The 57,671-nt window shown below is 45.1% G+C and carries 41 protein-coding genes, 1 other RNA gene and 1 pseudogene (2 of these 43 cut by a window edge); 29 read left to right on the forward strand and 14 right to left on the reverse strand.

The features are described from left to right. The 7 genes from BZA03_RS06155 to BZA03_RS06185 form a co-directional block, all read left to right on the forward strand. Window positions 1-1,102: the 3' portion of an efflux RND transporter periplasmic adaptor subunit gene (locus BZA03_RS06155; protein ID WP_014950392.1), read on the forward strand. It extends 176 nt beyond the left edge of the window; only the last 1,102 of its 1,278 coding nucleotides appear in the window; the start codon falls outside the window, past its left edge; its stop codon occupies window positions 1,100-1,102. Further along, a complete protein-coding gene (locus BZA03_RS06160; protein WP_110288251.1) occupies window positions 1,102-4,224 on the forward strand; it encodes an efflux RND transporter permease subunit in 3,123 nt (1,040 codons plus the stop codon). The genes BZA03_RS06155 and BZA03_RS06160 overlap by 1 nt, the downstream gene beginning before the upstream one ends. A gap of 162 nt (window positions 4,225-4,386) precedes the next feature. Then, a complete protein-coding gene (locus BZA03_RS06165) occupies window positions 4,387-5,097 on the forward strand; it encodes an SIMPL domain-containing protein (protein WP_110288252.1) in 711 nt (236 codons plus the stop codon). A gap of 272 nt (window positions 5,098-5,369) precedes the next feature. Continuing rightward, window positions 5,370-5,660, forward strand: coding sequence for a DUF1289 domain-containing protein (locus tag BZA03_RS06170; RefSeq protein WP_039228189.1), 291 nt, complete (start codon window positions 5,370-5,372; stop codon window positions 5,658-5,660). 40 nt (window positions 5,661-5,700) lie between these two features. Beyond that, complete coding sequence (locus BZA03_RS06175; protein WP_110288253.1) at window positions 5,701-6,525, forward strand: HDOD domain-containing protein; 825 nt, start codon at window positions 5,701-5,703, stop codon at window positions 6,523-6,525. Between the two features lie 133 nt (window positions 6,526-6,658). Next, on the forward strand, window positions 6,659-7,462 hold the full coding sequence (locus BZA03_RS06180; RefSeq protein ID WP_110288254.1) for a YdiY family protein: 804 nt from the start codon (window positions 6,659-6,661) through the stop codon (window positions 7,460-7,462). Between the two features lie 213 nt (window positions 7,463-7,675). Then, window positions 7,676-8,422, forward strand: a complete 747-nt coding sequence (locus BZA03_RS06185) for a YdiY family protein (protein WP_039232199.1) — start codon at window positions 7,676-7,678, stop codon at window positions 8,420-8,422. Between the two features lie 126 nt (window positions 8,423-8,548). Here the strand turns inward: BZA03_RS06185 and serA are convergent, their stop codons facing one another. The 7 genes from serA to ssrS all read right to left on the reverse strand — a co-directional run bounded on the left by serA (window position 8,549) and on the right by ssrS (window position 15,569). Continuing rightward, on the reverse strand, window positions 8,549-9,778 hold the full coding sequence (serA, locus tag BZA03_RS06190; protein WP_014980012.1) for a phosphoglycerate dehydrogenase: 1,230 nt from the start codon (window positions 9,776-9,778) through the stop codon (window positions 8,549-8,551). A gap of 348 nt (window positions 9,779-10,126) precedes the next feature. Continuing rightward, window positions 10,127-10,783, reverse strand: coding sequence for a ribose-5-phosphate isomerase RpiA (rpiA, locus tag BZA03_RS06195; protein ID WP_110288255.1), 657 nt, complete (start codon window positions 10,781-10,783; stop codon window positions 10,127-10,129). A gap of 90 nt (window positions 10,784-10,873) precedes the next feature. Beyond that, window positions 10,874-11,554 (reverse strand): 5-formyltetrahydrofolate cyclo-ligase, encoded by a 681-nt coding sequence (locus BZA03_RS06200; RefSeq protein ID WP_375342582.1) that lies wholly within the window; start codon window positions 11,552-11,554, stop codon window positions 10,874-10,876. A 255-nt stretch (window positions 11,555-11,809) separates the two neighbouring features. Further along, window positions 11,810-13,438, reverse strand: a complete 1,629-nt coding sequence (locus BZA03_RS20655) for an ATP-binding protein (RefSeq protein WP_110288256.1) — start codon at window positions 13,436-13,438, stop codon at window positions 11,810-11,812. Window positions 13,439-13,504: 66 nt separating this feature from the next. Further along, window positions 13,505-14,446 (reverse strand): nucleoside hydrolase, encoded by a 942-nt coding sequence (locus BZA03_RS06215; RefSeq protein WP_014980008.1) that lies wholly within the window; start codon window positions 14,444-14,446, stop codon window positions 13,505-13,507. A 22-nt stretch (window positions 14,447-14,468) separates the two neighbouring features. Continuing rightward, window positions 14,469-15,365: a ribokinase gene (locus tag BZA03_RS06220; protein ID WP_014950380.1), complete on the reverse strand. Its 897-nt coding sequence runs from the start codon at window positions 15,363-15,365 to the stop codon at window positions 14,469-14,471. Window positions 15,366-15,386: 21 nt separating this feature from the next. Further along, window positions 15,387-15,569, reverse strand: a non-coding RNA gene (gene ssrS / locus BZA03_RS06225) — 6S RNA. A gap of 595 nt (window positions 15,570-16,164) precedes the next feature. Here ssrS and BZA03_RS06230 point away from each other — a divergent pair. From BZA03_RS06230 to BZA03_RS06265, 8 genes are all read left to right on the forward strand, one after another. Beyond that, window positions 16,165-16,731: a UPF0149 family protein gene (locus BZA03_RS06230; protein ID WP_039228193.1), complete on the forward strand. Its 567-nt coding sequence runs from the start codon at window positions 16,165-16,167 to the stop codon at window positions 16,729-16,731. A 75-nt stretch (window positions 16,732-16,806) separates the two neighbouring features. Then, the gene (gene pepP, locus BZA03_RS06235) at window positions 16,807-18,120 is read left to right on the forward strand and encodes a Xaa-Pro aminopeptidase (protein ID WP_110288257.1); all 1,314 of its coding nucleotides are present in this window, start codon (window positions 16,807-16,809) and stop codon (window positions 18,118-18,120) included. Between the two features lie 212 nt (window positions 18,121-18,332). Further along, a complete protein-coding gene (locus BZA03_RS06240) occupies window positions 18,333-19,679 on the forward strand; it encodes an FAD-dependent monooxygenase (RefSeq protein ID WP_110288258.1) in 1,347 nt (448 codons plus the stop codon). Further along, window positions 19,666-20,838: an FAD-dependent monooxygenase gene (locus BZA03_RS06245; RefSeq protein WP_110288259.1), complete on the forward strand. Its 1,173-nt coding sequence runs from the start codon at window positions 19,666-19,668 to the stop codon at window positions 20,836-20,838. Before BZA03_RS06240 ends, BZA03_RS06245 begins: the two co-directional genes overlap by 14 nt. Before the next feature lie 482 nt (window positions 20,839-21,320). Next, a complete protein-coding gene (locus tag BZA03_RS06250) occupies window positions 21,321-22,865 on the forward strand; it encodes a M28 family metallopeptidase (protein WP_110288260.1) in 1,545 nt (514 codons plus the stop codon). Between the two features lie 47 nt (window positions 22,866-22,912). Further along, a complete protein-coding gene (locus tag BZA03_RS06255; RefSeq protein WP_110288261.1) occupies window positions 22,913-23,788 on the forward strand; it encodes an EamA family transporter in 876 nt (291 codons plus the stop codon). A gap of 110 nt (window positions 23,789-23,898) precedes the next feature. After that, on the forward strand, window positions 23,899-25,188 hold the full coding sequence (locus tag BZA03_RS06260) for a Xaa-Pro peptidase family protein (protein WP_110288262.1): 1,290 nt from the start codon (window positions 23,899-23,901) through the stop codon (window positions 25,186-25,188). 84 nt (window positions 25,189-25,272) lie between these two features. Next, a complete protein-coding gene (locus BZA03_RS06265) occupies window positions 25,273-26,205 on the forward strand; it encodes an exopolyphosphatase (protein WP_110288263.1) in 933 nt (310 codons plus the stop codon). Between the two features lie 52 nt (window positions 26,206-26,257). Here BZA03_RS06265 and BZA03_RS06270 read toward each other — a convergent pair whose 3' ends face one another. From BZA03_RS06270 to BZA03_RS06280, 3 genes are all read right to left on the reverse strand, one after another. Continuing rightward, complete coding sequence (locus BZA03_RS06270) at window positions 26,258-27,106, reverse strand: LysR family transcriptional regulator (RefSeq protein WP_014950370.1); 849 nt, start codon at window positions 27,104-27,106, stop codon at window positions 26,258-26,260. 100 nt (window positions 27,107-27,206) lie between these two features. Continuing rightward, entirely contained in the window at window positions 27,207-28,727 is a 1,521-nt protein-coding gene (locus BZA03_RS06275; protein WP_110288264.1) for a tryptophan halogenase family protein, read from the reverse strand. Next, a complete protein-coding gene (locus BZA03_RS06280) occupies window positions 28,727-29,752 on the reverse strand; it encodes a LacI family DNA-binding transcriptional regulator (RefSeq protein ID WP_014979997.1) in 1,026 nt (341 codons plus the stop codon). Before BZA03_RS06280 ends, BZA03_RS06275 begins: the two co-directional genes overlap by 1 nt. Window positions 29,753-29,971: 219 nt before the next feature. Here BZA03_RS06280 and BZA03_RS06285 point away from each other — a divergent pair, with 219 nt between their 5' ends. The 10 genes from BZA03_RS06285 to BZA03_RS06330 all read left to right on the forward strand — a co-directional run bounded on the left by BZA03_RS06285 (window position 29,972) and on the right by BZA03_RS06330 (window position 47,139). After that, on the forward strand, window positions 29,972-32,698 hold the full coding sequence (locus BZA03_RS06285) for a TonB-dependent receptor (RefSeq protein WP_039232232.1): 2,727 nt from the start codon (window positions 29,972-29,974) through the stop codon (window positions 32,696-32,698). Between the two features lie 101 nt (window positions 32,699-32,799). Next, window positions 32,800-35,361: a family 20 glycosylhydrolase gene (locus BZA03_RS06290; RefSeq protein WP_258364591.1), complete on the forward strand. Its 2,562-nt coding sequence runs from the start codon at window positions 32,800-32,802 to the stop codon at window positions 35,359-35,361. Window positions 35,362-35,446: 85 nt separating this feature from the next. Further along, window positions 35,447-36,352: a BadF/BadG/BcrA/BcrD ATPase family protein gene (locus BZA03_RS06295; RefSeq protein WP_110288266.1), complete on the forward strand. Its 906-nt coding sequence runs from the start codon at window positions 35,447-35,449 to the stop codon at window positions 36,350-36,352. Continuing rightward, window positions 36,349-37,347 carry a glucosamine-6-phosphate deaminase NagB-II gene (gene nagB-II, locus BZA03_RS06300; protein ID WP_075176926.1) on the forward strand — a complete coding sequence of 333 codons (999 nt, stop codon included), beginning with the start codon at window positions 36,349-36,351 and terminating at the stop codon, window positions 37,345-37,347. Before BZA03_RS06295 ends, nagB-II begins: the two co-directional genes overlap by 4 nt. Continuing rightward, window positions 37,344-38,495, forward strand: coding sequence for an N-acetylglucosamine-6-phosphate deacetylase (gene nagA / locus BZA03_RS06305; RefSeq protein WP_075176927.1), 1,152 nt, complete (start codon window positions 37,344-37,346; stop codon window positions 38,493-38,495). Before nagB-II ends, nagA begins: the two co-directional genes overlap by 4 nt. A 30-nt stretch (window positions 38,496-38,525) precedes the next feature. Continuing rightward, window positions 38,526-39,878 (forward strand): sugar MFS transporter, encoded by a 1,353-nt coding sequence (locus BZA03_RS06310; protein ID WP_075176928.1) that lies wholly within the window; start codon window positions 38,526-38,528, stop codon window positions 39,876-39,878. Window positions 39,879-40,206: 328 nt separating this feature from the next. Next, window positions 40,207-41,286, forward strand: coding sequence for a glycine cleavage system aminomethyltransferase GcvT (gene gcvT / locus BZA03_RS06315; RefSeq protein WP_014999215.1), 1,080 nt, complete (start codon window positions 40,207-40,209; stop codon window positions 41,284-41,286). 26 nt (window positions 41,287-41,312) lie between these two features. Further along, window positions 41,313-41,702: a glycine cleavage system protein GcvH gene (gcvH, locus tag BZA03_RS06320; protein ID WP_014950360.1), complete on the forward strand. Its 390-nt coding sequence runs from the start codon at window positions 41,313-41,315 to the stop codon at window positions 41,700-41,702. Window positions 41,703-41,823: 121 nt separating this feature from the next. Next, on the forward strand, window positions 41,824-44,721 hold the full coding sequence (gene gcvP, locus BZA03_RS06325; protein WP_110288358.1) for an aminomethyl-transferring glycine dehydrogenase: 2,898 nt from the start codon (window positions 41,824-41,826) through the stop codon (window positions 44,719-44,721). 489 nt (window positions 44,722-45,210) lie between these two features. Beyond that, window positions 45,211-47,139, forward strand: coding sequence for a hypothetical protein (locus tag BZA03_RS06330; RefSeq protein WP_110288267.1), 1,929 nt, complete (start codon window positions 45,211-45,213; stop codon window positions 47,137-47,139). A 428-nt stretch (window positions 47,140-47,567) separates the two neighbouring features. Here BZA03_RS06330 and BZA03_RS06335 read toward each other — a convergent pair whose 3' ends face one another. The 3 genes from BZA03_RS06335 to BZA03_RS06345 form a co-directional block, all read right to left on the reverse strand. Further along, window positions 47,568-49,079: a serine hydrolase gene (locus tag BZA03_RS06335; protein WP_110288268.1), complete on the reverse strand. Its 1,512-nt coding sequence runs from the start codon at window positions 49,077-49,079 to the stop codon at window positions 47,568-47,570. Window positions 49,080-49,171: 92 nt separating this feature from the next. After that, a complete protein-coding gene (locus BZA03_RS06340; protein WP_110288269.1) occupies window positions 49,172-50,350 on the reverse strand; it encodes an alpha/beta hydrolase-fold protein in 1,179 nt (392 codons plus the stop codon). Between the two features lie 101 nt (window positions 50,351-50,451). Continuing rightward, window positions 50,452-51,300, reverse strand: a complete 849-nt coding sequence (locus BZA03_RS06345) for a hypothetical protein (protein WP_258364592.1) — start codon at window positions 51,298-51,300, stop codon at window positions 50,452-50,454. 683 nt (window positions 51,301-51,983) lie between these two features. On the opposite strand from BZA03_RS06345, the gene BZA03_RS06350 reads away from it, so the two are divergent. Further along, window positions 51,984-52,214 carry a hypothetical protein gene (locus BZA03_RS06350; RefSeq protein WP_258364593.1) on the forward strand — a complete coding sequence of 77 codons (231 nt, stop codon included), beginning with the start codon at window positions 51,984-51,986 and terminating at the stop codon, window positions 52,212-52,214. Window positions 52,215-52,453: 239 nt separating this feature from the next. On the opposite strand, the gene BZA03_RS06355 is transcribed toward BZA03_RS06350, so the two are convergent. After that, on the reverse strand, window positions 52,454-53,491 hold the full coding sequence (locus tag BZA03_RS06355) for an IS110 family transposase (RefSeq protein ID WP_110288271.1): 1,038 nt from the start codon (window positions 53,489-53,491) through the stop codon (window positions 52,454-52,456). 87 nt (window positions 53,492-53,578) lie between these two features. Between BZA03_RS06355 and BZA03_RS06360 the strand changes: the two are divergent. The 3 genes and pseudogenes from BZA03_RS06360 to BZA03_RS06370 form a co-directional block, all read left to right on the forward strand. Continuing rightward, a pseudogene (locus BZA03_RS06360) lies at window positions 53,579-54,580 on the forward strand (PQQ-dependent sugar dehydrogenase); the annotation flags it as partial. 188 nt (window positions 54,581-54,768) lie between these two features. Next, the gene (locus BZA03_RS06365; RefSeq protein WP_110288272.1) at window positions 54,769-57,423 is read left to right on the forward strand and encodes an ATP-binding protein; all 2,655 of its coding nucleotides are present in this window, start codon (window positions 54,769-54,771) and stop codon (window positions 57,421-57,423) included. A gap of 92 nt (window positions 57,424-57,515) precedes the next feature. Next, window positions 57,516-57,671, forward strand: partial view of a DUF3010 family protein gene (locus BZA03_RS06370; protein WP_014950351.1) — the beginning only. It continues 294 nt past the right edge of the window; the window shows 156 of its 450 coding nt (coding positions 1-156); the start codon lies at window positions 57,516-57,518; its stop codon lies beyond the right edge, outside the window.

Here is a 57,671-nt window from a genome sequence, read left to right on the forward strand (position 1 = left end):
TCGTTTAGAGTCTCCGCAAATTGTTGCGCTTCGCCCTCGCGTGTCGGGCTATATTGACTTTGTTGCATTTGACGAAGGCGAATATGTCGAACAAGGACAAACCCTATTCTTAATTGATAACCGCACGTTTAAAGCAGAAGTTGATCGATTGACTGCACAGCTTGAAGAAGCCAAAAGTCGCGTTCAGTTGGCTGAGCAAAACTATAGCCGTGCTTTTAAACTTCGTAAAACCCAGGCGGTTTCTGAAGAAGTTCTTGATGCCCGTTTAGCTGAGAAAAACCAAGCGCTTGCGAGCTTAAACCAAACGCAAGCCGCACTTGAAGTAGCGCGCCTAAATCGAGGCTTTGCTCGTGTTGAAGCACCTATTTCTGGACGTATTTCTCGCGCAAACATCACTGAAGGTAACTTTGTTACCGCAGGACAAACAGAGTTGACTCGCATCGTATCAACCGACCGTTTATATGCGTATTTCGATATTGATGAGCAGACCTACCTAAACTATCTAACCGATAAATCAGCGGCTTCAACAGCAGTGAGCGAGCAGCCAGTAGCGATGCGCCTTGCTAACGAGTCTGATTATAACCACTGGGGTCAAATTGATTTCATCGACAACCAGGTTAACGGTAGCACCGGCACACTTCGCGTTCGCGCCGTATTTAATAACGAAGAAGGTCGTTTAATTCCGGGATTATTTGCACACTTAAAATTGGCAGGTGACACCGATGAACAGGGCATTCTTATTAAAGAAAAAGCTATCGGCACAGATCTTAATAATAAGTTTGTACTGGTTGTAAACGACGAAAGTAAAGTGGAATACCGTGCGGTTAAGCTAGGCGACAAAGTGGGCAGCATGCGCATCATCACAAGCGGCTTGAATGTAAACGACACCATTGTGGTTGATGGCTTACAGCGCGTTCGCCCTGGTGCCCAAGTTGCCGCTAACGAAGTGCCTATGGGTGATGAAGATGCTTTGGCAAACTTATCTAGCTGGCAGTCACGTGTTGATAATGCAACACAAGTAACCCAAAACATGGCGCAGTATGAGGATGTTTTATCTGGTGGTTCATTTGCCACAGGTACAGCAACAGCAGGTCTTAAGTAATGAACATTTCGCAGTTTTTCATTAGCCGCCCGATTTTTGCGGGCGTGCTTTCCCTACTTATTTTTATAGGTGGTGCAATTGCTGTCTGGCAACTACCTATCACTGAATACCCAGAAGTAGTGCCGCCTACCGTGGTGGTAACTGCGAATTATCCCGGTGCAAACCCAGAAGTTATCGCCGAAACAGTTGCAACGCCGCTAGAGCAAGAAATTAACGGTGTTGAAAACATGCTGTATATGTCATCACAGGCAACCAGTGATGGCCGTATGACACTAACAATTACGTTTGCCATTGGTACGGATCCAGATGAAGCCACAACGCTGGTACAAAACCGTGTAAATCGCGCGACACCGCGTTTACCTCAAGAAGTACAGCGTTTAGGTGTGGTAACTGAAAAATCGTCACCAGATTTAACCATGGTAGTGCACCTGACGTCGCCTGATAATCGTTATGACATGCTTTATCTTTCAAACTATGCTGATCAGTTTGTTAAAGACGAGCTAGCGCGAATCAATGGCGTTGGGCAAGTGCGTCTGTTCGGTGCTGGTGAATTCAGCATGCGAGTATGGTTAGACCCTAACAAACTGGCTGCGCTCCAGTTAAACCCTGGCGATGTGGCAGCCGCTATTGCCGACCAAAACCAGCAAGCGGCGGCAGGTAGCCTAGGCGCACAGCCTACGGGTACCAGCGAATTTCAGCTGCTTATCAATGTGCGCGGCCGTTTAAAAGATGAAGCCGAATTTGAAAATATTATTGTTAAGTCGGGTGAGAATGGTGAAATAACCCGTCTTAAAGACGTTGCGCGTATCGAACTAGGTTCAGAGTTTTATGCACTGCGTTCACTTATTAACAATAACCCTGCGGCAGCGGTGCCGGTTTTCCAAGCACCAGGCTCTAATGCAATCCAAATTTCAGATGACGTTCGCGCTCGTATGGCGGAACTGTCTAAGGCGTTCCCTGAAGGCCTTGAATACGAAATTGCCTACGACCCTACCGTATTTGTTCGCGGTTCGATTGAAGCGGTAATTAGTACACTTCTTGAAGCTGTATTGTTAGTTGTACTTGTTGTTGTACTGTTCTTACAAACATGGCGTGCGTCTATTATCCCACTCGTTGCAGTACCTATTTCACTTGTGGGAACGTTCGCCTTTATGCAGCTAATGGGCTTCTCGCTGAATGCACTGTCGCTGTTTGGTCTTGTGTTGGCAATCGGTATTGTAGTAGACGACGCTATCGTTGTTGTCGAAAACGTAGAGCGTAATATTTCTGAAGGCAAAGCGCCGTTTGAAGCCACCGTACAGGCAATGAAAGAAGTAACCGGTCCTATTATTGCCACAACCTTGGTACTTGCTGCGGTATTCGTACCTACTGCTTTCATGAGCGGTCTTACTGGGCAGTTCTATAAGCAGTTTGCGCTAACAATTACTATCTCTACGGTAATTTCTGCAATTAACTCGTTAACGCTTAGCCCTGCATTATCTTCATTGCTGTTAAAACCTCACGGTAAAGCGAATGACTGGTTAACCCGTTTAATGGATAAAGTGTTTGGCCGCTTTGTATTTTCACCGTTTAACCGTTTCTTTGACCGTAACTCAAAGCGCTACACTGGTGCTGTGGGTGGGCTTATCCGCAAGAGCAGTATCATCATGGTGCTTTACGCGGGTCTGTTAGGGCTCACTTACTTCCAGTTTGCCAATACACCAACAGGCTATGTTCCGCCGCAAGATAAGCAGTATTTGGTCGCCTTTGCTCAACTGCCTAATGCAGCAAGCTTAGACAGAACTGAAGAAGTGATCCGTGAAATGTCTCGTATTGCTATGGAACACCCTGGTGTTGAAGATGCAATTGCATTCCCTGGCTTGAATATTAACGGGTTTACCAATAGTCCAAGCTCAGGCGTGTTGTTTGCAACGCTGACTGACTTTGATAAAAGAACGACGCCTGATCTATCTGGTGGCGCTATTGCTGCACAGCTTAACCAGAACTTTGGGTCTATAAAAGGTGCCTTTGTGGCAATATTCCCGCCGCCACCAGTAATGGGGTTAGGCACGATTGGTGGTTTCCGTTTACAGGTCGAAGACAGAGGGAACCTAGGCTTTGAAGAACTTGAGCGCGTCACGCAAGAAGTGATTGGCAAAGCGTGGGCACACCCAGCGCTTACCGATGCATTTACCAGCTTCACTGTTGCTGTACCTCAGCTCGATGTGGATGTAGACCGTGAAAAAGCGGTAAGCCAAGGTGTAAACATCGATACCTTGTTTACCACCATGCAGGGCTACTTAGGTTCGTTATACGTGAACGACTTCAACTTGTTCGGTAGAACTTACCAAGTAAATGTACAAGCTGATGCCCAATACCGTCAGGATATTGAGAACATTACGCAGTTTAAAGTGCGTAATGCACAAGGTGAGATGATCCCGCTTGGCTCATTCTTGAACATTGAGCACAGTGCAGGCCCTGACCGTGTTATGCACTATAACGGATACGTCACCGCTGAAATAAACGGTGCAGCAGCGCCAGGCTATTCGTCCGACCAGGCGAAGGCAGCTATTGAAAAAATACTGGCTGAAACGTTACCACTTGGCATGACTTACGAGTGGACTGAGATCACCTATCAGCAAATATTAGCGGGTAATGCATCAGCGTTTGTATTTCCATTGGTAGTGCTTTTAGTGTTCTTGGTACTGGCCGCGCAATACGAAAGCCTGCGTTTGCCACTGGCAATCATATTGATTGTTCCCATGACCTTGCTGAGCGCGCTTATTGGTGTGCAAGTTTATGGCGGCGACAACAATATTTTTACCCAAATAGGTTTGATTGTACTGGTTGGCCTTGCAACGAAGAACGCCATTCTTATTGTCGAGTTTGCAAAAGAGCTACAAGACAAGGGGATGGACGCGCTTTCAGCCATTAAAGAAGCAAGTCGCTTACGTCTTCGTCCAATACTAATGACGTCCATTGCTTTCATCATGGGTGTACTGCCAATGGCGGTATCAACCGGTGCCGGCTCTGAAATGCGTCAGGCCATGGGTGTGGCAGTATTCTCAGGAATGATTGGTGTTACCGTATTTGGACTTATCTTAACTCCGGTATTTTATTACCTGATACAGCGTAAAGGTTAACTCTCCCGTCTACCCAAGCGTTGCCCTCTTAAGGGGCTCTTTAGGCCACTCATTTGAGTGGCCTTTTTTTGCCACCATTGGTCAGCTTTTATCTCGTTTTGTGAAACCGAAAAGCTTATATTCGCTTGTATCCTGTTGAAAACAGAAAGAATGGAGATTCGAATGAAAATAGGTGCGGCGATAGTAATGGCGATGGGCATGGTGGTTGCCGTGTCTTTGCTTGGTGTTCAGGTATCTTCTGCCATGAACGATATGCAAACATGGGATAGAGTAGTAACCGTAAAAGGATTGTCAGAGCGAGAATACATTGCTGATCAGGTTATTTGGCCTATTCAATTTGTCGACGCGGGCAATGACTTACCTCAACTGTATGAACATATTGAAAAGAATAGCCTTCAGGTGGCTAGCTTTTTAGAAGAGAAGGGCATTTCAGCAGAAAGCATTACTATTGGAAAGCCTGAAATAAATGACAAATTGGCGCAACAATACGGAAGTAGTGAAAAAGCGCCATTTCGCTACAGTGCCATTCAAACCGTTACTGTCTTTTCCAATGATGTTGAAAAGGTGCGAGCGCTTATGCAGCAAATTGGGGAGTTAATTAAAACTGGTATTGTATTATCAGACCAAAGCTACCGCGCTCAGCCCGACTATGTATTTACCCGCTTAAACGAAGTAAAGCCGGAAATGATTGAAGAAGCTACGCTCAATGCGAGAGAGGTTGCGGAAAAATTTGCCAAAGATTCAAAAAGTACGTTGGGCAAAATTAAGCGCGCTAACCAAGGGCAGTTCAGTATTTCTAGTCGCGATAGTCATCATCCACATATAAAGAAAGTGCGCGTGGTTTCTACTGTCGAATACACACTTATCGACTAGCGCATCAGGCTTTCGAACATGGTATAGCAGTCAACAGGCCGTATTTCGTGCTATGCTTTGTCATATCGAAAAGGCCTGCGAGTCGAATTGCTTAATATTAAAAGCAGCGTGGCTTAGAAGATTGGAATGCCTTACTGCTAATGTCTAGTGGCTAGATGTTGGAGTATGCGTTTTAATTTATATTGATAAAGCTAAAGCGTGGCCACTGTTGCTTGCTTGAAAATGCAGCCCAAGTGGTATTCGTTTCACCTTTTGAAGGTTATGCCACTGACATGACGGAACAAAAATCACAATCCCAACAGCTGGAGTTTTTTGAAATTCCAAGCCCATGCATTGGTGTGTGTGAGTCAGGTCCAAGGGGTTTCTGTAAAGGGTGCTATCGAAGTCGCGACGAGCGCCTGTACTGGCTTAAGGTTGATGATGCAACTAAACGTAAAATAATCAGCGCCTGTGCTCGGCGCAAAAAAGCGGTGCTGACGCGCGCTCGCAAGCAACAGCAAAAAGAGCTGGGGGAATCAATTGGGCAGTTCACGCTGTTTGATGATCCGCCAAGTTCAGAATAAGCGGCCTTGAGTTTGTAAAGAGTAGACTGAGAGTTTCTAGATGTCGTTAGATAAGTATGTTTCGTATGCCGCGAAATCATTTACGTTACCGGATATATGCGTGCGCCTGCGTTCAACATTAGACGATCCCCGTTCCAGCGCCGAGGATATTGGCGAGCTTATAAGTGCTGATCCTTCTCTTACAGCGAAGGTACTAAGGCTGGCGAATAGCTCGCTGTTTCGGTTTCCTTCTCAAGTAGAATCTGTTGCCAAAGCAATTAGTGTGATTGGAGGCGAAGCCCTGTATAACTTGGTAATTGCAGAAACAGCCAGCACAGCATTTAAACGCTTTGATACTAAGTTAATAAATTTAGGCAAACATTGGTATGCATCAGTGTATTGCGGCATGGTGGCCAAAAGTCTTGCGATGAGACTTAACGTGCGCGGAGCAGAACGCTTCTTTGTAATGGGTATATTGCAAAACTTAAGTGAGCTGGTCGTGGCCAAGAAAGAAACTAAACGCTACCAGTCATACCTGAATGCTGAGACGAACGCGTTGCCTCACGTTAACCAGTTGGAGCATTTCGGTTTTACGTTTGCTCAATGCAGCGGTATCATACTAGAAAATTGGTGCTTACCTATTGGGTTGTACTATCCGGTAACGTTCATGAATGATGAAGCTAAACATAAATCTGATGTAGATATCTGCGTCCTGTGTTTAGCAAATCGAATTACGGTAAGTCAGTTAAATAAAGAAAGTTACGCTGACATTGAACTTTTTACCCCTGAGATAGCCAATACAGTAAGTCTCAACATGGAAGTGATAAGCAATTCAATTGAATACGCCGAACAAGAAACGGCAAAAATTGTGTCGCTTATTCACTGAGCTTTCGGTGCAACAACTCCGTTACTTTACTGATAATTAGCAAAATGTAGTAAAGCTCATCCAGAGGATTGGTATAACAAGCGTCGTACTAAGACGTAATCTAAAAACTATAAAGCTCAACGTAAATCAGATTATGTTCAAAAAAATCTTCCGGCCAAGCATTGTTGTTGGCATTGTTTGTTGCTGCGTGTGTGTGCACGCAAGCGCGAGGGATCTTATACAAACCCTCTATCACGCAGACTTCACGCCCGACACCGATGACGAAATTCCTCGTTTTACGCTAGACGGTGAACTAGGTGTACTTGTTAACACTGGGAATACCTCTGCTGCCAGTGTGAAAGCTGCGGTCAATGCGGACCATGAAACCGAAAATTGGAGCAGTATCTACTTCGCCGAGTTGCTCTATAAAGAAAGTGGCACGCCAACAACAGAGCGAGACATCAGCGCCCAACGCTTTTTCACCAGCGCGCAGTTCGACTATAAACTCATGAATCCTGGTCGCCGTCTTTTTATGTACGGTGATTACGAAGACGATCAATTTACCGGATACGATCACCGTGCTTCGCTTGCAGCGGGCTGGTCTCAGCGCCTTTGGCGCAGTGAAGACAGTGAGTTTCGCTATAGCATTGGTCCTGGCTATAGCTTTATTGAAGCTGAGGAAGATAATGAAAGCGTGGTTAACGATGGCATCATTGTAAGAGCGTCCGCCGAATACAAGTACCACTGGAGTTCAGGTGCTAAGCTAAGGCAGTTTGTTAGCACTGAGGCGGGTGAAGAAAATATGAAATCGCGGTCAGAAACTTCGCTTTCAGCCAACGTATTCGGTTCACTGGCGATGAAGTTATCCTTCATACTAAACCATGAAACAGACACCGCCGAAGATGTTGCAGCCTTAAGTACAGAGACCTCTGTGGCGCTGGTCTATCAGTTTTTTTAGTCAATTAGTGTAAATTAACGGGTTATCTTTGGCTTTTTACCGTGTTCGCATTGACTGAGAGCTTTGAAAATGTACACTGCGCACCATTGTTTGTAGTGCTTGCCGCCTCGCGGCACTGTCTAGCAGATCTCTTTAAAAACTCGTGTTGTACCGCCTTGCAGTTCAAAAGGTATCGAGTACAACGAATGGACCGATAATCAATAGGATTGTTCAATGAAAAAGCAAGTGCTTGCATCTTTAATTGCAATTTCTCTTTCTCCAGCCGCTTTTGCTCAAGACGATGAAGTTAAGCCTTTTACAATGGAAGGTGAGCTAGGTTTTATCTCAACAACTGGTAACACTGAAACCACGTCAATTACTGCAGGTATAGTAGCGCACCAAGAGCTAGAAAATTGGAGTAACGACTACGCCCTTGAAGGCCTTTATAAAAGAGAAACTACTCAAGACGCCTCTGGCGAAGAAGTAGAGCGTACTTCTGCGCAAAGTTTCTTCGGTTCTGCACAAGGTAACTATAAACTAGAAAATCCAGATAACCGCTTGTTCGGCTTTGCTTCGTACGAAGACAACCGTTTTAGCAACTTTAACTACCAGTCTACTGTTGCTGCGGGTTGGAACCAAAAAGTTCTTGAGAACAAGCGTCACACCCTTGAATACTCAATCGGTCCTGGTTACTCATTCATCGAAACTCAGGATGGTGAAAACCTAGATAGCATGATTGTTCGTGCGTCATCAGCTTATTCTTGGAAAATTTCTGATACCGCCAAATTTACGCAAACAGTAAGTACCGAAGTGGGTTCTGACAACACGAAATCACGTGCTGAGTCTGCACTTACAGCTACAATCAGCGGTAACCTTTCAATGCGTCTTTCTTTCAAGCTTGACCACAACACCAATGTTGAAGACGACGTTGAAAAACTAGACACAGAAACAGCAGTTAGCTTAGTTTACAACTTCTTCTAAGCCTACCTTAGTTGCTCAGCGCACCGAAGTAGGACTGGGCACTTCAACGCATTGAAGTAAAATCACAGGCATAAAAAAACGCTGCACATTGTGCAGCGTTTTTATTTAGTCTTAAAACAACTCTTCTTAGTGAAGAATACGTGTCTTAATTGTGCCATCAATTTGCTGAAGCTCTGCAAGTGCTTCATAACCACGGTCTTCTTTAACATCAACTACTACATAACCAATTTCTGCGTTAGTTTGTAGGTACTGGGCTTCGATGTTGATGCCTTTTTCTGCAAACGCTTGGTTAATCTGAGTAAGAATACCTGGCTGGTTTTTGTGTACGTGAAGTAGGCGTGAACGACCAGTATGCTCTGGCAGTGACACTTCAGGGAAGTTAACGGCTGACAGCGTTGAACCGTTGTCGCTGTACTTCGCGAGTTTACCCGCTACTTCAATACCAATATTTTCTTGCGCTTCTTGCGTGCTGCCGCCCACATGCGGGGTCAGAATGACATTATCGAACGCGCGAAGCGGCGACTCGAATTCTTCAGTATTAGATTTAGGCTCAACCGGGAATACATCAATAGCAGCGCCGTTTAGTTGGCCGCTTTCCAATGCCTTCGCAAGCGCATCGATATCTACCACAGTACCGCGAGACGCGTTAATCAAAATGCTGCCTTTCTTCATTTGAGACAGCTCTTTTTCACCAATCATATCTTGAGTTTGTGGTGTTTCAGGAACGTGAAGTGAAACAACGTCAGAGGTATTAAGCAGCTTTTCAAGCGATTTGACTTGGGCAGAATTACCTAGCACAAGCTTGTCTTCGATATCGAAAAACTGAACGCGCATACCTAGGTGTTCAGCAAGAATACTCAGCTGTGTGCCTATATGACCATAACCAATGATACCAAGTGTCTTACCACGGGCTTCATATGAGCCGACTGCCGTTTTTTCCCACTCACCGCGGTGAGCCTTGGCATTTTTACTCGGCACCTGGCGAAGTAAAAGGATAATTTGGCCAAGTACAAGTTCTGCAACCGAACGAGTGTTAGAAAATGGCGCGTTAAACACGGGAATGCCGCGGCGTTGGGTGGCTTCAAGATCAACTTGGTTGGTGCCAATACAGAAACAACCGATAGCCACAAGCTTTTGTGCTGCTTCAACTACCTTCTCTGTAATTTGAGTGCGCGAGCGAATACCAACAAAGTGGGCGTCTTTAATTTTCTCAATTAACTCGTCTTCAGGAAGAGAGGTCTTGAGAAATTCAATGTTGCTATACCCATTGCTTTTTAGTGTCTCCAAAGCACTTTGGTGAACACCTTCCAACAACAAAATTCGGATCTTATCCTTCTCTAATGAAACTTTGCTCATGAACTCGCTATCTCTCACTGATGTAATTTTGGTTTGCTTGCACCGCCAATCCAAGACTCTCAGAAACCTGCCAGTATGAAACACAAAGCTGTGTTTAACCTGCGCTGCAACGACATCGCTTTGCAACTCTGAAAGCCTTGCTTGGGCGTTATTGCTACCAAGCTTTTATAATCACGTTGATTGCTTTCGTTATTAAGGAATTGGCCTTAACTAACGTAAAAGTTGAGACGCTTAGTGAACTTCTTTTAAGGACATCTAGACGTCTAAACGGAAATTAACAGAAAACGCGTTAAGTTGAAAGTAGTATTTTGTATAGCTTTTCACCGCACTATACGTCTTACTCAGTTATCACTTAAAGGTTTCAACACCACTATCTGTAGCACTTAGCACTATGTCCGCGCCTCGTAGTGCGAAAATGCCGTTCGTTACCACGCCAGGAATATTATTTATTTTTTGTTCTAGCTCACGAGGATTCAGAATCTCAAGGTTGTGAACATCTAAAATAACGTTGCCGTTATCGGTGACAACACCTTGTCTATATTCAGGATCGCCACCAAGCTTTACTAGCTCTCGTGCTACGAAAGAACGAGCCATGGGAATAACTTCAACGGGAAGGGGGAACGAGCCCAACACAGGAACGCGCTTGCTTTCATCAACAATACACACAAACGTGGTCGCCGCACCGGCTACAATTTTCTCGCGAGTGAGTGCTGCGCCTCCGCCTTTAATCATATGCTTGTGTTCGGTCACTTCATCGGCACCGTCGATATAAACCGATAGGTTGCTGACTTCGTTTAACTCGAATACCTCAATGCCTAAGGCTTTTAAACGCTCGGTAGAGGCTTCTGAACTTGATACTGCACCTTCAATTTTGTGCCTAATTTTACCGAGTTCTTCAATAAAAAAATTTACGGTAGAACCTGTACCCACACCGACAATGCTGTCTGCTTCAACATATTCGATGGCTGCTTTGGCTACGGCTTGTTTTTTTGCGTTCTGATCCATGGTCATTCTCCGACTTATTGTGTTCGCAAGTGTAACTTATAAGCGCACGTGAACCCACAAGTTCGTATGTTCAATTTATTATAATGACTATCACGGTTTAGTGAATTGCAGTGTGCGCGAGGGCGTCACGATGGCATCAAGGGGGACATCCCATGGTGCAACGGGCAGAGCATCTACTTCTTGAATGTCGTGGGCAATACCTACTAACTTGGGCGCTTTACTACCCGAAAATGAATGTGAATCTGGCGCGCGTTGGGTAAAACTCAAAGTTCGGTCGTAGTAGCCGCCCCCCATACCCAGGCGATTGCCGTTTACATCAAACCCTACAAGCGGCATAAGAATAACGTCGCATTGCCTAACAGGAACGACGTTTTCACACGACAATACTGGCTCTTCAATGTTGTACTTATTCTTCACCAATTGAGAGTGCTGGGTATAAGACAAAAATAACAAATGTCCTTTACATACGGGGTGTAATACAGGTAGAGCGAATTTTTTATCATGTGAAGACTGCCAAATAGACTCGATAAAATAGGTTAAATTGACCTCGCCATCGTTAACCAAATATCCGGCTATGGTCGTGCTGTTATCAAGAAAGGGCAGTGTACGTAGTCGTGAAGCAATACGCTTAGCGGCGTCCGTATGTTGCTGGTTAGTTAACCCTCGGCGTGCCTCGCGAAGCTTTTTTCTAAGCTGAGCGCGGGCCTGTATGTCTTCATTAGAAACGCTTGTTTGTATGGTTTGCGACGGCGCAATCTGCGTTGGTTTCATTGCTAAAGCTGGTGCTGAAGCCGTTTCCGTTGAATTAACCTTGTTAGACGCCAACGATCTAGAAGTACCGCTTCCTGAAGATGAGGGGGACATGGTAGAGGAGTTCTCCTGTCTTACAATTGAGTTAGCTTATACTACCACGGCTGTTAAAAAAGGTTTGTTGGGCTAGGTAAAGATGACTCAGGTAAAATCACTTTGGTAAAACTACTTAGACAAAACCATTTAGATAAAGCTACTTAGATAAAACGAATAGAATCATTGGTCTGGATGCCCTAAATAGTGATTGAGCACACGCACCAATTCACTACTATCTATGGGTTTAGTGAGTACGTCATCAAGACCTTGTTCTCGCAAATATTCAGGCTGGGTAATGACGTCGGCCGTCAATGCAACAATGGGCAAGTTTGGCTTAAATCCCTTTATTTTCGCTGTTGCTTCATCGCCTTGAATACCTGGCAAATTAAGATCCATAAGAACTAAGTCGACGGGATTAGACTTGGCGTATTCAACGCCTTCCTCGCCAGTGCTTACCACAGAAAGCGACACGCCTAGTTTTTCAAACAAGGTTTGAATAACCACTTGGTTTATATAGTGGTCTTCAACTACCAATACATTTACTGAGTTATCTATGTTTACTTGGGCAATAAAGCTACGCGGTTGTGCCTCAACGAACTGGTTTGCGCTTAGGGCGTCGGCAGGTAAGGTCACACTTATTCGGGTACCGTGATTCAACTTACTGCTAACTCTAATAGACCCGTCCATGAGCTCGACAAGGCGCTTCGATATATTCAAGCCTAAGCCGGTTCCACTTATCTGACGGGCGTTTTCCATTCGCTCGAAAGGTGTAAAAAGCCGCTTTTGATCGTCATCGCTCATACCAATGCCTTGATCAATGACATTAAATATTACCTTGCCGCTTTTGTATTTTACCTGCGCTTTTACTGACTTGCCGTGATTAGTGAACTTAATCGCATTCGACAGCAAGTTAAGCGCAACTTGACCAAATTTGGTGTCATCGAAAAACAACGAGTCGGGCACAGCGTCATCAATACTGGTGCTAAATACAATACCACTGTCTTCAGCGCGGATCTTAGTAAGCGAAAATAAGTGGGTGAAAAAGTCTTTGGTATTCACCGCGCGTGGCATCACACGCATTTTCCCCGCTTCTATCTGCTTTATATCTAAAACAGAATTTACTATTTCTAAAAGCCTTTCACCGCTTTGGCTTACATGAGAAAGCGGGGTGGTAAATGACGAGGGTAAATTTAACTTTTGGGCTTCGCCTTCAAGCAACTGACTAAACGTATTTATAGCATTAAGCGGTGTTCTAATTTCGTGGCTTACGTAAGAAAGAAAGTCAGACTTGAATTGACTGGTGCGCTCAAGCTCTCGGTTTTTCCGCTTTAACTCTAAATGTGCTACTACCGATTTACTTAAAGTTTGGAGCGAGGCTTTTTGTGTTTCGGTTAGCTTGCGTGGTTTGCTATCAATGGCGCACAGCGTGCCAATTGCATGACCAGACGGGGTAATTAATGGTGCGCCGGCGTAAAACCGAATATCAGGCGCGCCAGTCACCAGCGGGTTATCGTGAAACCGGGGGTCTAACGTAGCGTTAGGTATTTCAAACACATCGCTTTGCAAAATAGCATGTGAGCAAAACGCGATGTCTCGTGATGTTTCTTCTGCGTCTAAACCTACTCTTGATTTAAACCATTGGCGATTTGGATCAATGAGGCTGATAAGCGCAATAGGGGTTTCACAAATTTGAGAGGCCAGGGCTGTAAGGTCATCAAAGAGTTGTTCAGCTTCAGTATCAAGTACGTCGTAGCTGAGCAGTTCGGCAAGACGTTCATCTTCATTCTTAGGGAGGGGCGCCGCTTTCATAACCGTTGAGTTTAAACCTAGCTGTAAATAAAAAAGGGATTGTGTATTAACAATCCCTTAAACATATCATAGAGCGTAGGTGTCTATGAATAGTTGTTCCAGCTTTTTGTGGTCAACTTTAGTCGCTACCTTTATGGTATTTGCTTCATTCCATAGTGGGCTAGGTGTTGTACCTTTAGGCGCAACCACGGTTTGCCCTCTATCTAGTGTCCCTGTTCCAACGCGCACATGACCTTCAGTCAGCTCAAATAGCTCTGGGTGGCGAAGGTGGGCAATCGGGAATGCATCGTGGAAGAAACACACGCGATCTTCACGGTTTTGCGAGTAGAAATCCATGTAGAACTGAGCGCTTTCTTTCACAAAACCACCAAGGGTATTGTTTTTCTCTTCAAGCTTTTCAACAAAGGCTGGTGAGAACGGAGTGAAGTTTGTCACGTCCAAACCAAACATGGTCAGCTCCCAGTCTGCTGCGAAAACGATTTCTGCTGCATGTGCATCGTTCCAAATGTTCGCTTCAGCTACCGGCGTAACGTTACCTGGTACAAATGCTGCACCACCCATTATGCTAACGCCTTTTACCAACTTAGGAAGCTCTGGCTCAAGACGAAGTGCAAGGGCCAAGTTACCTAGTGGGCCAATAGCAACAATGGTGATTTCACCAGGGTATTTACGTGCCATATCAACGATAAACTGCGCAGAGCTGCGTGGGTCAAGCTCGGTTTTAGGCGCTTCAGGTTTGATATGACCGAAGCCGTGCTCACCGTGTACGAAGTGTGCGTACGTTGACTCTGGGCCAACCCATGGCATGCCAACACCTTTGGTTACAGGAATATCTTTACCTGCAATTTCGCAAAGTGTCAGTGCGTTTTGCGCTGCCATTGTTACTGGAACGTTACCGTAAACGGTCGTTAAGCCAAGTACTTCAATGTCTGGAGACTGAAAGGCGAAAAAGATCGCCATTGCATCATCAATCCCCGGATCCGTATCTAATATGATCTTATGTGCCATCAATTTATCTCAGTGCGTCTTGCTAGTTGGCGTGTTTCGCTAAGAAACGATCCACTTCTTTTTGTGTTGGAATACTCTGCGCTGCGCCCTCGCGTGTTACGGCAATGGCTGAAGCTGCACACCCGCGACGCAATGCTTGTTTAGCATCGGTGTGGTTGCTGTATGCAGACAGGAAATAACCGATAAAGGTGTCACCGGCTGCGGTGGTATCTACCGCGTCTACAGAGAATGCTTTTACTTCTACAACATCGTTTTTGCGCAGCATCATTACACCCGCTTTACCCAGTGTAATAATAACTTCGCTGTGTGACCACTGCTCTTTGAACACTGTCACAATATCTTCAAGTTCTTCTTTACCGGTAATCGCAGCAGCTTCGGTTTCATTTACAATAAGTAAATCTACACAGTCTAACGGAAGCTGTTTAACCGACTCGCTCATAGGCGCTGGGTTAAAGGCTACTTTAAGCTGCTTTTCTTTCGCTTGGCGAAGTACTTCTTCAATGCTGCTTGTTTCATTTTGGGTTAGTACCCAATCTGAAGGACGCGTATCGTCTAACGCTTGCATTACGGTTTTTGCGGTAATGGTTTGGTTAGCACCACCAAATAATACAATGGCGTTTTCACCGCTAGGCGTGACTTGGATAATCGCGTGACCTGAAGGAACTTCTGAGCACTTTACGCCACGACAATCAACACCCTTCTTAATAAGAGCTTGTTTAAATGAGGCGTCGTTTTCGTGAATGCTGCCGACGTGTCTTACGTCTGCACCTGCTTGCGCTAAAGCAATAGACTGGTTTGCACCCTTACCACCTAATAAGGTTTGATAATGGGTAGAGGCCAACGTCTCACCAGGTTGTACAAAGTGATCTACCTGATAAACGTGGTCAATATTTATAGAGCCAAAATTTATTATTGCCATTTCTTCTTCCGTCGAAAGAGGGCGCTTCCCAGAATGCCGCTGTCCATGTTTCGCCCGTGAACCGAAAAGTTCAGGGCGGAAGTATCACAATTGCCGTAGGCTTCTCGATACGCGTCGAGCTTGCACAATAGCAGCTGTTTCAACTTCCTTGGTTTAAAGCATCGGCCAGGGACATGAATGAACTAGCAAACATCCCAGGAAACATTGTTGTTGTATTAACGCAACAGGGTATAACAAACGCGAGATCCAGTGAAGAGGATCACCTAAAGCGCTTTATAACTATTTTGCGTGGTGATTATAAAAGCGGTAAAAAAAATATTACTTTTCTTGACCAATTGGTCAGCAATTATACACGCATATAAGAGAAGCTCAATAATAACCAATCAGCTATTCAGGCATTAAAGGCTAATGAACGTTGTCACGCTGTTGCTAAAGGAATTCCGTATCCAACACGAGCGATCTTAGATGAAATCTGACGATGTTGCTAGCCGTCCGGCAACGAATTTAGCGAAATAGCCGCAAATTAGACATCGTTTGAACAGTGAGTAAACAACGTTTAAGTACCGCTGTGTAAAGTGTGTACGACATAGTGTTATTAGACCTTGAATGTACTTTTGCTGTTTGTTCAAAGTTAGAGCAGTGGCAGGGCAAAAGGAGGCGTTGCACATTGATTTTTGCTAGTATTAACTCCATCAAGAGATGACAGTGACGTAAGTCGCCGCCAAAATAGACGGTAATTAAACGCTTTATAAAAGTGGCGCCTGTATCTCAAACTATTCAAAACAAAAGAGAACAATTCGTGGAAAAACAGCTCGATTACGATAGCGTAAGTAATAAATTGTCTCAGCAAGGCGTAATTGTTGATGCTGCAGAAGTGCATGGCATCCTGTGCGGTATGCTTTGCGGAGGCATGTCGCTTACCGACCAAAAATGGCTAGAAGCGTTAAGTGAAACCATTAATCAGGGTGATGCGTTTAGCGACCCTACCCAGCACCTTTTAAATAGCCTTTTCAATCAAACCTGTCAGCAGCTTCTTGAGCCTGAATTCGCGCTCAATTTGTTACTTCCTGATGATCAAGCGCCTATCAACGATCGCGGGGCTGCACTAATAAACTGGGTGCAAGGTTTCATGCTTGGGTTTGGTCTACACCAGCAAGACCTTATGCAATGTTCTGACGACGTAAAAGAAGCACTTGAAGACTTTTCAGATATTTCACGTATGGAAGAGCCAATGGACGCGGACGAAGAGTCTGAAAAGGCGCTGTTAGAGGTTGAAGAATACGTGAAAATTTCAGCAATTTTATGCTTCAGCGAGCTGGGCCAATCACTTCTAGATGATCAACAAGACACGCCATCCGTACACTAGTAATTAACTGAAGATATTAAAAGTGGCCGTAAGTCGCCATTCGTTTTAACGAGATTTTTTAGGGTTTTCTCTTTTATGATTAGTGCGCAAGAGTTTATCGCTAGGCAAGACCGACTGCTTGCACAGTGCGAGCCGAATAGTGTGTGTATTGTGCCTGCAGCAGGTATGGTAACCCGAAGTCGCGATACCGAATATACGTTCAGGCAAGATAGCGACTTTTGGTATCTGACTGGATTTGAAGAGCCTAATGCTTGGTTGATATTGTCTAACCACCCTCGTTACGGTGAAAGTTATCGTGCAATGGTGGTACAAGAGAAAGATAAGAGTGCAGAGATTTGGCACGGCAAACGGTTAGGAGCCGAAGCTGCACTTGCCCGATTTAGTCTAGATGAAGCGTTTGAGTTGCAAGAACTTGAAGAAGCGCTGTTAGCGTCAATTCAAGGTCAAGACAACGTGTACTTTTCGTTGGGTCACAAGAAAGACAATGACCTGTTATTTTCTGAAGCGCTAAACATCTTGCGTGATGCGCCTAAAGAATCACTGGCACCAAGGGCGATTCACGACTTACAGCCTATTTTACACGAAATGCGTTTATTCAAATCAGCGTGTGAAGTGGCCATGATGAAAGCGGCGGGTGAGATAAGCGCACGTGCGCACAAGCGAGCTATGCAGTTCGCCGCGCCTGGTTGTTACGAGTACCAGCTAGAAGCTGAAATTCACCATGAATTTGCGATGGCGGGAGCCCGTTCACCTGCTTATAGCACTATTGTTGGAAGCGGCGACAATGCGTGTATTTTGCATTACACGCAAAATAACGCGCAGGTAAATGACGGTGACTTGATCTTGATCGATGCAGGTGCTGAATATCAAGGTTATGCTGCGGATATCACGCGAACGTTTCCTGCAAATGGAAAGTTCACGCATGCTCAGCGCGAAATTTACACCGTTGTATTAAAAGCGCAAAAAAGCGTGCTAGATATGTTAGCGCCCGGCGTTACCCTGTCACAAGCCATGTTACATAGCGTAGAAATTATTACTCAAGGTTTAGTTGACCTTGGCGTTCTTGAAGGTAGTGTGGCAGAAAACCTTGAAAATGAAACGTGGCGTCAGTTTTACATGCATGGTTTAGGGCACTATTTAGGTCTAGATGTGCATGATGTAGGCAACTACAAAATTGACGGTGAAGACCGTCCGTTAAAGCCTGGCATGGTGATCACTGTTGAGCCCGGCATTTACATTAGCCAAGACAGCAACGTGCCGGAAAAATACAAAGGCATTGGTGTAAGAATTGAAGATGATGTGGTGATTACTGCGACGGGTGTCGATATTCTTACTGCAGATGTGCCAAAAGACATTGATGAGATTGAAGCACTTATGGCTGAAAGCTGAGCCTAGTTGTCAAAATTTGCTAGGTTTACCAAGGTTTGAAAAACTGCGATAAGTGTGAAATACGGAATTTTGGTTTAAGTTACCGGTTTAAGTTACCGGTTTAAACTACCAGTTTAAATTACGCTAAAAACTAGCCTTTAATATAAAGAAAAAAATCTCAGAATTAACGCTTTTAATAATTAGAGCCTCTGGACGACAGGAATATAAAAACAGTGGAATCGGCAGCAGCGGTTGATGTAGTAATTATTGGTGGTGGTATTGTCGGTACTGTATTAGCCAAAGCACTCGCAGAGAAAGTATTTCCTGCAAACAGCTCTGGCTTATCTGTCACCCTAATTGATGCGGCTGACCCAGAGCAAACCAGTAAAAGCTTAGTCGACTTTAACCCTTTTACCGACACCCGAGTGATTGCCTTGGCAAGACGTACTGTTGAAGAACTGTCTCACATGGGGCTAAACCTTGATGATATAGCTAAGCAGCACAACGGTGAGTTACCTCCTCAAATTAAGCATATAGAGGTTAGCGACAAAGGGCACTTGGGGCTTTTAAACCTTCAAAGCAGTGACTACCACATTGACGCGTTCGGCCAGGTGGTGAGCTTAAGCGCACTAACGCGATTGGCGGCAGGTGCAGCCTCAAGCTACCAATATATCGCACCTGCCAAGGTAACGAACGTAAAGCAGCAGTGCAATTTTGTAGAGGTGCAGCTAGATAATGGGCAATCGCTTACCACAAAGTTGCTGGTACTGGCCGATGGCGGTCGCTCAGGATTAGCTGACCAGGTTGGCATTTCAAAAACAGTCAATGATTATCATCAAACGGCCATTGTCTTTAACGTTCACACTCAGCTCCCTCATGAAAACAGAGCTTACGAGCGTTTCACCCAAAATGGCCCGTTAGCGTTCCTGCCTTTCGACAGTGAAATCGATGATATCAAGGCTAGTGGAAACGGCTTTTCAGTTGTATGGACTGTAGATACTGACGCCGCAAAGTCGTTAATGGCATTAAATCAACGCGCATTTATCAAGGCCCTACAGGAAGCATTTGGCTATCGACAGGGCAAAGTACTGAGAGTCAGTGAGTTGGCAAGTTACCCGTTAGCGCTTACTAAGGCGCAGCAAGTTGCTAGTCATCGCACCGTGGTGGTAGGCAATGCGGCACAGGCGCTACATCCTATTGCAGGGCAAGGCTTCAATCTAGGCTTACGCGACTTAAGTACTTTAGTGTCTGTGCTGCAAGCGTCAGCGGAAAAGCACGGCGAGCAGGATTCATACGAAGAGAAAAACGATACAATCGCATCCGCTAATTTCGATGCAGGTGCTTTTAGTATTACTCAGCATTACGCCAATTCGCGTAAGAATGACAGGGATAACACGATAGCCCTGACAGATACGCTAGTTCGCACCTTTTCAAACCAGTATTTTCCAACGGTAATTGGGCGCAATGTGTCGTTATTGGCATTAAGCATGATGCCCCAGGCGAAAAAAGCGTTTGTTAAACACACGACGGGCTATGGCGAAACACCACTAAGAAAAAGAGATAACAATGCAGCATGTTGATATAGCGATAGTGGGCGGCGGAATTGTAGGGCTAACCCTTGCAGCGGCGCTTAAACACAGTGAATTGAGCATAGCAATAGTCGATAAAGCGGTGTGTTATCAGACTCTGGATGAGAAGCCTACGGCGAGAGTGAGTGCCATAAACCAGGCCAATATTAAAGCGCTTCAACAGTTTGATGTGTGGTCGCATTTGCAGCGAGACCGCGCCAACCCTTACACCGACATGCATGTGTGGGACAAAGACAGTTTTGGCGACATTCACTTTTCATGCGATGAAATGGGCAGTGATGCGCTTGGCGTGATTGTAGAGAATCAAGCTTTAGTCAATGCACTGTCTAAATCTGTGGAAGCGCAGCCTAACGTGGAGATGATTACCGCGGGTATTGATAGAGTATTAGCTGGCCCAAACCAATCCATGCTGATGCTTGATAATGATGACGTGCTAAGCTGCAGGTTGTTAGTAGGCGCCGATGGCGCAAATTCGTTTGTGAGAAAGCAGGCTGGCTTGCCTATTACTTTTAAAGACTACGAGCATACGGCGATTGTCGCTAATATCAAAACGGTAGAGCCGCATAGTAATGTGGCGAGACAAGCGTTCACACCCACGGGACCGCTCGCGCTACTGCCTATGTCTGAGCCAAATGTATGTTCTATTGTATGGTCGCAAACGCCAGAGCAAGCGAACTTATTAATGGCATTGGATGACGCTGCGTTCTGTAATGCGTTAACTGCGGCTAGTAATAGCGTTCTTGGCACTATTTCGCTTGAAACCAAGCGCGCCGCTTTCCCGTTGACCATGCGTTATGCACGCCAGTGGGCGAAAGACGGTGTGGTGCTGGTAGGCGATGCAGCGCATACCATTCACCCGCTTGCAGGGCAGGGCGCTAACTTGGGAATGCAAGATGCGCTCGCATTGGCTGAAACCCTAAACAGCTTAAAGGCGTCGGGCAAAGACATAGGTTTGTACAAGCACTTACGCAGCTACGAACGAAGCCGTAAAACAGAAGCCACGAAAATGATTGCCGCAATGGACGGCTTTAAATTCTTATTCGACGGCGACGACCCCCTCAAAAAGTTGGTCAGAGGAATTGGTCTTTCAGCCACAGACAAATTCAGTACCATTAAAAACGCCTTCGTCAGCCACGCCATGGGCCTATAAATCCAAAAAAATGGGGTCAGAGTACATTTAAATAATGGGGTCAGAGTACTTTTTCGCCACCCCCGAATAGTGGGGGCAGAGTACATTATTGGCTTTCCCTATTACAAAACCGAATAAATGTACTCTGACCCCATTATTGAAGCTTGGAAGTGTAATTTTTCACACATCATAGAAAACAGGCGGCAAAGCTTTCTAATTATCTATCTCGCTCCAAAAACAAAGAAATGTACTCTGACCCCATTCTTGTGGTTTAGTCGTTTCGGCGTTGAGATAGTCAGCGGTACAGGATACTCTTCGGTATCCTTTTTTATTTGTACCAATGGCTTATGTTTACTTATCTTTGCAAACCTAATCGCGCCTTTTCCTTTGTCTGCGCCGCTTCCGTACTTACTTCTACTTTAATGACTAGTTCGGCGAATGCCGACGCAGTGGTTTCCACTTTAGCCTCGGTTGAATCGTCGGCGACAACAAAAAGCAAAAAGATGACGCTGAGTAATGCCTCTATCGATTTGGACGTATATCGTCAGCACGTTAAAACACTGGCAAGCGATGAGTTTGAAGGGCGAGGGCCATTGTCGAAAGGGGAAGAGAAAACAGTCGATTACTTGGTAACCCAGTACAAGAAGCTAGGGCTAAAGCCAGCCTTTGGCGATAGCTATACTCAAGCTGTGCCTTTAGCCAAAATAACGCCTAAGAACATTTCATCGCTAAAAATAGGCGGGCTTGATTTTAGCGCAGGCAGCGAGTTTACAGCCCGTACTCAGCGCATTGTTAATGACTACTCACTTGCTAATAGTGATGTGGTTTTTGTGGGTTATGGCATTAATGCCCCAGAGTACAATTGGAATGATTACGCCGGCCTTGATGTAAAAGGAAAAACCGTTGTAATGCTGGTAAACGACCCGGGTTTCGCTTCTAAAGATCCAGAGCTTTTTCAGGGCAACGCAATGACCTATTACGGTCGCTGGACATATAAGTACGAAGAAGCAGCCAGGCAGGGGGCAGAAGCGATTTTCATTATTCATGAAACCATGCCAGCGGGTTACGGGTGGGGCGTAGTCGAAAACTCTAATTCCAATACCAAATTCAGTTTAGTCGACGACAACAACAATGCTTCACAAGTCGGTGTAATGGGTTGGCTTCATTTAAATGCCGCAAGACAGCTATTTGAAAAAGTGGGTATGGATTATGGCGAGCTTAAAGACAAAGCTTCAAAGCCAGGATTTATGCCCATCGCGCTAAACACAAAAGCATCATTGGGTTTCACCAATACTATTGAGCGTGCCGAGTCGCAAAATGTTGCAGGCATTTTAGAAGGTACAGATAAGCCAGAAGAATGGGTAATGCTTCACGCTCACTGGGACCACCTAGGCAAAGTTGAGAAAAATGGCCAAACCACTATTTACAATGGTGCGGTAGACAACGCGTCAGGCGTAGCAGGTGTGCTTACGTTAGCAGATGCGCTTTCAAAACGCGAAGAGGGCTTTGCGCGTACACTAATGTTTAGTGCTTTTACCGCAGAGGAAACAGGGCTACTCGGTGCCGATTATTTTGCAAATAACCCGCCGGTACCAACATCGAACATGGTGGCTTTTTTAAACATCGACGGCATGAATGTAAACGATGATGTTGATTACATTTTGCAGTACGGCGAAGGTTATTTATCTATTGAAGACGATTTAGCAACAGCTGCCGCGCTACAAGGGCGAAACGTCAAAATGGATCCGAGACCTCAAAATGGACTGTTCTTCCGCTCAGATCACTTCGCGCTTGCTAAGCAGGGCGTGCCTTCAATTTTGTTCATGAGCTTAGGCGATACCGACCCTAGCTTCATCGCCAAACGCTATCATAAAGCAGATGATGACTACCTTCCAAGCTGGACATTAGGTGGTGTGCAACAAGACCTCTCACTTATCGGCTCTATGCTGAACTATTACGCCCAAGGCGATGTGTGGCCATACTGGAAACGTGACTCTGATTTTAAAGACAAGCGCACACAGGCAATGGAAGTGAAAAAGGCAAAGTAATTCACGCTTAACTGTAGGTAGCGATATAACAAGGTAAAGCGACGCTAATGAGTTGGATTTTATTTACGTTGGGCGCGGTTGTTATGCAAACCGTGCGCAATGCGCTGCAGAGCAAATTGAGCGGCGCAGTTAGCACCTCTGGGGTGACGCTCTCTCGCTTTATTTTGGCTCCGCCAATAGCCCTCGTCTATTTACTCATTCTCTACAGCAGTAGCGCCAGTCAGGTGCCTGAGTTCTCAGGCTCTTTTATTATAGTGATACTGTGTGCTTCGCTACTTCAAATAGCGGCCACTTCTTTAATGGTGATTTTGTTCAAGCAGAAGAATTTTGCCATTGGCGCAGGTCTAGCGAAGAGTGAGGCCTTGGTGGCCGGCGTTGTAGGCATGCTCTTTTTCGGAAGTTATTTAACGCCCCTTGGGTGGGCGGGCATAGTAATAGGCGCAATAGCAGTATTTGCGTTAAGCAGCGGCAATCGGCTCCATGGCATTAGTGTGAAAACCATGGTCATAGGTCTTGCTTGCGGTACCTGTTTTGCGCTGACATCACTGTTGGTGCGCGAGGCAAGTCATATGCTAAATGTTCAGCATACGGTGGCTGCTGCTTGGGTGTTGTTATGGGTACTGTGTGTACAAACGATAAGTTTAAGTGGTTATATTGCGCTAACTAAACCCTTCGTGTTCAGACAGCTAACCAACGCTAAAAAGCAGGTGCTAGCGATTAGCACGGTAAGCTGTTTGGGCTCAATTTGTTGGTTCACCGCTATGGCATTGCAACATGTGGCGCTAGTAAAAACGCTTGGGCAGTTAGAGGTGTTACTTACCTTGATAATTTCACATTACTGGCTAAAAAATGCAGTCACAAAACGCGAAATTGCTGGCTTACTTCTTATTGGGCTTGCCGCCATCTTCGTTATGTGGGCATAAAGTGCTAGTAATAGTAAACACTGAAGTTTTTAGTACAAAATCAATTGAATGTTATTTTCATAAAACAAAAAAGTGCTAAACAACCTTAATTAAAACGACAGGAAGGGAACATGGATAAGCGACATTTCTTGAAATTAGCGGGCGCTAGCTTTGCGCTTGCTCCTGTGGCTTCTATGGCTGCAATTAATCAAACCAATGCAACAGACATTAACGGTTTAAGCGGGCTAAGTGATATCACCGCAAATGCGAAGCCGATTACCGTAGAAGAACGCAAAGCGCGTATTGAAAAAGCGCAGTCGCTTATGAAAGCCCAAGACATTGCGGCAATTCTGGTCGAGCCTGGCGCTGCAATGGATTATTTTTCAGGGATTAATTGGTGGCGTAGTGAGCGCTTGACCGCGCTGGTTATCCCTCAAAAAGGTGACATGGCGGTGGTAACGCCATTTTTCGAAAAGCCAAGTGTGCTTGAGTCGTTAGCTATAGGCGATGATGTAAGAGTGTGGCAAGAGCATGAAAGCCCGTTTGATGTCGTAGCCAATATTTTAAAATCGCGCGGTATAACAAGCGGCAATATTGGCTTTGAAAGCAGCGTACGCTACTTTGTAGTTACTGGAGTCAGCCGAGCGCTGCCAAACATTAATATCGTTCCCGCCGAGCCAATTACCCTTGGCTGTCGCATGTATAAAACTGCGGGTGAACTGGCACTTATGCATAAGGCCAATGAAGTTACTTTACGTGCTTACGAGTTTGTTTTTAGCAACCTAAAGCTTGGCATGAGTCAGCAGGATGTAAAAAGTTTGATGAACACCGCACAGCAGCGCTTAGGCGGCAGCGGTACATGGTGTTTGGCGCTGTTTAACGATGCAAGTGCTTATCCTCATGGCACAAACGCAGCACAAACTATCAAAGAAGGCTCGGTGATCTTGCTAGACAGCGGTTGCAGCGTGCACGGTTACCAAAGCGACATAAGCCGTACTTTGGTATTTGGCAAAGCGTCTCAGAAAGTTCAGGACGTATGGCATACAGTAAGGGAAGGGCAGAACGTAGCATTTGCCGCAGCTAAAATTGGTGAGCCAGCAGGCAAAGTGGACGACGCAGTGCGTCAATACTATGCTAGCAAGGGGTACAGCAAAGACTATGCATTGCCTGGGCTAAGTCACAGAACAGGTCACGGTATCGGCATGGAAGGACACGAGAGTGTTAACTTCGTGCGTGGTGAAAATACGCCACTTAGAAAAGGCATGTGCTTTTCTAATGAGCCAGGTATCTATATTCCGGGTGAATTTGGTGTGCGCTTAGAAGACTGTTTGTACATGACAGAAACAGGCCCCGCATACTTTACCGAACCGCCAGAAAGTTTGGCGAAACCGCTGGGTAAATTACTGAATTTAAAAAGTTAAATAAGAAGTTAATAAACCTGTCTCTCAAAATTTTTATTAGCTGTTACACTTAAAATTATTACCTAAGTGAATGATGGATAAACTATGCCTGAAAGAAAATTTAGATTGGTTACGCGAAGTGATTTCGATGGACTGGTATGTGCAGTTTTATTGAAAGATTTAGACTTAATTGACGATATTTTGTTTGTTCATCCTAAAGACATGCAAGACGGTAAAATTGATATTACCGAGAATGATATCACCACTAACCTGCCTTACGTTGCGGGTTGCCATATTGCCTTCGACCATCACTTAAGTGAAACAGTGCGTAACTCAGGCGATATTGATAATCACATCATTGACCCGAAAGCGCCGTCGGCGGCGCGCGTTGTTTACGACTATTACGGTGGTGCAGATAAATTTCCTAATATCTCGGTAGATATGATGGACGCGGTAGATAAAGGAGACTCTGCACAGTTTAGCGAAGAAGAAATCCTTGAGCCCACAGATTGGGTGCTCATGAATTTCATTATGGATGCGCGAACTGGGCTTGGTCGTTTCAGAGATTTCAAAATCTCTAACTATCAGCTAATGATGAAGCTAATAGATGCGTGCAAAGACCACAGCATTGAAGAAATACTGCAAATGGAAGACGTGGCCGAGCGCGTGAGTTTGTATCACGAGCACAATGAAGTGGCGAAGGCGCAAATTGCCAAGTGTTCTACTGTATACGACAACCTAGTAGTGCTTGATTTAACCGACCAAGAAACCATTTACGCGACAAACCGGTTTGTTATTTATGCCATGTACCCCGACTGCAATATCTCTATTCACAAGATGTGGGGGCTGAAAAAGCAAAACGTGGTATTTGCTATTGGTAGATCCATTACTAATCGTAGCTCAAAAACCAATGTGGGAGAGTTGTGCTTGAAGTATGGCGGCGGTGGTCACATGAACGCAGGTACATGTCAGGTTGAAACCAGCAAAGCCGAAACTGTACTCGGCGAGCTTATCGAAACCATCACGAGTGATGGCTAAAGCTAATTGAATAAGAACGGTGGGGCAGAAAAAGTACTCTGACCCCATTTTTTTATTGGGTTAGCCTCACTTTAAAGAATTCGGCAAGAGTTTTACTGATCACGGGGTGCTGTGTATCTTGATTGAACAGGCAAATATTCACTTTGCCTAATTTGGGCAGGTGCGGGTGGTTTAGCGCTACTAGGTTTGCTGGTAAGCTTGATTTTGCTAGAGCTGTCACGCCTAGCCCCTGTTGAATGGCAGCAACCAGCCCGCCTAAATCTGCATTGGTGTAGCTGATTTTCCATGCAAAGGTTTGCTGCTTTAACTGTTCAATAACGCGGCTTCGATACATACAACCGTCGGGAGCAAGCACCAAAGGAATATTGTTGCCAACCAATGGATGAGCCGTGTCGCCAACCCAAACTACGTCATCTTCTAATACTACTTCGCCTTCTGTCTGCTCGCCCGGATTCACCAACGCCAAAATCAAATCGAAATGATCGCGCTGCGACGGGTGAAGCAAATCACGGCTTAAGGCCGAGGTCACTTCAAGTGATACATCGGGATAGCGCTTAGAAAACTCGCCAATTAGGCCCGGCAATAATGTAGAAGCAAATTCATTGGGAATGCCAAGACGCAAGCGACCGCTTAGCGGAGCAGGGGTTAAGCTGCGAAAGATGTTATCGTTAAGCTCTAGCAGTTCTTTCGCTTTTGGATACAGCCAATTGCCGTCGGCGCTAGGTACATGCCGTTGCCCTACTTTGGTAAATAGCTTGCGGTCTAACTGCGACTCTAGCTTTTTTATTTGTAGGCTTATTGCCGGTTGAGAACGGCCTAAAAAGTCGCCCGCTTTAGCGTAGCCACCAAGCTCAATAACGCTAACGAAGGTGCGTAAGGTATCAAGGGAAAGCTGCTTCATAGTTAATTACACTTTCTAATGAATTTGCCTGCTTTTATTATATTTTTAAATGTAAGCGGGCGAAAGGCGTAATTTTGTATGTTTGTGCGTTCTAACCAAGTTAGGGTTGCCTTACTCGATGCGCTCCCTCTACCGATTGCTGCATAGTTCGAAGTGCAAGGGTGTTGGGGTGCGCAAGTGGCGTTGTGTTTTGAGTAAAGCGCTTCATTCCCGCAAAAATGCAGTACCACGAAGGTCGCAAATAAACCAATTTGTTATCTACTTCATTAAGCGCTTGTTCAAAGCTGGCGCCTTTGTCCCACGCATTTAGCAAATAAGAAAGGGTATCCGGCACCTTTAAGTCTTCGCGACAGGCAACCCAGTAGGCGGAATCGTCGCGCGTATTTAAATAGTAATGAGCAGCAATGTAATCCCGAATACCGTCGAACATTCGGTTTATCTCAGAATTATAGCGTACCTCTCTTCGCGGATTGTTACTTTGCCAGCAATCGATAAAGTGATGCAGTGCGTACTGCACCAGCATAAGTGCGGTGGCTTCCAATGGTTCAATAAAGCCCTGAGACAACCCTATGCATAAACAATTACCTTTCCAGTGTTCTTCTAGTCTGCCTACGGTCATTTTCAAATGTCGGGCTTGCTGATGGAATTGGTCTGGTTCTAATGCAAGTCTAAGTTCTTCTTCTGCTTGGGCTTCAGTGCAAAACTGTGAACTGTACACATAGCCGTTGCCTGTGCGACTAGTTAGGGGAATGTGCCACTGCCAACCGTGACCAAGCGCAATAGAGCGAGTTTGTAATGCAGTTTCTGGTGATGCTGTTGCGTCGCTGGCAATGGCTACGGCAGCATCGTTAAATAAGGTGTCGGCATAGCTTGTAAACCTTCTAGACAGGGCTTGTTTGCCAAGAAGCCCACGAAACCCCGAGCAATCAATAAAAAAGTCTGCGCTTAATGTATTTCCGTCATCCAGTTTTAGCGAGTTAATAGTGTGCTCATGACATTCTACATTTGCCACAGTGCCTATTTGATGAGACACCCCTTTGTTTAGCGCGTATTCTTTTAAGAAGTCACCCAACAGCCCTGCATCAAAATGATAGGCGTAATCAATATTTGCAGAACTACAAATGGCGTCGGGCGTAATGCCTTTTTCTACCATGTGCGCAGCAGTAAAGTAGTGCGACGGGTTAATGTCGTGCGAAGCGCCTTTTCTGTATTCATTTACCGCGCTGAAGTACATATCCGCGGTGGGAATATCTAAAGAAGAGAAGAATGGGTGAAAATAGCTGTCTGAATCGGTGAAAGCGGGGCGCGTTGTTTTTGATTCAGCCGTTGTAGTCCAACGCTCAAAGCTAATGCCCATCTTATACGTGGCGCTGCATTTCAGCATCCACTCACTTTCATTTATTCCGAGGAACTCAAAAAAGTGGCGCAGATAAGGCGTTGAACCTTCGCCTACGCCAACGGTGCTGATAACCGCTGACTCAAGAAGTGTTATTTTAGGGGCGCAGGCAGGTACATTACTTTTATTGGCCATCAACTCGGCGGTTCTTGCTAAGTAGCTCGCCGTCATCCAGCCTGCTGTTCCGCCACCCACAATCACGATTTCTTGAGGTAATTTGTTCATTACTGTTTCTCGGTTGACGCGCGCACTACCAGTTCAGGGATGAAAGTATGGTTAAGGTTGTCATGGGCGGCTTTGGCTTTTTTAGCTCGTAAATACTGAATTAACGACGCCGCAGCATGCTGCGCTATCTCATTCGTTGGCTGAGATGCCGTAGTTAACGGCGGAAAAGTCTGTCGGGAAAAGGGGCTGTTCTCAAACCCAGCGATTGCGAGTTCTTGAGGAACATCTACCCCCTTCATTCGTGCACCAAACAACGTACCCGCTGCAATCTCATCGTTACACGCAAATACAGCGGTAGGATGCGGCGACATGGCAAGCAGCGTTTCAGAGCTTTTTACCCCAGTTTCAAATGAATAGGTGCCCTTGATAATTAACGACTCATCAATTGCAATACCCGCTTTTTCTAACGCCGCTTTGTAGCCGTTCAAACGCTCAATGGTGGATTTGTGAATTTCTTCACCGGCAATAAACGCAATGTTTTTGTGACCCTGGCTGATAAGGTGCTCAGTAATATCGTATGCCGCTTTGAAGTCGTTCACCAACACGTAGGGGAGGGGCGATGGAAATAGGCCATCTCCAGATAAAATACGCACATAACTTATTTGGTTTTGATCAAGTTCCGATAATACCTCGGGCATTTCTGATAGCGGAGGTGAAAGGATAAGGCCAGCCAATTGAGCAGTGTCTACCATGTCCACCAGTTCTTTCGCTATGTTTTTAGAGCTTGCATCGCACGGGTGAATTAACAATTCGAAATTGTTTTTGCGACACACATCCAATATGCCTTTTTGCATATCGATTATGTAGTAAGCGTTGGGGTTGTCGTATACGTAACCGAGTACCGATGCTCCCTTACTTGCTAAGTCTCGTGCTGCCTTATTCGGCGTGTATTTTAAGGCCTTTATCGCCTCTTCAACACGTTGCAAGGTGTCGGGTTTTACCGTGCCTTCCTTGTTAATTACGCGCGAAACGGTCTTTATCGAAACCCCCGCCATTTCGGCAACACTTTTGATGGTAGCAGCCAAATTCGATCTCACTCTAAAAATTGGTTTAATTTTCAACAATTAAGAAGCTTGTATTACTTTTTTGTTAAAAAATTAATTGCAGCCTTACATTGTGTCATGTAAGTTAACATTCAATGACAGCGTTGTCATCAAAAAGCTGTACCCCACAACAACGCCTGTCATTTTATTATTTCAATAAATGACAGCGTTGTCATTTTTGGCTGAGAGAAGGTAAATACAATGTTCAAAAACCAACAACATAAACTAACAAGAAGTGTTCGCCTCGCCATAGCTATGGGCGCATTAACAAGTATTTCAGCACCTATTGCGGTAGCACAGGAAGCAGGTGAAACTGAAATCATCGAAGTCACAGGGATCCGCGGAAGCCAAAAGGCCAACATCAATGCCAAGCGTTTTTCTAACGCCATTGTTGACGCTATCACTGCAGAAGACATTGGTAAGTTCCCCGACAAAAACGTGGCTGAAACACTAGCCCGTGTTCCGGGTATTACCATCGACCGCGATTTTGGTGAAGGGCAGGGCGTAACTATACGCGGCGTTCAGCCAGACCAAAACTTGACCCTAGTGAACGGTCAAGCCGTGGGAACCGGTCAGTGGTTTGTGTTATCAGACGCAACCCGTAATTTTAACTTCGAAATTTTAGCGTCGGAAATGATTGCGGGTTTAGAAGTGTACAAGTCGTCTCAGGCAGATATTGATGAAGGCGCATTGGGCGGAACGGTAATTCTAAAAACACGTAAGCCGTTCGACCTTGACGCTAATTCTGGGCAAATCTCGGTAGAAGGCCAGTATGGTGATATCGCCGATTCACTCGACCCAACGCTATCTGGTTTGTACAGCTGGAAAAACGATGACGAAACCTTTGGTATTCTTTTCTCAGGCTCTTATCAAGAAAGAACGGTAGAGCGTGAAACTAACGAAGACTTCGGCTGGTTCGGCCCTAGCATCCCTCGTATCGACCCACTTATTGAAGCACCTGTTGGCGCTTCACAAAAAGGCGCTATTCCATGGGGAATGGGCTCAGCGTTGTTTAAGCAAGACCGTGAGCGCGTTGGTTTTGATGTAACTGCTCAATGGGCACCTACCGACGACTTCGACGTGTCTGTCCACTATCTATCGTCAACGCTTAAAGCTGACAACGTAAACTCTAACTTGATTGGTATTCCGTTTCGCGGTGTGGCGTACACAGGTACAGACACCAGCCCGGGTACGGTGAGCAGCGACAACGTAGTAGAGTCGCTTAGCATGATGGGTGTAGATAACCGCCCTGAGTGGGCGCGCTTTATGGCGTATGACAACATCTTCCGCGATGGTTCTGAAATGTCTACCGAAATTGTAGATATTGAGGGGCACTACCTAATGGGTGATGGCAAGTTGCACTTCCAGTTAGGTACAACTACCGGTGAAGGCGAAAACCGAGATTTCTTTACTGAATTTTGGGCTAGCGCAAACGACCCGCGTGCAGCCATCGATTTTTACAACCCAGGTGGCGACAACCCGTATATCGATTTTACAACGGCAAGCCCATGGCTAGCTAACCCAACGGATGAAATGTGGTTGGGAGGAATATTCGACCAGCTAAATGCAACGGAAGATAAAGAAAACTATATCCAATTTGATTACGAGCATTCAGTAGACTGGGGTGCAGTAACCGAAATCAAAACGGGTATTAAGCGTCGCGATCGTAGCTTTGCGCAATCTCGTTACAGAACTGACTTGGCCAACTTAGCGCCGGTGGGTGAAGGTAGCCTTGGCCCAGCGTCATCGTTTTGGAATGGCGACATGATTAACGTGTCTCACGACAACACCAACGGTGTGGCTGCCAGCTATTTCTTCCCTGACAAAGACAGCATGTACAACGCGCTATATAGCGTAGCCGAATGTGCAGATGACACTACTATACTTTGCCGCCGTACCGATGAATTCTTAGATGAATCTTCATTTGAGATAGAAGAAGATATTACTGCACTTTACGCCATGGCGAAATTTAGTGGCGATGGTTTCAGAGGTAATGTGGGTATGCGTTACGTTGAAACCGATTCAACTTCGAACGGTTACGATCTAACAACAGGCGAAGCGGTAGCGTTTGACGGTGGTTACAACGAATGGCTGCCAAGCATCAACTTGTCGTACGACTTATCTGAAGATGTGTTACTACGTATGGCGGCAGCACGCGTGCTTACACGTCCAGCACCGTTTCAGTTAGCACCTGCGGTAAACTTAACGCCTGAAACTAGCTCTGGCTCTGCTGGTAACCCGCAGCTTAACCCGCTAACTGCTAACCAATTTGAAGTGGGTGCAGAATGGTACTTTAGCGAATCATCGGTAGCCGCGGTAACGGTGTTCAAGAAAGATATTAACGACTTTATCTTTACCAAAACCGTATCTCGTGAAATTGATGGTCAGCAAATCAATCAGCTAAGAACGCCAGAGAATGGTGGTTCAACCTCTATCGACGGTATCGAAATGCAAATTCAGCATGTGTTCGACAACGGTTTCGGTGGCTACGCTAACTACACCTACACTGATGTGGCCGACGCACAAGTAGATGAAGCGGTTGCCGTTACAGACGATGACGGCAACATCATTGGTGCTACTATCGCAACGCGCTCAGTAAGCTTTCCGAACACGTCAAAAGACTCGTTTAACGTAGGTGTGTTCTACGAAACTGATCTTTACAGCGCGCGCTTAAACTACAACTACCGCTCTGAGTACTTTATTGCCCAAGCTGAAATTGGCGATCAGTACCGCGACGAACAGTCACAGCTTGATGCGCAGGTAAGCTGGAACGTGACAGAAACCATTACACTCAAAGCTGAAGCCCTTAACCTTACCGACGAAATCTGGGAGAACTACTATGTTCGAAGCAGTGACGGTAAGCGACTTGGTGGAACGCAAAGTGCCAATGGACGCCGTTTCTTCATTGGCGCTAGCATGAAGTTCTAGTTGCTAGTATGTGAAGATAGTTCGTGTGTTCACTATCTTCACTTAGCATAGGGTAGGGCGTTTGCTTTACCCTTGTTTTACTCTGAAATTGTGATTTAAGGATGTGCGACGTGATCCGCAATTCGACGAATTTTGTCAAAGCGTGCTTGAGCTTATCGTTACTGCTAGTGGGTAGCGCTTCGGCAATGGCTGAAACGCCTTCGCTACAGCAAGCCAGCTTGAATGCGCTAGGAGAAAGCCTCGATATACATTACGAAGTATTAAGTAATGTGGACGATAGTTTGTGCCGGGTACATATTCCAAAAGGCGACTGCTTTTCGTCAGAGCTTACGATAGCAACCATGGCAACCCCCATTGAAGCCTCTACGTCGCTTTACTTTAGTCATATTGCGCCTATTCGCGGGTATGACTCAAAAAATGCAATTCGCATTGAGCATATAAACGGTGACCTGCACCGCCTGACGTTCGAAGATAAGGTGAGCGCAAGTGATCAAATTAAGGTAACGCTATCTGCGCCCTTTTGGCACGCCTCTCGCTCGGACGCAATGCCGAACTATTATTTAACTTACCCTGCTTTATCACCGGTGATTGTTGCCTCCACAACCCGTGTGAAAGAGCCGGGAAGCAATTTACTCATCAATCAACACACTGGCTTGTGGAACAAACAAGCCCAGTACAAACGTACTGAAAACGACAATACACCGCTTATGGACAGCGCGTATTTATACAATAAGGGCGATTCAGCGCTAATTTTAGGTGATGCCCAGAACCGTGTTATTCCCAACGTAGGTCGAAGAGATGATTCGGGTAAATTTGTTGCTGCCGCGGGCATTAATATAGATAAGTCTGATCAAGACATGCTTGCTCCAGCCATTGAGCAAATGGCCTATTTTGGCCTCACTAACCAGAAAACAGGCTTACCGCTTAAGGTTATTATTCGCAGCGCTAACAATGCGAACGCCCTTGCAAATGAACCCGCAACGACAGGCACAAAAGAAGGTTATGCGCTTAGCGTAACAGAGCAAAGCGCTACGATAATTGCCAACGATAACATTGGTGCTAACTACGGTCTGTTAACGCTAATGCAAGTATTTGATGCGCAGCAAGGCCGCTTTCCTATCACTGAAATTGCAGACTCGCCACGATTCGAATTTCGCGGAATGCACTTAGATATTGCTCGCCACTTTCCAGGAAAGGCAGCGATTGAATCTGTTGTTCGCCAAATGTTCACCTACAAGCTCAATAAGCTACACCTTCACCTAAGTGATGACGAGGGCTGGAGATTAGCTATCGATGCTTTGCCCGAGCTTACCGAAATTGGTGCGTTTCGATGCCACGATTTGTCTGAAACACAGTGCTTGCTGCCTCAGCTAGGAAGCGGGCCTTTTAAAAGTGCTACAGGTAACGGCTTTCTTACGCAGCAAGATTACATTGATATTTTAACAATGGCGCACGCGCGCGGTATTGAAGTTATTCCGTCGCTTGATATGCCTGGCCATGCCCGCGCAGCAATTGTTGCTATGAATGCGCGCTACAAGCGGCTTATGGCAGAGGGTAACTCAGATGCTGCACATGAATTCTTATTGGTAGATAAAGAAGATAAAACCCAATATGAAAGCGTTCAATTCTATTCAGATAACACCATAAATCCCTGTTTAGATAGTAGCTATCATTTTATCGAAACCGTACTTACTTCTGTGAAATCACTGCATGAAAAGGCCAACGTTCCGTTGACGCACTTCCATGTTGGCGCCGATGAAACCGCCGGTGCTTGGGTGAAATCCCCTGTATGCGCTGCGAAAGGTCAAAAGGCAGATGAAATACTGCCGGCTTTTGTTACCGAAGTGCAGAAAATTGCGCAAAAGCACAATATAGCAATTGGTGGCTGGAGCGATGGCATGGAAAAAGCCGTAAATACACTGGATAACAGCAGCGCGTATACCAACGTTTGGCATTTGCTTGCTGCGGGTGGAGAGAAAACAGTATCGCATTTTGCGAAGGAAAATATTCCGGTAGTACTTTCGTTTCCAGACGTGCTTTATTTCGACTTTCCTTACCAAAGTAATCCTTATGAGCCTGGCTATTACTGGGGTTCACGGGCAACCGATACCGAAAAAGTATTTTCGTTTATGCCCGAACAGCTGCCGCTTCATGCCGAGTTATGGACCGACCGTATGGGCCACAGTTACAGCAGTTCTGCTGAGGCCGACACATCATCAGTAATCGGTATTCAGGGGCAGCTGTGGTCAGAAGTCACCGTGAATCAAGATGCCGTGGAATATATGGTGTTTCCCCGACTATTGGCCTTGGCTGAACGCGCTTGGCACTACGCACCATGGCAACAAAACGCGAAAGCACTTCATGAAAAAGGCGGTTTAGTAAACCGGCAGGTAAGCGACTGGCAAGCGTTTGAGTTAGCGTTATTTAACCGCCATGCACCCGCGCTAGTGCTGCAGGGAGTGAATGTGCGTGTACCTACGCCAGCAGCGGTAATTAACAATGGTAAGTTACATATGAAGCCAGTGTCTGGTCTTACGATGGAGTACTTAACTTCAGATAATAAGTGGGAAACCTTTACTGCTCCTGTTGAAGTGAAGGGGAACGTCACTGTTCGCGCTAGAATTGCGGGAACACAGCAAATGAGTCGACAGGTGCAGCTGTAAGTGCCTGTTTTTATTGGTTAAAATGACAGTGTTGTCATATTTTTACCAAGTGTATCTATGCATTTATCTATACTGAGATGTTTAAATGAGCTCTGATTTATTTTTTATTGGCATAGACGGTGGTGGCACCAAGTGCCGAGCACGATTAGAAGACGTTGACGGAAATGTCTTAGGTGAGGGCGTAAGTGGCCCTGCCAATATTATGCGCGATAGCGATTTAGCTAAAGCGTCGATAGTAGATGCGATTAATATCGCTATTTCGAATGCAGGGAACGCCAACACATCTAAGCAAATTTCGCTGTCGCAGTGCGTGGTAGGCGCCGGTCTAGCTGGCGCAAACATTGAGTCTGCGAAGCAACAGTTTGAACAATGGCAGCACCCGTTTCATTCGCTACACGTGTTAAGCGATTTACACGCCGCATGCGTTGGAGCACATAACGGAAACCCGGGAGCTGCGATAATTATTGGTACGGGTTCATCGGGCACTATGTGGCAAGATGAATCTTTTCAAGATGTTGGTGGGCACGGGTTTCCTATCGGCGACAAAGCCAGTGGGGCTTGGCTAGGCTTAAAGGCCGTGCAGCACACGCTATTGTGTTTAGATGAGTTGGAAGAAAAGGATGAACTTGCAGCAGAAGTGTGTAACGCCCTGCAATCATCATGTACCCAAGAAATCGTAGCGAAATGTGCGGAATTTAACACCCATCACTATGCCGCCTTGGTAGAACGTATGCTGCCTTTGCTATACACAAAACAAAAGAAGGTTACTGCACTTTTTGAAGAAGGTGCCCTTTACATCGAGCGTATGGCAAAGCGACTTCTTGCTAATCACAACCATTGTTTAGCCATGATAGGTGGGCTTAGCAATGTTTATTCAGCCTATTTTTCAGAATCCATCAAAGCGCGTTTAGTACCCTGCAAAGCAACGCCGCAGCAAGGTGCTATTTATCATGCAAAAGCCGCGTTTAATCACAAAGAAGGTGAGAAATGAGTTTATCTATAATGGCAAAAGAAGCCAGAGAGTTTCCGTCAGTTATTGCACAGCAGTTAGATAAGAATGATGAAGCGATAAGTCAGTTAGCGGGTAGATTACAGCAACTAAACCCTAACTTAATTTATATTATTGGTCGCGGTTCGTCAGATCATGCCGGCGTGTTTGGAAAGTATCTATTTGAAACAGAAATGGGTATTCCAGTGTGCAGTGCCGCCCTTTCAATAGCAGGCATATTCAAACGCCAATTGAATTTGAAGGGGGCGGTAGCTTTTATTATCTCTCAATCTGGTCGCAGCCCAGACATACTAAAGCAAACCGAGTCGGCCAAAAACGGCGGGGCATTTACGGTTGCCTTCGTGAATGATGAAACATCGCCATTAGCCGAGCTGGCTGATGCCGTTATTCCTTTATCTGCCGGGGAAGAAAAGGCGGTTGCGGCTACTAAAAGCTTTTTAGCAACGCTGTCGGCGCTTCTTCATTTATGTGCCCGTTGGAGCGAAAATACCTCGCTATTTAATGCGCTAAAAGCCGTGCCTTCGCAGCTAGAAACAGTGATCAATGCGCCGTCTCAGCTAACAAAAGCCCATCTAGAAAATACGCGAAACACCATTGTTTTAGGGCGTGGCTTTGGCTATGCGGTTGGGCGAGAAGTTGCGCTTAAGCTAAAAGAAGTATTGGGTATACACGCCGAAGCATTTAGCAGTGCAGAGTTCATCCATGGCCCAGTGACGTTAGTTGAGAAAAAGTTGAAGCTTATTTCGTTAAATATAGAAGATGAGAGCGCACCTTTTCATCAAAACATGGTGCAAGATGTTAGATCCCGTGGCGGTGAGTGTATAGATCTGCAAGGGGGAGTAACGTCTTCACACCCAAGGCTGGACGCACTTTTACTAATGCAACGCTTCTATCTGGATATAGAGAAAATTGCCGTTGAATTAGGTTTGAACCCAGATACGCCACCCGGATTAAACAAGGTAACGAAAACCCAATGAAGACCATTATTCTGGCTGAAAAGGTGCTGATGAACGGTGCCTGGCAGCATAATCAGGTGCTAAGCATTGAAAAGGGTGTGATAGCTGACATTGCACCTCTTTCTTACTTTAAAAAAGACGCAACGGCGACAATCAACGAGCGCATACGCGGTGCAGTTATTCCAGGCTACATCGACACGCAGGTAAATGGTGGTGGGGGCGCAATGTTTAATCATGCTCCTACGCTTGAAAGCATAAACGTGATGGCCGAAGCGCACTTGAAATACGGCACCACCACATTGTTCCCAACGCTCATTACCGACGATATAGACACCATTGAGCAAGCGGCAGATGCAGTAAGCGAGGCCATTGCACAGGCGCATCCCAGCGTTGAGGGGGTTCATTTTGAAGGGCCGCACCTTTCTGTTGAGAAAAAAGGTGTGCACTTGCCACGCTATATTCGCGCACTTTCAGATCGTGAACTGGCAACCTATACCCGAAGAGATATTGGACAAGTCCTTATCACCGTTGCGCCTGAAAACGTGCCTTGCGACATCATCCGCGATTTGGTGGGGCAAGGAGTTATTGTTGCTTTAGGGCATTCAAACGCACCTTTTGAAACCGTGCAAAATGCATTAGACGCTGGGGCATCAGGCTTTACCCACCTTTATAACGCCATGTCGCCACTGACTTCCAGAGAACCTGGAATGGTGGGGGCGGCGCTACTTAACAACAGCGTGTGCGGGATAATTGTGGACCATCATCACATTCACCCGAAAGCGGTAGAGTTGGCTTATAAGGTGAAAGGGCCGCATCAATTAATGCTAGTGACTGACGCCATGGCCCACGTGGGCGCAAGCGACGATACCATCGCGTTCTTCGATACTCATATCACGCGCCAAGGTAACAAGTTAACCACGCCCGACGGGACGTTAGCCGGTAGCTGTTTAGATATGCACGGCGCAGTAACGAACAGCATTAACGACATCAATATCGCATTAGAACATGCCAGTACCATGGCAAGCGCAACGCCAGCACGCTTCACCAAAATACATGATAGGGTAGGTGAAATAGAGGTAGGAAAGCGCGCTAACTTTTTAGTGATAAACAACGACAATACTCTGTTAGAAGTGTGGCAGAACGGAAGTAAACGCCTTTGCGCTAACTAACAACATAATAATAAATAAGAGATCTTTGCTATGACAACACAAGCTCAGTCGCAAGTACCCAACGCAACAGGAATGGGGCGCTTTGTACCTATTCTAAGTATCGGTTTACTGTTTTTCATTTTCGGCTTCATTACATGGTTAAACGGGGCATTAATTCCGTTTTTGCAAATGGTGTGCGAGCTAACAGAAATGCAAGCGTTGCTTATCGCCTTTTGTTTTTACATCGCTTATGTCGTCATGGCGCTACCTATGGCAAAGATCCTCGAAAAAACAGGCTACCAGAAGGGCATGAGCCTAGGGCTTAGCATTATCGCTGTGGGATGTTTGTTGTTTGTACCTGCCGCGCTGAGCGCCATGTTCCCCGTGTTTTTGCTGGCACAATTTGTGGTAGGTAGCGGTTTGACCATACTTCAAACAGCATCAAACCCGTTCATTGTTCGCCTAGGTAACGAAGAAAGCGCTGCCGCTCGCATTGCCTTTATGGGCCTGCTTAATAAAGCGGCTGGCGTGCTGGCTCCTATTGTTTTTACTAGTCTAGTGTTAAGTGGTTTGCCTGACGTAAATCAAGAGTCGTTAAACGCCATGCCACAAGACGTAAAAGCCACGCTAATTAATGATATGTCTGTCTCACTTATTCAGCCTTACGTTGCAATGGCCATCGCATTGGGCGTACTGGCTCTGGTATTTATGCGCCTTGCATTGCCAGCCATTAATGATGAGCAAGCAGAAGGCGAAACTGCGGAAGCATCGCTTTCCTCAAATAAAGATAAAAAGATCCTGCATTTCCCACACTTAATATTGGGCGCAATAAGCCTGTTCTTCTACGTTGGGGTAGAAGTTATTGCTGGCGACACCATTGGGTTGTATGGCTCTTCAATTGGCGTAGAAAACGCGACCACGCTTACGTCATTTACCATGATTGCTATGGTTATTGGATACGCAGTAGGCCTTATTTGTATTCCTCGATTTATTTCTCAGCAAACGGCGCTACTAAGCTCTGCGGTATTGGGCGTAGTTTTTACCACATGCATTCTAATGAGCTCAAACACTGATACTGGGATCTCTGAAGTGTTGTGGGGATGGACGGGTGTGCAATCGCTTCCTTTCTTACCTAACAGCGTGACCTGTATTGCGCTTCTTGGCTTGGCAAATGCCATGGTGTGGCCTGCAATTTGGCCGCTGGCGCTAAATAATTTAGGTAAATACACTGCACAAGGTTCGGCACTACTTATTATGGGTATTGCAGGTGGGGCTATTTTGCCCATGGTTTACGGCGCAGCTAGTGAGCTAGTAGGTGGTCAAAGTGCCTACGCGATTATGCTGCCTTGCTACTGCTTTATTGCTTACTACGCCGTATCGGGCTGTAATAAACAACGCTGGTAAATACCAGTGTTATGCCGTGTGGCTCTCGGTTTAATTGTTTAAAGAAATGCGCTTTTAAGCGCATTTTTTTGTTGGTCGGTGTAGCTGCATTAATGCTGCTGCCGGATTAAATTCGGTGCTGTCTCGGTTGAAGAGACAGGTAGCTGGGGTAGTTTGTCGAATTCTGGTTAACCCCTAACTTATAATGAATATTTGCATTTCTGATGTTCACCGCATAATACATTTGCTTTTTAAATGTATTGATAAAAATTTCCAATTTGTTGCATAAACGTTAGCTCACTATACTCAACTTCGTTTTCTACCTTTCAATTCAAAAAGAGTAAGTGGAATGTCTAATACCACCGCCCTACACGCAAAGCACCTAGAAGCCGGTGCGAAAATGGTCGATTTCTTCGGCTGGGATATGCCAATTAACTATGGTTCACAAATTGAAGAGCATCACGCTGTGCGTCAAGACGCCGGTATGTTTGATGTGTCTCACATGACCATTGTTGACGTAAAAGGCGCGCAAGCCAAAGCGTATCTTCAGTACCTTTTAGCCAACGACGTGGCAAAACTAAAAGACAAAGGCAAAGCGCTATACAGCGGCATGCTTAACGAAGAAGGCGGTGTTGTAGACGACCTTATCGTTTATCACTTCGACGAAACTAACTATCGTTTAGTGGTTAACTCAGCAACGCGCGAAAAAGACATGAACTGGTTAATGAGCAAAGCAGAAGGCTTTGACGTAACCATCACCGAGCGCCCTGAATTTGCCATGATTGCCGTACAAGGCCCTAACGCAAAAGAAAAAGCCGCCACTTTGTTCAGCGCAGCGCAAAAAGAAGCGGTAGCGGGCATGAAGCCATTCTTTGGTGTACAAGCAGAAGACTTATTTATTGCTACCACAGGTTATACCGGTGAAGCAGGCTACGAAATTATGGTGCCAGCTGAGCAAGCGGAAAGCTTCTGGCAAGCACTGCTAGACGCGGGCGTTAAGCCATGCGGCCTAGGTGCGCGTGACACCCTTCGCCTTGAAGCAGGCATGAACCTGTACGGCCAAGATATGGATGAAACCGTATCGCCATTAGCCGCCAACATGGGCTGGACAATTACATGGGAACCGGCTGATCGTGACTTCGTAGGGCGTAAAGCACTAGAAGCGCAGCGCGAAGCGGGTACCGACAAGCTAGTAGGCTTGGTGATGACTGAAAAAGGCGTGCTGCGTCACGGTCTTAAAGTGAAAACAGAAAGCGGCGAAGGCGTTATCACTTCAGGTACGTTCTCTCCAACACTAGGTCACTCGATTGCGATGGCACGAGTACCAAGTGATGTTGGTGAAACAGTAGAAGTGGAAATGCGCAAAAAGTGGGTTACAGTAAAAGTGGTTAAGCCCTCCTTTGTTCGCAATGGAAAAAGTGTTTTATAAGTTAACAGAGAATAACAGGAACGATTATGAGCAACATCCCAACTGATTTACGCTATGCCGCTACGCACGAATGGGTTCGCCCTGAAGGTGACGGTGTTTTCACTGTAGGTATTTCTGAGCACGCACAAGGCTTACTTGGCGACATGGTTTTCGTTGATTTGCCAGATGTTGGCGACGCAGTAAGCACTGGCGACGACGTATGTGTTGCTGAATCGGTAAAAGCAGCGTCTGACGTTTACGCGCCAATTTCAGGTGAAATTGTAGCGATTAACGAAGACCTAGAAGATTCACCAGAATTAGTTAACTCTGACCCATACGGCGACGGTTGGCTATTCAAAATTAAAGCTGACGATGCGGCAGAAGTAGAAGGTCTACTAGACGCTGAAGGCTACGAAAACAGCATCGACGAAGAGTAATTCGTTACGCAGTTTTAAAAGAACCATAATTTGAAAAGGGGCATGAAGATAATTCAGCCCCTTTTTAACTTAAAGATTTAACGCGCCCTTGCGGCAACCATTACGAGTGCTTAACAACGTTATGTCGAATACTTCCCCTACATTGGCTCAACTAGAGCAAAAAGATACTTTTATCCGCCGTCACATTGGCCCGGGTAAAGGCGAAATTGAAGAAATGCTGTCTGCTATTGGTGCAAGCTCACTACACGATTTAATTGAGCAAACTGTACCGGCAGGTATTGCGCTACCAGAGCCACTAAAATGTGGTGAAGGGGCGACAGAAGTTGAAGCATTAAGTGAACTTAAAGCCGTTGCGCAAAAGAACAAAATTAACCGTTCTTTCATTGGTATGGGTTACTACGATACGCACGTACCAAACGTTATTCTTCGCAATGTACTAGAAAACCCAGGTTGGTACACAGCGTACACGCCTTACCAGCCAGAAATTGCCCAAGGTCGTTTGGAAGCCATTCTTAACTTCCAACAAGTAACCATTGACCTAACTGGCCTAGAGCTAGCATCGGCGTCATTACTTGATGAAGGTACTGCGGCAGCAGAAGCCATGGGCCTTGCTAAGCGTGTGTCTAAGAACAAAAAAGCGAATGCGTTCTTTATTGCTAACGACGTTCACCCGCAAACGGTTGACGTGGTAGAAACTCGCGCTGAAATGTTCGGTTTTGAAATCATCAAAGGTGCGGCAGAAGAAGCAGCAGAACACGACGTATTCGGTGCGCTACTTCAATATCCAACTTCTACAGGCGAAGTGAAAGACATCAGCGACATCATTGCTGCAGTACAAGCGAAAAAAGGGATTGTGGCAGTAGCCGCTGACCTTATGAGCTTAGTAATGCTTAAGTCGCCTGGCGAGCTAGGTGCAGACGTTGCACTTGGTAGTGCACAGCGCTTTGGTGTACCTATGGGCTACGGTGGCCCACACGCGGCATTCTTTGCTACACGCGACAGCTACAAGCGTTCACTGCCTGGCCGTATTATTGGTGTAAGTAAAGACACTCGTGGTCGCCCAGCACTTCGTATGGCGCTACAAACTCGTGAACAACACATTCGCCGCGAAAAAGCGAACTCGAACATCTGTACAGCGCAGGTGCTGTTAGCCAACATGGCAAGCTTCTACGCGGTGTACCACGGCCCTCAAGGCCTTAAAACTATTGCTGAGCGCATTCACCGCTTCGCCGACATTCTTGCTACTGGTTTGAATCAGAAAGGTGTAGCTCTAAAGCACAGCACGTACTTCGACACGCTAACCGTAATGGTAGACAACAAGGAAGACGTACTAGCAAAAGCCTACGCAAAAGGCATGAACCTACGTGCTGACCTTGAAGGTGCGGTAGGTGTGTCGCTAGACGAAACTACCACACGTGAAGACATTGTTGCGCTATTCGACGTACTTCTTGGTGAAGAGCACGGCTTAACAGTGGAAGGTCTGGATGCAGAAGTAACCACGCAAGACGTAAAATCTATTCCTGAAGGTTTAGTACGTACTAGCGACTTCTTAACACACGAAGTGTTTAACAAGTATCACTCTGAAACAGAGATGCTTCGTTACATCAAGAGCCTTGAAAACAAAGACTTGGCGCTTAACCACTCAATGATTTCATTGGGCTCGTGCACCATGAAGCTAAACGCAACGGCTGAAATGATCCCAGTAACATGGGCTGAATTCGGTCAACTTCACCCGTTTGCGCCACTAGACCAAGCAGCGGGCTATCAAGAAATGATTGCCGAGCTTAGCGAGTGGTTAATTAACGTAACAGGTTACGACGCACTTTCAATGCAGCCTAACTCAGGTGCGCAAGGTGAATACGCGGGCTTATTGGCTATTCAGCGTTACCACGAAAGCCGTGGCGAAGGTCACAGAAACGTGTGCTTAATTCCAAGCTCTGCCCACGGTACTAACCCTGCGTCTGCGCAAATGGTTAGCCTTAAAGTGGTAGTAGTAGCTTGTGATAGCAAAGGTAACGTAGACCTTAACGACCTTCGCAAAAAAGCGGAAGAAGTGGGCGACAACCTATCCTGCGCCATGATCACATACCCGTCTACCCACGGTGTATATGAAGAAACCGTGCGCGAGATTTGTGACATTGTTCACCAATACGGCGGTCAGGTTTACATGGATGGCGCGAACATGAACGCGCAGGTGGGCATTACGTCGCCTGGCTTCATTGGTTCAGACGTGTCGCACCTTAACCTACACAAAACCTTCTGTATTCCACACGGTGGTGGTGGCCCAGGTATGGGACCAATTGGTGTTAAATCGCACCTTGCGCCATTCCTTCCAAACCACACGGTTGTTAACGTAGAAACGGCAGGCAAAGACTGTGGTGCGGTATCTGCAGCGCCATGGGGCAGTGCATCAATTCTGCCTATTAGCTACATGTACATCAAAATGATGGGTAGCGCTGGTCTTCGCCGTGCAACCGAAGTAGCTATTCTTAACGCTAACTATGTGGCTAGGAAGTTAGAAGGGCACTTCCCAGTGCTTTACAAAGGCAACAACGGTCGCGTAGCGCACGAATGTATTATTGACCTTCGCCCGCTTAAAGAAGCAAGCGGTGTAACCGAGCTAGACATTGCGAAGCGCCTAAACGACTACGGTTTCCACGCGCCAACCATGAGCTTCCCAGTAGCGGGTACGCTTATGATTGAGCCAACCGAGTCGGAAGCGAAGTACGAACTAGACCGTTTCATCAACGCTATGGTTAGCATTCGCCAAGAAATTGCGAAAGTAGAAAGCGGCGAGTGGGATGCGACTGACAACCCGCTACACAATGCACCGCACACACTAGCTGACATCTGTGACAGCGACTGGAACCGCAGCTACGACCGCATGCTAGCGGCGTACCCAGCTCCAGAAGTACACAGAAACAAGTTCTGGCCAACAGTTAACCGTATTGATGACGTTTATGGCGACCGTAACCTGATCTGTTCTTGCCCTAGTATTGAGAGCTATGTTGAGGAGTAGGGTGGTTTAGCAGCGTTGCTGCTAGAGCTTTATTGATTTGAAAGGCGAACCGGTTGGTTCGCCTTTTTTGTTTCAAGTTTTAGTGTTTAGAAGTCCGTTATTAGACAATAAGCGGATGTCTAAGTCTTCAATATGAAACACCAGATTTGTGCCATTAGCGGACATTTTGCACATTGCAAGACCTAACTCCGTGACTCATTAAATAGACTGAATTACGTTTTGTCGCATATCAAAAGCGTCCAATTCGGATATAATAGCTTCGTTCAACTTTCCCAACCATCTCGTCGAGTAATATTCAATCTTGTCAAAATATCTTAGAAATCAAATTCAAAATTTCTTCTAGAAACTCCTCTTCTCTGACTCTGAATACTTCCAAACGCCCATATCCCGTATAAAAATGCTTATCACTAATATTTCTGCTAGTATTTATCTTGGAGTAGTTGGTTTCCTAGGATGACGTCAGGAAAGAGTTAATTCAGAAAGCTAGGGATGGCAACCATGTTGGTGTACTTTTATACAGCACTATCAATTATCGTATTTTATTCCTTCTGTCAGCAACAAATATATTCATATAGCAATGCACTTTTCGAAAAAGACAAACCTCAGGTTATTTATAAGCGTCGCTGTGGTTGGTTATATTTTTCGGTTTTGGTAAGTTTTGTCTTTGCATTTTCATGGTCTGACGAATTACTTAAGAGCCTATTTGAAGTGTTTTCTATAGGACAAGTTAGTGCTTCTGAACAAACATCTGAGGTTTTTTCTATTGACTCCTTGTTAGGGGTTCCACCCGAACAAAGGTGCATTTTGCTCGCACTATTGCTTTTTACATTCAAATCACACCCTATATTCCAACGGATAGAAAAACCTTTTCTTGACTCAGTTACTGATGCTTTGGGCGGTAAAGAAGAATTTGACAGGTTACAGAAACGGATCCTTGATAGCTATCAGTACTATAGAGCCGATATCAATGCAAGCAAAGCTATTCAAGATCAAGTTAACAATCACCTCAAGGATTTTGAGTATGACCCAAGCAATGCACTGGAAAAGAAAATAAGAGGCGCAATCGTACATCTTGTCACGACAAAGCATCATCGAACATTCAGCAAAGATGACAAAATCTCGGCATTTGTGACAGAAGCTTGCTTGCTATTTTCGAGAAAAAAGGAAAATGATCGTAACCACTCAATTGCCAGAACGGACGCTATGTCAACTCAATTGAGCAAGTCAGAGTCAAAATCTAAGCTGGCAGAATTAGATGAGGAGCATCGTAAAGAGCTTGATTCGATTGAAAGTGAACTCAGCATGCTCGTTTGGCGTTCTCTTGTTTCTACTCTAAAAAAAATGACCACCTCAATTAGCAATATGTCTCAGCTTTCACGTCAGCTCAGTAAAATCCATATTCGATTGCCTAAGGAGAATACTATAGGTAGTGGTTTTGGTTGGAAAGCTTTCGCACTTTCTATTCCAGTAGTGCTGATATCTACCGGACTCTATATTTCTTTCCTTAGCCCATATTCGAGTAACGCAGAGTTTATGAGTAAGGGGCTAGAGCAGTATTCTCGTTGGTCAGTCTATTGGCTACTAATGATATTGATAGGAATTTTTATTGGATTCATTGCTACTCGTTTTCAGCTAAAAGTTAGAGAAAACACGGAGGAGTCATTTTACAAAAAGTTAGTTATTTATTCCTGCCTTAGTATGGTCATCTACTATGTCAGTGAAAACCTACTAAAATCAAATGCGCTAGAATTTCCCGAACCCACGTTTGCCCCCTATGTTTTATATGCCCATTTGTTCTTTTGTGTTTCATTCGCTTTTCTCACATATGGTGCATCTGATTTTAATAGTAAGAAAGAGTTATCAATGTTCAGCAAGTTCACTGTTAGAAGGCGCACTCTGACCAATCTAGCAGTGTTACTGGTAGCTGCCACCGTTCCAACAATTTTGTTTTTACTTACGCTAAAAACTGAATCTACGGCCTATCACTCTTTGTTATACCTGTTGTTTATGCTTGTAAATTCTATGTGCCTTACCCAAATTTTGTACCATTGCGCATACAAGTCAGCTAAAAGGCGGTTGCACAATATAGAGCGTGATTTCGACCGATTGAAAATCGAAGGGCGTCGCTTGGATGCAAAAATCACGTTGCCTGATGGAAAAGTATACGAAGGAAAGCTAATTGATTTCTCAGAAGAAGGATGCTGCATTGACCTTGAAAATGAACTGGATGATAAAATGACGGTAACTTTGATGATCCGTGAAGTTGAATTACCTTCAAAGTCAATTTGGCATGCTGAGCGAGGTACTTTTCACAAACACTACAAATCCGGTTTTCGACACACAGATGTCCAATCTGCCACTGTTTTTATGGAGCGGTTGCGCGAGTTGGGCTATGACAAATTGATCGTAGACCCATGATCGCCGACCGAATTCTGATAAATCGTCAGAGTTAGCTAGTCATTAATACAAACTAACGAAATCTTACATCCAGCAATTCGGGATTGAGGTGAATATTTGACTAGTCGACTAACACAAAACTTTCACTGCAAATGCCACGGTGTGTATTTCTCATGAGCAGGATTGGTATATTTCGATAAGAAAGATGATGAACATGCAAGTGCTCTAGCGATCATTGCTTGTTTAAAAGGTCTATCGGACTCCTTTCTTGCACTCCCATGAATTCTAATATCCAAGTTGATGTCCGCTCCTCGCTCATTACTGTCGTTTGGTATTTTACATCTTAACGACCGCTTCACGTACATAGCAGCCGTTTGCCTTCGAATATGTTAACGGCGGCAACTGACACAAAAAGGATTAGGGGCATGTATCAGTTCACTCCCGATAATCTATTCTTTCCTAACACCCCGAATATTCCCATCCATCACAACCGTATTAACCAGTCCATTTTCTTCATCCATCTCAAAACGAACACTACTCCCGTTCTTAGCAAAGAATCGTCCGCCACCCTCATGAAAATATTCTTCGTTTTCAACATAGGGTAAGGCGTTAAGCACAAAACCATTGGCTGTTTTTTCTAGCACCACATCAACATTCACAGGGTTAGTTACCACGTAGGTTCCAATGTATTTACTTAATTCCTTTTGGCTTATGGGTACTAACTTCCTAACCTCAGCTTCCGAGTAGCCTACGTTTAACGCTTCTTTTAAGCGTATTTCTAGTTCAGTTATTAACTGCCTACCGTTGTTGCCGTTCGTCATAATGGCGTAGCCGTTGCCGGTATCTAGTTCAAGGTATAGCTGCGACATAAACCCAGCATCTGCGCCACCGTGACCAAAGCCTAAAATTTCACCGTTATCATCCATATTGATGAAAAAGCCTATTCCTACATTAGGTGCTTCATTGGTTGGTGTATTGTTGGTTAGCATTTCTTGTGCCGTGGCTTGCGATATCCAGTCGGTTTTCTGCCCTAAATACGCACTGCGTACGCCGCTTGCCAATTTCAACATGTCTGATGGCGTGCTCCACATACCTGCTGCTGCAAGCGTAGCGTAAGTATGCGCGCCACCCTTAATTGGCGCACCGTCTCCGTCATACGGTGTAGCCATATTGTTTGATAAGTTGGTCGATATGGGTTGTTCGAAGCCAGAACGCGTCATGCCTAAAGGTTTAAACATAAGCCGTTGTGACATAGTTGGCAGGGGCTCGTTAGCTACGTCCTGCAAGGTAAGCTGAGCAAGCGTAGTGCCGCCACCGGAATAACGCATTTGCGTGCCAGGTTGAATATCAACAACAACGGCATCGGTATTAGCTGGAAATGCACCTTCTAGCACTTGCTGCAAGTTAGGTACTGGTTCGCCCGCTGCGTAACCAGGAAAACCATGTACTGTGGTACCCGCCGTGTGGCTTAACAATCTGCGTAAAGAAACAACGTCTTGCCCAGTCCATTCATGTTCAGGCAACTGCCAGCTGGTGAGTAAGGTATTAACATCTGCATCTAAATCTAGCGGGTTATCTTCGCGGTACTTCATCAATACTGCTGCAAATGCGGGTTTAGAAATACTTCCGGCTTGGAACACTGTGTTTTCATCAACAGCCAATTCAGAAGTCAAATCTTTAACGCCGCTTTGCATGGTCCAAGCTAGTTGTCCATTTCTCATTAACGCGACAGACACACCAGGTACATCATAATGCGCTTGTCTTTGCTCCAAAGATTGGTAATCAACCTCTTGCCCTTCAATTCGAATGCGTTCAGTAAGCCCAGATTTTAAAAGGTTGGCTTCTTTTGATTCTGCTGCAGCAGAGGGAGAGGCGGACAGGGTTTCAGGCTCTGTACAACCCAATAACGAAGCTAAACAAAACGAAAGTGTTAAAGAGGAAAAGAGCTTGATTGATGTCATTATGTGTATTCCATTACGAGTGAACGTACCAGAGTACGTTCCTACTATTATTCGGTCAATGCTGACGATTTTCTAGTTCAGGCACTTGATAGCTAGTCGCCTGTACCTTCCGCAATCTTCTGTCGTAAGTTTGCCAGCCGCGTTTTAAAAGCACCATTTTCAACATTTTCTTTATAGCTCATTGCTAGCGCTTTCTCTCGCATTTCAAGTGCCATGGCTAAATCGCCGTTAGCTTCATAACCGTCTGCCAAGCTGTCGTAGGCATCAGATTTGTTAGGGAAGCGAGCTATATTTTTCTTAAAAATTGCAATGGCAGAGTCAAAGTCTTGTTTGTTTAGCGCCGCATAACCCGCGTGGTTTACGGCTTTATATTCTGGCTTTGCTTCAAAAGCGTATTTTGCAGAAAGGTCTTTATAGTATTGCTCTACCGCAGGAATACCTTCTTGTATTATCGCACCTGTTGGGCGTAACGAATTTAGCTGCTTTTGAAGCGCCAAGCTCATACCTGCAAGAGCAGTCGTATTGTGGCTTTCAGATGTATCTAGTTCGGTATCAAAGGTAAGCCCTTTTCGTTCGCTGCTATTTAGCAGTTCAGCGTAACGTTCGTATGCGCTTAGCATGTTTCCACCTTCGTTACCCATATTTATGTATAGATATTTGTTAAGGTCGCTATCTGACGCAAAGAACTCTTTTGCCTCTGGAAATATTACTTCTTCATGCCACCACAAACTTGGGCTGAATGCGAAGTAAGCTTGAAACAGTTCAGGCCGCTCTTGCAGTGCGTACAAGGTAAAAAGTGCGCTTAATGAATGCCCAGAAACAATCGCGTAGTTATTAGTGCGATAGTTTGCCTTTACGTATGGCTTTAGCTCTTTTTCTAGAAAGTCTAAAAAGTTGTCGGCACCACCAGATATTCCCCACTGGTTGTAGCTTTCATCATAGGTAGGTGTGAAGTCTCGCGTGCGCTCGGTGTTGGTAATACCGATAACAATCATTTCCTGCGCCATTCCAGACTGATTTAGCAGATCAAGCGTGCCTACGGTATGGGCAAAATTACGCTGTCCATCTAGCAAATATAAAACTGGGTAGGTGGTGTCTTTGTAGCGGGAATAGTTATTAGGTAAGTGAATAAGCAGTTCTCGCGACTCATTCAAAACTTCTGACTTTATTGTTGTAACTACGGCCTCGCCACGTACTTTGGCGTTTACGTGAAAGCTAAGGCTTAGGGTAAATACGGCGCCGATAAAAACGCAGGCAAGCTTTTGATACATTTGAAATTCCCTTTCCCGCTATCAGGCGCGAGTTTCTTTTAATAATTGAATTTACCTAAGCTGTCATAGTCACTCAAACTTGTCAAAAAATAACCAAGTCATTAATTGGCAAGCATTAACTTTTCAATAGATTGCTCGATGATAGTTCGCAAGTTTTGTTTGTCCTGAGCGGGCAAATAGCGCGTATGAGCATTAATAAACTCAGGTGTTAAATAGATGCGTTTTATTGCAGCGTTTATACGCTTTATGTGCTCTGCACCCTGAGGAGTATTGGGGCAGATAACGTGGCCTGATACATAGTCAGGGTTATCTGCAATAGAGTAACTGCGTACTTTAATAGGCATGTTCTCTCCAAAACTTCTGTATAAAGTTGCTGGAAAAATGAGTGCAAAATCAGACTTTCCTTTTGAAAACATTTCCATAAAGCGAGAGTAATAAATATTATTTGCTATACGAAGAATTTGCTCTCGATTAACTTGCTTTAGATCGTCGTCTATCCTTTCACCGAATGAGTATTCTTCTGGTAACACAATAAAAGAGTCTGGAAAGGCTTCTAATACGCGAGATATGCTCAGTATTCGGCCTTTTTCATCTAAAAATTCCTTTTCTATTGGTGGCAGTGAAGCCAGTTGGTAAAAACGCTGTGTCTGGAAAAAGCTAAGCGGTAGTGAGTAAAGGTGATTTTTTTCGCGTTCAGGTGCTTTTATTTTATTAAGTACGCAAATGTTTTCGCCATGCTGCATATACGCAAAAGAACGCACAAGTGGAACATGAAGCACGGGATCTGTATACCCTATTTCATCAACTAGCATTTGTACCGTATCGACAGAAGTAGAATAGGGATTGCCTTGCAGATTTACCCTTTCAGTAAGAAATGCATTGTCTGCGTGAAACGCCAAAACATTATTCTGCTCATTGCTGTCACTCGAACTTGCATGAGCAAATTTCACTAATGTTATTAAAATGAATAGTCCAACCCTGAACAACTTTTTACTCCTTGGCAAAACCTCAACGCTCGTCACTTTGTCTCGTGTTAAACGTACTTTTATTTTGTGACTCTATTAGGAAAGGTAACAGCGTTTAATTTACGTAGTTTTTAAGCGCGGCTTCTACGATTTGATCAATTTACCATCTTTTTAATGTGTTTTTATGAATATTAGAAAGGTTTTGACGCGCGACTAACGAGAAATTTAGCCTTGTGTAATTAAATTCTGTAAAGGGAGTAAAAAAGCCGCAATCAGCAACGTGATGCGGCTTTCCGAGCTGGGCTGACTAGGCAGCCTTATAGAGCAATTGCGTAAAAGGGGTTAGCTAGAACGACCCTCACTCATAGCTGCCTGTTCAAATACCTTAACTCTAGACATATGATCACCTCCTTATCTTCGTTGCTAAAACTTCTTGGAAAATAACATAGGCGGTATTTTAGTAAAGTGTCGCTGCATTAAAGAAAGTTTAAGAAAAGCGCGCACAACTCAAAAACACGAATAGCGAAACCAAGTCGATAATATAAACCTGTTTAATTAAATCTACGTAACCAATGCTAACTGAAACCCTTTGCGCCGCCCGTTTACGTGCAATTAACGTCTTAACGTGCAATCAGCAGTACGCAAACCCTCGAAAAGGCTAGAACTTAATGCAAACAACAAGCACGCACAAAACCAGCAAGAGTCGGAAAGCCGCACTATTGGTTACGCTTTTTGCCACCTCTTTTTTTACCTTTGCTCAGTCGAACACATCTGAACAAATTGAAATGAAGGGCAGTAAGGGCACTACTGTAACGGGTAATGTTCAGGCGTCCTTCGATAGCCCCTGGGCCATGACATTTTTGCCAGACGTGTATGGACTCCTCCTCTTTTGCAAGTAATTTGTTCGATAACTTTGGGTATGATTGCCAACGTGTATCCGGTTTCTTAATGATGCATTTTCTTTTACTGCATCGAACCTCTATGGGCTATTCGCACACTTGCTCCTGAACGGACACACGAGCTTAAAGGCTCTTCGTCCGGGTAAGGTTTTTCAAGTGTCGGTCTAACCTGTTAGCCATCTCACATCTTACTTTGCAATTGGGATGAAAACTTTTCGTATTTCTTAATTCGTTTAAGCTTAAGCGCTTGCTATCAACTCTGGGTCATAACTTTCGTTTGTATTTACCATAGCCCAAGCTGCACGCGCTGTTTTATTAGCTAACGCTACAGTTACCGTATTAACGTGCTTGTATGCGCAGAGCTTTTCAATCCATTTACTTAAATTATCATCATGCCGATTAGCATGCCGGATGACTGACCGTGCACCATGAACAAGTAGTTTTCTTAAGTAACCATCGCCTCGCTTACTGATGCCAAGTAACCTAGGCTTGCCGCCGGTACTGTGTTGCCTCGGCGTTAAACCAATAGAAGCAGCAAAATCCCTACCTTTACGGTATCCTTTCGCATCACCAATAGCGCAAGACAATGCGCTGGCACACAGGATACCAATACCCCGTAACTGAAGTAGCGAACGTGCGACAGGGTCATTTTTGACTTCTTTCTCAATAAGCGTGTCGAGCGTATCGACTCGCTCTTGGAGCTGCCTTAAGTCATCAAACAAATCACGTAGCAACAAGCGAAAAAGCGCCGACAAACCATTTTCTGCATCTTCCAGCCACAGGGGGATGGCTTCTCTCAGTTTGTTGATACCCACTGGCGCAACTAGCCCATATTCGCTTACCAGTCCTCGTATCTGATTTGCTTTGGATGCTTTTTGAACCATCAACTTGTCCCTGATACGGTGTATAGATTGTATGTCTTGTTGCTTACTTGATTTCACACTTACAAAGCGCATGTTCGGCCGACTCATAGCCTCACATATTGCCTCTGCATCAATCGCATCATTCTTATTACTTTTTACGTAAGGCTTAACAAATTGCGCATGAATGATTTTGACTTTAAAACCTCGTTTTTGTAATTCTCGCCCCCAATAGTGAGATGAACCACAGGCTTCCATTGCAATTTCAGTCCCTTTAGGGACCTTGTTCTCAATAGCATCCAACCACTTTGTTCGACAGTATTTTCCTTTCCACTGCCGTTCACCAAACCTATCCACCGCGTGCACATGAAAAACGGACTTTGCAATATCAACACCGACTCGAGTAATCTGGCCCATGGGCTTCTCCTAATTTGAATGCTGGTAACTCACCATCACCATATTGACCAAAAAAAGGACAACAATTCAAGTTGAGGAGGAGTCCATCCCATTGGGCACAGCTTGGTAACGGAAAAAGCTGGCACTCTATGGCTGCTTGATGAAAACCAGCAGAAGCGTTTTGCTGTTAGTAATGTGCCAAGTGTTACTGCGCGCGGGCAAGGCGGTTTAGGTGATGTCATTATTCACCCTGACTTTGCGTCAAATAACACTATTTATATTTCGTACATTGAACGAGATGAAAAAGACGATGCGTTCAGCGGTGCGGTGATAGAGCGAGCCACGCTTACCTTATCTGATAGTGGCGCGAAGCTGACTGATAGAGAGCTAATTTGGCGTCAGTCGCCGAAGGTGACGGGGAATGGGCATTACTCTCACCGCATGGCGTTTTCACCTGATGGCCATTTATTTATCACCTCGGGTGAGCGCCAGAAATTCACGCCAGCACAAAACATGGCGATGAACTTAGGTAAGGTGCTGCGCTTAAACGACGACGGTAGCGTGCCTGAAGATAATCCGTTTTATGGTCAAGGCAACGTAACAGAACAAATCTGGACGTTAGGTCACCGCAATCCGCTAGGCATCGATTTTGATGAGAAAGGTAATTTATGGGCTCATGAAATGGGGCCGCGCCATGGTGACGAACTTAATATTATTGAACGAGGTCGCAACTATGGTTACCCAGCGGTGTCGCAGGGCGACCATTACTCAGGCGTGAAAATACCTAACCACGAAGACTACCCCATCTTTAAGTCGCCTGAATTGGCGTGGGTGCCTGCCATTAGTCCTGCCGGTTTTATCATTTACAAAGGCGATAAGTTTAGTGACTGGAAGGGAAATGGTTTTATAGGCGGTTTGTCTTCAAAAGCGCTGGTTCGAGTTGCATTTAATAAAGACGATGAAGGCAACTGGAAGGTGGAAGAAGCAGAGCGCTACGAATGGGGTAAGCGAGTACGCGAGGTTGAGCAAGACAGTAAGGGCAATATCTATGTGCTTGAAGATAAAGAAGGCGGAAGGCTGATAAAGCTCAATTCGTTGAATGATGAGTAGAGTTTTAAAACTGCGTAAAGAGGAACAGTGGTTGCTTGAACACGGTTTTTTTTGTGTTTTGAAATTGCCGGTAAGCGAACATTAAATTAACCCAAACCGCATACAGAGCATTACAAATCTATATGCCGATATGATACGTTGCGAACTATAGCCAGCGCGGCTTAACTGATAAAAACCTTAGGAACTCTATGACTCAATCGACTCAGAACTTTAACTTTGAACGTTGTGAAGATGAACCTATACATATTCCCGAAAGTGTCCAAAGTTATGGTTTTCTCATCGCGTTCAACTACGAAGATTTAGAGGTTTCGATTGTTAGTGAGAACTGCAACACGATATTTGCCGACGAGATCATAGGTAAAGGTTTTTTAGATATACTCTCTTCTGATACAGATGAGCGCGCCTTCCTAGAAGAAACGTTTGATAGAGTTTCTAAGAGTAAGATAAGACTGCCTGTTAAACTGCATCTTAAAGCTTCGCTTTTAAAGGAAGGTGCGGCAATAGATTATTTAGCCGTAGTCTATGATTCAGGTTGTCACTATGTGGTTGAGCTTGAGCCCGCAACTGAATTTAGAGACACCTATAGTGCAGAGCAATTTGTTAAGCTCTATTCAATGTCTATCGCCCCACGCTTCAAAGAAATGACATCGTTGAGAGAGATGGCTCAAGAGATGGTATCAACCATCAGGTATCTGACTAACATGGACAGGGTAGTGCTTTATAAATTTAATAAGGACTACTCGGGGAAGGTAATAGCGGAAGCCAAGTCTGAAGACATGGAATCTTATCAAGACTTGTACTTTCCCGCGTCGGATATACCAAAACAAGCCAGAGAGCTGTACAAGACGAATTGGGTGAGGCTTACTCCCGACACAGAGTTACCTGCATCTAGGTTGATTCCGTCTGTCGAAGAATCGGGAAGGGAGCGACTAGACCTCACTCGTTCGTTGTTGCGCACATTTTCACCTATTCATCTTCAATACATCAGAAATCAAGGTTTACGTGCTTCATTTTCCATTTCGTTAGTAACGGATGGAGAGTTGTATGGGCTTATTTCCTGCCACCATCGCGAGGCTTGTTATATTCCACAAAATGTACGACTGCAATGTGAGAATTTAAGTCAACTGTTCAGCTGGCATTTGTTAGCGAAAGAAGAAGAAATTGCGAAACGCAAAAAGCATGTTACTGATAAAGCGGTTGATGCGATGTTGGATAGAATCGGTCCAGCAAATCCTATTAGCCGTGTAGTCAAGAGCGGTGAACGCGCTTTTTTAGACGCGCTTAATAGCTCAGGGTTTGTTTATTATTCACAGTACGAGACTATTACCCTCGGTTCTACTTTACCGGTAGAAGTCATCAAAGACATTTTTTCTAAAGCAAGTAGTGAAGGCGGCTTTCCTTACACTAACGATTCCCTTTATCACGATTACCCTGAAGCCAGAGAACATGGTATTGCGGGTATTATGATCATCCCACTGTTTGAAAAGAAGCAGTATTTTACTGCTTGGTTCAGGAAGGAAACCCATCGAAATCAAAAGTGGATAGGCGCTAAAGATGAGAAATCGGAAGATGCACCAAAAGCAGAGCGTCTTAAGCCCCGTTCATCTTTCACTATTCATACCCGTACAATTAAAGGGCGCTCAACAGCGTTTGATAAGACGGACGTCGACACCGCAAACCGGTTAAATAGAATGTTTCTTGTTTACGCGCTTGATGTGCAAGAGCGCATGCATATAAGTATTCAAGAGCTTGAAAAACAAGATAATTACAGGAATGAATTTCTCGCTACTTTGGCCCATGAACTTCGAAATCCGTTAGGGCCTATAATGTCTGGGGCAAGTATTCTAGAAACGGTTGATGATGAAAAAACGCGAAAAAGAGTGACAGCTATCATTAATCGTCAAGCTGAATATATGTCTAAACTTATCAATGATTTGATGGACGTGTCTCGCATCACGCGAGGGAAAGTTAAACTTGAATTTGAAAGATTGAAAATTCAAGACGTGCTTTCAGACTCTCTTGAAATTGTTGAGCAACAAGTAAAAGCGAAGAAGCATGATATAACGGTAAACTGTCTTGAAGAAGATGTGACAGTATACGGAGATAAAGCACGTTTAAGCCAAATCTTTTCTAATATCATTCACAATGCAACTAAGTATACGAAAGAATCAGGAAAGATAGTCGTAGAGATCAGAAAAGACGGGGTCATGATTGTTGTTGCTGTTAAAGATAATGGCATGGGAATACCCGAGGATAGGCTAAAAGATGTTTTCAATATGTTTACCCAAATTGAAGCGCACTCTACTCACACTAAAGGCGGTCTTGGTATAGGGTTAACTTTAGTGAGTAAGCTTGTTGCGTTACATCATGGTGAAGTGTCTGTGATGAGCGAAGGTGTTGATCGAGGAAGTACCTTTGAAGTCAGGTTGCCTATTTCTAAAACAGCCTACGAGCAATCTGAAAATCAAAAACTGGACCCTGTTATACAAAGCAGAAGTAAAGTCATGTTCGTTGACGACAATGCTGATCTCATTGACGCTTATTGTCTGCTGGCAGAGTCTATGGGTGTGACTGCCTTAGGCATTACTTCTCCGAAAGAAGCTGTTGATGCATTTAAAACCTTTAAACCTCACTCTGTATTTCTTGATATCGGCATGCCAGACATAGACGGCTATCAGTTAGTAAAAATGCTAAAAGCCTTGCCGGAATCAGAAAATGTTAAGTTTTATTCTCAAAGCGGGTGGGGCTCAGAGAAATATGTAGAGGACTCCCAAGCGGCAGGCTTCGATCAGCATTTCGTGAAGCCCTTGTCAAAAGACACAATTCAGTCGGTACTAAGTTAAAACCTCTTTTAAGAGGTTGAAGCTTACCGACTGAATGACTCAAATGCTGTGAAACGCGTTATAATGCCGGACAAACGTAATTAGGAATAAATATGAAAGTCTGTGGTGTAGATTTAAAAGGTAATGAAGCAATTGTTAGTTTGGTGTCGCTGGCTGACGGCTTGTTTCATTTGCCAGATTGCCGTACGCGCCGTTTAACGCTTGCCGATACCAGTGCAAAAGGGCTTAAGAGCTTCCAAAGTACCTTT

Origin of the sequence: Alteromonas sp. I10 (assembly GCF_003201515.1) — a bacterium.
GTDB lineage: Bacteria > Pseudomonadota > Gammaproteobacteria > Enterobacterales > Alteromonadaceae > Alteromonas > Alteromonas macleodii.

What these genes read in the sequence shown, in the direction of transcription:
- BZA03_RS06340 (WP_110288269.1), bottom strand. Translation starts at nt 50,350, where the DNA reads ATGTATCAAAAGCTTGCCTGCGTTTTTATCGGCGCCGTATTTACCCTA.
- BZA03_RS06215 (WP_014980008.1), bottom strand. Translation starts at nt 14,446, where the DNA reads ATGGCACATAAGATCATATTAGATACGGATCCGGGGATTGATGATGCA.
- BZA03_RS06265 (WP_110288263.1), top strand. Translation starts at nt 25,273, where the DNA reads ATGCCTGAAAGAAAATTTAGATTGGTTACGCGAAGTGATTTCGATGGA.
- nagA (WP_075176927.1), top strand. Translation starts at nt 37,344, where the DNA reads ATGAAGACCATTATTCTGGCTGAAAAGGTGCTGATGAACGGTGCCTGG.
- pepP (WP_110288257.1), top strand. Translation starts at nt 16,807, where the DNA reads ATGATTAGTGCGCAAGAGTTTATCGCTAGGCAAGACCGACTGCTTGCA.
- BZA03_RS06185 (WP_039232199.1), top strand. Translation starts at nt 7,676, where the DNA reads ATGAAAAAGCAAGTGCTTGCATCTTTAATTGCAATTTCTCTTTCTCCA.
- BZA03_RS06350 (WP_258364593.1), top strand. Translation starts at nt 51,984, where the DNA reads ATGCAAACAACAAGCACGCACAAAACCAGCAAGAGTCGGAAAGCCGCA.
- BZA03_RS06355 (WP_110288271.1), bottom strand. Translation starts at nt 53,491, where the DNA reads ATGGGCCAGATTACTCGAGTCGGTGTTGATATTGCAAAGTCCGTTTTT.
- BZA03_RS06310 (WP_075176928.1), top strand. Translation starts at nt 38,526, where the DNA reads ATGACAACACAAGCTCAGTCGCAAGTACCCAACGCAACAGGAATGGGG.
- BZA03_RS06160 (WP_110288251.1), top strand. Translation starts at nt 1,102, where the DNA reads ATGAACATTTCGCAGTTTTTCATTAGCCGCCCGATTTTTGCGGGCGTG.
- BZA03_RS06165 (WP_110288252.1), top strand. Translation starts at nt 4,387, where the DNA reads ATGAAAATAGGTGCGGCGATAGTAATGGCGATGGGCATGGTGGTTGCC.
- BZA03_RS06270 (WP_014950370.1), bottom strand. Translation starts at nt 27,106, where the DNA reads ATGAAGCAGCTTTCCCTTGATACCTTACGCACCTTCGTTAGCGTTATT.
- BZA03_RS06290 (WP_258364591.1), top strand. Translation starts at nt 32,800, where the DNA reads ATGTGCGACGTGATCCGCAATTCGACGAATTTTGTCAAAGCGTGCTTG.
- BZA03_RS06365 (WP_110288272.1), top strand. Translation starts at nt 54,769, where the DNA reads ATGACTCAATCGACTCAGAACTTTAACTTTGAACGTTGTGAAGATGAA.
- BZA03_RS06330 (WP_110288267.1), top strand. Translation starts at nt 45,211, where the DNA reads ATGGCAACCATGTTGGTGTACTTTTATACAGCACTATCAATTATCGTA.
- BZA03_RS06180 (WP_110288254.1), top strand. Translation starts at nt 6,659, where the DNA reads ATGTTCAAAAAAATCTTCCGGCCAAGCATTGTTGTTGGCATTGTTTGT.
- BZA03_RS20655 (WP_110288256.1), bottom strand. Translation starts at nt 13,438, where the DNA reads ATGAAAGCGGCGCCCCTCCCTAAGAATGAAGATGAACGTCTTGCCGAA.
- BZA03_RS06255 (WP_110288261.1), top strand. Translation starts at nt 22,913, where the DNA reads ATGAGTTGGATTTTATTTACGTTGGGCGCGGTTGTTATGCAAACCGTG.
- BZA03_RS06285 (WP_039232232.1), top strand. Translation starts at nt 29,972, where the DNA reads ATGTTCAAAAACCAACAACATAAACTAACAAGAAGTGTTCGCCTCGCC.
- BZA03_RS06220 (WP_014950380.1), bottom strand. Translation starts at nt 15,365, where the DNA reads ATGGCAATAATAAATTTTGGCTCTATAAATATTGACCACGTTTATCAG.
- BZA03_RS06245 (WP_110288259.1), top strand. Translation starts at nt 19,666, where the DNA reads ATGCAGCATGTTGATATAGCGATAGTGGGCGGCGGAATTGTAGGGCTA.
- BZA03_RS06260 (WP_110288262.1), top strand. Translation starts at nt 23,899, where the DNA reads ATGGATAAGCGACATTTCTTGAAATTAGCGGGCGCTAGCTTTGCGCTT.
- BZA03_RS06275 (WP_110288264.1), bottom strand. Translation starts at nt 28,727, where the DNA reads ATGAACAAATTACCTCAAGAAATCGTGATTGTGGGTGGCGGAACAGCA.
- BZA03_RS06250 (WP_110288260.1), top strand. Translation starts at nt 21,321, where the DNA reads ATGACGCTGAGTAATGCCTCTATCGATTTGGACGTATATCGTCAGCAC.
- nagB-II (WP_075176926.1), top strand. Translation starts at nt 36,349, where the DNA reads ATGAGTTTATCTATAATGGCAAAAGAAGCCAGAGAGTTTCCGTCAGTT.
- gcvH (WP_014950360.1), top strand. Translation starts at nt 41,313, where the DNA reads ATGAGCAACATCCCAACTGATTTACGCTATGCCGCTACGCACGAATGG.
- BZA03_RS06175 (WP_110288253.1), top strand. Translation starts at nt 5,701, where the DNA reads ATGTCGTTAGATAAGTATGTTTCGTATGCCGCGAAATCATTTACGTTA.
- BZA03_RS06295 (WP_110288266.1), top strand. Translation starts at nt 35,447, where the DNA reads ATGAGCTCTGATTTATTTTTTATTGGCATAGACGGTGGTGGCACCAAG.
- BZA03_RS06170 (WP_039228189.1), top strand. Translation starts at nt 5,370, where the DNA reads ATGACGGAACAAAAATCACAATCCCAACAGCTGGAGTTTTTTGAAATT.
- serA (WP_014980012.1), bottom strand. Translation starts at nt 9,778, where the DNA reads ATGAGCAAAGTTTCATTAGAGAAGGATAAGATCCGAATTTTGTTGTTG.
- BZA03_RS06335 (WP_110288268.1), bottom strand. Translation starts at nt 49,079, where the DNA reads ATGACATCAATCAAGCTCTTTTCCTCTTTAACACTTTCGTTTTGTTTA.
- rpiA (WP_110288255.1), bottom strand. Translation starts at nt 10,783, where the DNA reads ATGGATCAGAACGCAAAAAAACAAGCCGTAGCCAAAGCAGCCATCGAA.
- gcvP (WP_110288358.1), top strand. Translation starts at nt 41,824, where the DNA reads ATGTCGAATACTTCCCCTACATTGGCTCAACTAGAGCAAAAAGATACT.
- BZA03_RS06200 (WP_375342582.1), bottom strand. Translation starts at nt 11,554, where the DNA reads ATGAAACCAACGCAGATTGCGCCGTCGCAAACCATACAAACAAGCGTT.
- gcvT (WP_014999215.1), top strand. Translation starts at nt 40,207, where the DNA reads ATGTCTAATACCACCGCCCTACACGCAAAGCACCTAGAAGCCGGTGCG.